The sequence below is a fragment of the Mesorhizobium sp. P2_D5 genome, assembly GCF_056404355.1.
Genome location: NZ_JBFUEE010000007.1, coordinates 55,710 through 110,172, shown reverse-complemented (window position 1 = coordinate 110,172; position 54,463 = coordinate 55,710). Strand labels below are relative to the sequence as shown.

General features: G+C 63.9%; 55 protein-coding genes (1 of these 55 running past the window's edge). 29 read left to right on the top strand and 26 right to left on the bottom strand.

The features are described from left to right. Positions 1–147 precede the first annotated feature (147 nt). Positions 148–573: a DUF3775 domain-containing protein gene (locus AC1DYW_RS26535; RefSeq protein WP_184874603.1), complete on the bottom strand. Its 426-nt coding sequence runs from the start codon at positions 571–573 to the stop codon at positions 148–150. Positions 574–718: 145 nt separating this feature from the next. Between AC1DYW_RS26535 and AC1DYW_RS26530 the strand changes: the two genes are divergently transcribed. After that, positions 719–1,255 carry a tetratricopeptide repeat protein gene (locus tag AC1DYW_RS26530; RefSeq protein ID WP_095090919.1) on the top strand — a complete coding sequence of 179 codons (537 nt, stop codon included), beginning with the start codon at positions 719–721 and terminating at the stop codon, positions 1,253–1,255. Between the two features lie 307 nt (positions 1,256–1,562). After that, the gene (gene greA, locus AC1DYW_RS26525) at positions 1,563–2,036 is read left to right on the top strand and encodes a transcription elongation factor GreA (protein ID WP_095090920.1); all 474 of its coding nucleotides are present in this window, start codon (positions 1,563–1,565) and stop codon (positions 2,034–2,036) included. Positions 2,037–2,287: 251 nt separating this feature from the next. Here greA and waaC read toward each other — a convergent pair whose 3' ends face one another. From waaC to rfaD, 3 genes are read right to left on the bottom strand one after another with little or no spacing between them, the layout of a single operon-like run. Continuing rightward, entirely contained in the window at positions 2,288–3,253 is a 966-nt protein-coding gene (gene waaC, locus AC1DYW_RS26520; protein ID WP_477228165.1) for a lipopolysaccharide heptosyltransferase I, read from the bottom strand. Continuing rightward, the gene (waaF, locus tag AC1DYW_RS26515) at positions 3,250–4,257 is read right to left on the bottom strand and encodes a lipopolysaccharide heptosyltransferase II (RefSeq protein WP_477228164.1); all 1,008 of its coding nucleotides are present in this window, start codon (positions 4,255–4,257) and stop codon (positions 3,250–3,252) included. Before waaF ends, waaC begins: the two co-directional genes overlap by 4 nt. Next, on the bottom strand, positions 4,230–5,180 hold the full coding sequence (gene rfaD, locus AC1DYW_RS26510) for an ADP-glyceromanno-heptose 6-epimerase (protein WP_095090923.1): 951 nt from the start codon (positions 5,178–5,180) through the stop codon (positions 4,230–4,232). The genes waaF and rfaD overlap by 28 nt, the downstream gene beginning before the upstream one ends. A gap of 164 nt (positions 5,181–5,344) precedes the next feature. Between rfaD and AC1DYW_RS26505 the strand changes: the two genes are divergently transcribed. The 4 genes from AC1DYW_RS26505 (at position 5,345) to AC1DYW_RS26490 (ending at position 8,845) form a co-directional block, all read left to right on the top strand. Beyond that, positions 5,345–5,977 (top strand): LysE family translocator, encoded by a 633-nt coding sequence (locus AC1DYW_RS26505; RefSeq protein ID WP_457153558.1) that lies wholly within the window; start codon positions 5,345–5,347, stop codon positions 5,975–5,977. A gap of 140 nt (positions 5,978–6,117) precedes the next feature. Then, positions 6,118–7,611 carry a D-glycero-beta-D-manno-heptose-7-phosphate kinase gene (rfaE1, locus tag AC1DYW_RS26500; RefSeq protein WP_477228163.1) on the top strand — a complete coding sequence of 498 codons (1,494 nt, stop codon included), beginning with the start codon at positions 6,118–6,120 and terminating at the stop codon, positions 7,609–7,611. A gap of 7 nt (positions 7,612–7,618) precedes the next feature. Beyond that, the gene (locus AC1DYW_RS26495; RefSeq protein WP_477228162.1) at positions 7,619–8,191 is read left to right on the top strand and encodes a D-sedoheptulose-7-phosphate isomerase; all 573 of its coding nucleotides are present in this window, start codon (positions 7,619–7,621) and stop codon (positions 8,189–8,191) included. Between the two features lie 12 nt (positions 8,192–8,203). Next, complete coding sequence (locus AC1DYW_RS26490) at positions 8,204–8,845, top strand: HAD-IIIA family hydrolase (RefSeq protein WP_477228161.1); 642 nt, start codon at positions 8,204–8,206, stop codon at positions 8,843–8,845. Positions 8,846–8,932: 87 nt separating this feature from the next. Here the strand turns inward: AC1DYW_RS26490 and AC1DYW_RS26485 are convergent, their stop codons facing one another. Together AC1DYW_RS26485 and AC1DYW_RS26480 are read right to left on the bottom strand one after the other, a co-directional pair. Beyond that, positions 8,933–9,727, bottom strand: coding sequence for a glycosyltransferase family 2 protein (locus AC1DYW_RS26485; RefSeq protein ID WP_477228160.1), 795 nt, complete (start codon positions 9,725–9,727; stop codon positions 8,933–8,935). A 247-nt stretch (positions 9,728–9,974) separates the two neighbouring features. Beyond that, positions 9,975–10,454: an Lrp/AsnC family transcriptional regulator gene (locus AC1DYW_RS26480; protein WP_095090929.1), complete on the bottom strand. Its 480-nt coding sequence runs from the start codon at positions 10,452–10,454 to the stop codon at positions 9,975–9,977. A 250-nt stretch (positions 10,455–10,704) separates the two neighbouring features. Between AC1DYW_RS26480 and trxB the strand changes: the two genes are divergently transcribed. Beyond that, the gene (gene trxB, locus AC1DYW_RS26475; protein ID WP_477228159.1) at positions 10,705–11,679 is read left to right on the top strand and encodes a thioredoxin-disulfide reductase; all 975 of its coding nucleotides are present in this window, start codon (positions 10,705–10,707) and stop codon (positions 11,677–11,679) included. A gap of 79 nt (positions 11,680–11,758) precedes the next feature. Continuing rightward, the gene (locus AC1DYW_RS26470) at positions 11,759–12,655 is read left to right on the top strand and encodes a LysR family transcriptional regulator (protein WP_095090930.1); all 897 of its coding nucleotides are present in this window, start codon (positions 11,759–11,761) and stop codon (positions 12,653–12,655) included. Between the two features lie 45 nt (positions 12,656–12,700). On the opposite strand, the gene AC1DYW_RS26465 is transcribed toward AC1DYW_RS26470, so the two are convergent. From AC1DYW_RS26465 to AC1DYW_RS26455, 3 genes are all read right to left on the bottom strand, one after another. Further along, positions 12,701–13,198 (bottom strand): methyltransferase family protein, encoded by a 498-nt coding sequence (locus tag AC1DYW_RS26465; protein WP_477228158.1) that lies wholly within the window; start codon positions 13,196–13,198, stop codon positions 12,701–12,703. 721 nt (positions 13,199–13,919) lie between these two features. Beyond that, positions 13,920–15,971, bottom strand: coding sequence for an elongation factor G (locus tag AC1DYW_RS26460; RefSeq protein ID WP_477228157.1), 2,052 nt, complete (start codon positions 15,969–15,971; stop codon positions 13,920–13,922). A gap of 196 nt (positions 15,972–16,167) precedes the next feature. Then, complete coding sequence (locus tag AC1DYW_RS26455) at positions 16,168–17,697, bottom strand: putative bifunctional diguanylate cyclase/phosphodiesterase (RefSeq protein ID WP_477228156.1); 1,530 nt, start codon at positions 17,695–17,697, stop codon at positions 16,168–16,170. Positions 17,698–17,942: 245 nt separating this feature from the next. Here AC1DYW_RS26455 and AC1DYW_RS26450 point away from each other — a divergent pair, with 245 nt between their 5' ends. Beyond that, positions 17,943–18,338, top strand: a complete 396-nt coding sequence (locus AC1DYW_RS26450; RefSeq protein ID WP_477228155.1) for a (R)-mandelonitrile lyase — start codon at positions 17,943–17,945, stop codon at positions 18,336–18,338. A gap of 81 nt (positions 18,339–18,419) precedes the next feature. Here the strand turns inward: AC1DYW_RS26450 and AC1DYW_RS26445 are convergent, their stop codons facing one another. Then, complete coding sequence (locus AC1DYW_RS26445) at positions 18,420–19,622, bottom strand: pyridoxal phosphate-dependent aminotransferase (protein WP_477228154.1); 1,203 nt, start codon at positions 19,620–19,622, stop codon at positions 18,420–18,422. Positions 19,623–19,825: 203 nt separating this feature from the next. Between AC1DYW_RS26445 and AC1DYW_RS26440 the strand changes: the two genes are divergently transcribed. From AC1DYW_RS26440 to AC1DYW_RS26430, 3 genes are all read left to right on the top strand, one after another. Then, on the top strand, positions 19,826–20,722 hold the full coding sequence (locus AC1DYW_RS26440) for an EAL domain-containing protein (RefSeq protein ID WP_477228153.1): 897 nt from the start codon (positions 19,826–19,828) through the stop codon (positions 20,720–20,722). After that, positions 20,719–21,567 (top strand): EAL domain-containing protein, encoded by an 849-nt coding sequence (locus AC1DYW_RS26435; RefSeq protein ID WP_457152237.1) that lies wholly within the window; start codon positions 20,719–20,721, stop codon positions 21,565–21,567. Before AC1DYW_RS26440 ends, AC1DYW_RS26435 begins: the two co-directional genes overlap by 4 nt. Before the next feature lie 263 nt (positions 21,568–21,830). Further along, positions 21,831–22,439 carry a glutathione S-transferase family protein gene (locus AC1DYW_RS26430; RefSeq protein WP_477228152.1) on the top strand — a complete coding sequence of 203 codons (609 nt, stop codon included), beginning with the start codon at positions 21,831–21,833 and terminating at the stop codon, positions 22,437–22,439. A 231-nt stretch (positions 22,440–22,670) separates the two neighbouring features. On the opposite strand, the gene AC1DYW_RS26425 is transcribed toward AC1DYW_RS26430, so the two are convergent. Continuing rightward, the gene (locus AC1DYW_RS26425; protein ID WP_010910991.1) at positions 22,671–22,883 is read right to left on the bottom strand and encodes a cold-shock protein; all 213 of its coding nucleotides are present in this window, start codon (positions 22,881–22,883) and stop codon (positions 22,671–22,673) included. A 285-nt stretch (positions 22,884–23,168) separates the two neighbouring features. Between AC1DYW_RS26425 and AC1DYW_RS26420 the strand changes: the two genes are divergently transcribed. After that, complete coding sequence (locus AC1DYW_RS26420; RefSeq protein ID WP_477228151.1) at positions 23,169–23,498, top strand: hypothetical protein; 330 nt, start codon at positions 23,169–23,171, stop codon at positions 23,496–23,498. A 58-nt stretch (positions 23,499–23,556) separates the two neighbouring features. On the opposite strand, the gene AC1DYW_RS26415 is transcribed toward AC1DYW_RS26420, so the two are convergent. Next, positions 23,557–24,126: a methylated-DNA--[protein]-cysteine S-methyltransferase gene (locus tag AC1DYW_RS26415; RefSeq protein WP_477228150.1), complete on the bottom strand. Its 570-nt coding sequence runs from the start codon at positions 24,124–24,126 to the stop codon at positions 23,557–23,559. A gap of 181 nt (positions 24,127–24,307) precedes the next feature. Between AC1DYW_RS26415 and AC1DYW_RS26410 the strand changes: the two genes are divergently transcribed. Beyond that, positions 24,308–25,240 carry a transglycosylase SLT domain-containing protein gene (locus AC1DYW_RS26410; protein WP_457153704.1) on the top strand — a complete coding sequence of 311 codons (933 nt, stop codon included), beginning with the start codon at positions 24,308–24,310 and terminating at the stop codon, positions 25,238–25,240. A 5-nt stretch (positions 25,241–25,245) separates the two neighbouring features. Further along, entirely contained in the window at positions 25,246–25,734 is a 489-nt protein-coding gene (locus tag AC1DYW_RS26405) for a GNAT family N-acetyltransferase (protein ID WP_477228149.1), read from the top strand. A gap of 9 nt (positions 25,735–25,743) precedes the next feature. Here the strand turns inward: AC1DYW_RS26405 and AC1DYW_RS26400 are convergent, their stop codons facing one another. Beyond that, positions 25,744–26,088, bottom strand: coding sequence for a hypothetical protein (locus AC1DYW_RS26400; protein WP_457153702.1), 345 nt, complete (start codon positions 26,086–26,088; stop codon positions 25,744–25,746). A 179-nt stretch (positions 26,089–26,267) separates the two neighbouring features. Here AC1DYW_RS26400 and AC1DYW_RS26395 point away from each other — a divergent pair, with 179 nt between their 5' ends. The 5 genes from AC1DYW_RS26395 to AC1DYW_RS26375 all read left to right on the top strand — a co-directional run bounded on the left by AC1DYW_RS26395 (position 26,268) and on the right by AC1DYW_RS26375 (position 30,390). Further along, positions 26,268–27,011: a DUF899 family protein gene (locus AC1DYW_RS26395; RefSeq protein ID WP_477228148.1), complete on the top strand. Its 744-nt coding sequence runs from the start codon at positions 26,268–26,270 to the stop codon at positions 27,009–27,011. A 312-nt stretch (positions 27,012–27,323) separates the two neighbouring features. Then, complete coding sequence (locus AC1DYW_RS26390) at positions 27,324–27,788, top strand: cupin domain-containing protein (protein WP_477228147.1); 465 nt, start codon at positions 27,324–27,326, stop codon at positions 27,786–27,788. A 74-nt stretch (positions 27,789–27,862) separates the two neighbouring features. Then, entirely contained in the window at positions 27,863–28,255 is a 393-nt protein-coding gene (locus AC1DYW_RS26385) for a RidA family protein (RefSeq protein WP_477228146.1), read from the top strand. A 310-nt stretch (positions 28,256–28,565) separates the two neighbouring features. Then, complete coding sequence (locus AC1DYW_RS26380; protein WP_477228145.1) at positions 28,566–28,958, top strand: RidA family protein; 393 nt, start codon at positions 28,566–28,568, stop codon at positions 28,956–28,958. Positions 28,959–29,214: 256 nt separating this feature from the next. Then, positions 29,215–30,390, top strand: coding sequence for an FAD-dependent monooxygenase (locus AC1DYW_RS26375; RefSeq protein ID WP_457152515.1), 1,176 nt, complete (start codon positions 29,215–29,217; stop codon positions 30,388–30,390). Here AC1DYW_RS26375 and carB read toward each other — a convergent pair. The 4 genes from carB to AC1DYW_RS26355 all read right to left on the bottom strand — a co-directional run bounded on the left by carB (position 30,387) and on the right by AC1DYW_RS26355 (position 36,588). Continuing rightward, the gene (gene carB / locus AC1DYW_RS26370) at positions 30,387–33,890 is read right to left on the bottom strand and encodes a carbamoyl-phosphate synthase large subunit (RefSeq protein ID WP_477228144.1); all 3,504 of its coding nucleotides are present in this window, start codon (positions 33,888–33,890) and stop codon (positions 30,387–30,389) included. The genes AC1DYW_RS26375 and carB overlap by 4 nt on opposite strands. A 219-nt stretch (positions 33,891–34,109) precedes the next feature. After that, positions 34,110–34,997, bottom strand: a complete 888-nt coding sequence (locus AC1DYW_RS26365) for an SH3 domain-containing protein (RefSeq protein WP_477228143.1) — start codon at positions 34,995–34,997, stop codon at positions 34,110–34,112. Positions 34,998–35,394: 397 nt separating this feature from the next. Further along, positions 35,395–36,153, bottom strand: coding sequence for a metallophosphoesterase family protein (locus AC1DYW_RS26360; protein WP_477228142.1), 759 nt, complete (start codon positions 36,151–36,153; stop codon positions 35,395–35,397). 78 nt (positions 36,154–36,231) lie between these two features. Next, on the bottom strand, positions 36,232–36,588 hold the full coding sequence (locus tag AC1DYW_RS26355; RefSeq protein WP_457152519.1) for an ArsR/SmtB family transcription factor: 357 nt from the start codon (positions 36,586–36,588) through the stop codon (positions 36,232–36,234). A 206-nt stretch (positions 36,589–36,794) separates the two neighbouring features. Between AC1DYW_RS26355 and AC1DYW_RS26350 the strand changes: the two genes are divergently transcribed. Further along, positions 36,795–37,973 carry an MFS transporter gene (locus AC1DYW_RS26350; protein WP_477228141.1) on the top strand — a complete coding sequence of 393 codons (1,179 nt, stop codon included), beginning with the start codon at positions 36,795–36,797 and terminating at the stop codon, positions 37,971–37,973. A 25-nt stretch (positions 37,974–37,998) separates the two neighbouring features. Here AC1DYW_RS26350 and AC1DYW_RS26345 read toward each other — a convergent pair whose 3' ends face one another. Continuing rightward, complete coding sequence (locus AC1DYW_RS26345) at positions 37,999–38,454, bottom strand: MarR family winged helix-turn-helix transcriptional regulator (RefSeq protein WP_477228140.1); 456 nt, start codon at positions 38,452–38,454, stop codon at positions 37,999–38,001. 218 nt (positions 38,455–38,672) lie between these two features. Between AC1DYW_RS26345 and AC1DYW_RS26340 the strand changes: the two genes are divergently transcribed. After that, positions 38,673–39,467 (top strand): SDR family NAD(P)-dependent oxidoreductase, encoded by a 795-nt coding sequence (locus AC1DYW_RS26340; protein ID WP_477228139.1) that lies wholly within the window; start codon positions 38,673–38,675, stop codon positions 39,465–39,467. Positions 39,468–39,489: 22 nt separating this feature from the next. On the opposite strand, the gene AC1DYW_RS26335 is transcribed toward AC1DYW_RS26340, so the two are convergent. Then, a complete protein-coding gene (locus tag AC1DYW_RS26335) occupies positions 39,490–40,089 on the bottom strand; it encodes a LysE family translocator (protein ID WP_477228327.1) in 600 nt (199 codons plus the stop codon). Between the two features lie 176 nt (positions 40,090–40,265). Between AC1DYW_RS26335 and AC1DYW_RS26330 the strand changes: the two genes are divergently transcribed. Next, the gene (locus AC1DYW_RS26330) at positions 40,266–41,135 is read left to right on the top strand and encodes a LysR family transcriptional regulator (RefSeq protein WP_477228138.1); all 870 of its coding nucleotides are present in this window, start codon (positions 40,266–40,268) and stop codon (positions 41,133–41,135) included. A gap of 12 nt (positions 41,136–41,147) precedes the next feature. On the opposite strand, the gene AC1DYW_RS26325 is transcribed toward AC1DYW_RS26330, so the two are convergent. The 3 genes from AC1DYW_RS26325 to AC1DYW_RS26315 all read right to left on the bottom strand — a co-directional run bounded on the left by AC1DYW_RS26325 (position 41,148) and on the right by AC1DYW_RS26315 (position 44,201). Beyond that, positions 41,148–41,801 (bottom strand): dihydrofolate reductase family protein, encoded by a 654-nt coding sequence (locus AC1DYW_RS26325; RefSeq protein WP_477228137.1) that lies wholly within the window; start codon positions 41,799–41,801, stop codon positions 41,148–41,150. 118 nt (positions 41,802–41,919) lie between these two features. Then, on the bottom strand, positions 41,920–42,762 hold the full coding sequence (locus tag AC1DYW_RS26320) for a protein-L-isoaspartate O-methyltransferase family protein (protein ID WP_477228136.1): 843 nt from the start codon (positions 42,760–42,762) through the stop codon (positions 41,920–41,922). A 74-nt stretch (positions 42,763–42,836) separates the two neighbouring features. After that, entirely contained in the window at positions 42,837–44,201 is a 1,365-nt protein-coding gene (locus AC1DYW_RS26315; protein WP_457153166.1) for an Nramp family divalent metal transporter, read from the bottom strand. Between the two features lie 231 nt (positions 44,202–44,432). On the opposite strand from AC1DYW_RS26315, the gene mntR reads away from it, so the two are divergent. Beyond that, positions 44,433–44,888, top strand: coding sequence for a manganese-binding transcriptional regulator MntR (mntR, locus tag AC1DYW_RS26310; protein WP_167392353.1), 456 nt, complete (start codon positions 44,433–44,435; stop codon positions 44,886–44,888). A 109-nt stretch (positions 44,889–44,997) separates the two neighbouring features. Next, positions 44,998–45,186, top strand: coding sequence for a hypothetical protein (locus AC1DYW_RS26305; RefSeq protein ID WP_095090960.1), 189 nt, complete (start codon positions 44,998–45,000; stop codon positions 45,184–45,186). 114 nt (positions 45,187–45,300) lie between these two features. Here AC1DYW_RS26305 and AC1DYW_RS26300 read toward each other — a convergent pair whose 3' ends face one another. Then, positions 45,301–47,370 (bottom strand): hypothetical protein, encoded by a 2,070-nt coding sequence (locus AC1DYW_RS26300; protein WP_477228135.1) that lies wholly within the window; start codon positions 47,368–47,370, stop codon positions 45,301–45,303. 193 nt (positions 47,371–47,563) lie between these two features. Here AC1DYW_RS26300 and ypfJ point away from each other — a divergent pair, with 193 nt between their 5' ends. Both ypfJ and AC1DYW_RS26290 read left to right on the top strand, forming a co-directional pair. Continuing rightward, positions 47,564–48,490, top strand: a complete 927-nt coding sequence (ypfJ, locus tag AC1DYW_RS26295; protein WP_477228134.1) for a KPN_02809 family neutral zinc metallopeptidase — start codon at positions 47,564–47,566, stop codon at positions 48,488–48,490. A 156-nt stretch (positions 48,491–48,646) separates the two neighbouring features. Beyond that, positions 48,647–49,912 (top strand): TCR/Tet family MFS transporter, encoded by a 1,266-nt coding sequence (locus AC1DYW_RS26290; RefSeq protein ID WP_477228133.1) that lies wholly within the window; start codon positions 48,647–48,649, stop codon positions 49,910–49,912. Positions 49,913–49,948: 36 nt separating this feature from the next. On the opposite strand, the gene carA is transcribed toward AC1DYW_RS26290, so the two are convergent. Then, complete coding sequence (carA, locus tag AC1DYW_RS26285; RefSeq protein ID WP_477228132.1) at positions 49,949–51,154, bottom strand: glutamine-hydrolyzing carbamoyl-phosphate synthase small subunit; 1,206 nt, start codon at positions 51,152–51,154, stop codon at positions 49,949–49,951. A gap of 277 nt (positions 51,155–51,431) precedes the next feature. On the opposite strand from carA, the gene AC1DYW_RS26280 reads away from it, so the two are divergent. After that, on the top strand, positions 51,432–51,881 hold the full coding sequence (locus AC1DYW_RS26280; protein WP_477228131.1) for a GatB/YqeY domain-containing protein: 450 nt from the start codon (positions 51,432–51,434) through the stop codon (positions 51,879–51,881). A gap of 182 nt (positions 51,882–52,063) precedes the next feature. On the opposite strand, the gene AC1DYW_RS26275 is transcribed toward AC1DYW_RS26280, so the two are convergent. Beyond that, positions 52,064–53,047, bottom strand: a complete 984-nt coding sequence (locus tag AC1DYW_RS26275; protein WP_477228130.1) for a hypothetical protein — start codon at positions 53,045–53,047, stop codon at positions 52,064–52,066. A 181-nt stretch (positions 53,048–53,228) separates the two neighbouring features. Next, positions 53,229–54,179, bottom strand: a complete 951-nt coding sequence (locus AC1DYW_RS26270; protein ID WP_477228129.1) for a hydrogen peroxide-inducible genes activator — start codon at positions 54,177–54,179, stop codon at positions 53,229–53,231. A 264-nt stretch (positions 54,180–54,443) separates the two neighbouring features. Here AC1DYW_RS26270 and katG point away from each other — a divergent pair, with 264 nt between their 5' ends. Further along, positions 54,444–54,463, top strand: partial view of a catalase/peroxidase HPI gene (katG, locus tag AC1DYW_RS26265; RefSeq protein ID WP_477228128.1) — the 5' portion only. It continues 2,176 nt past the right edge of the window; the window shows 20 of its 2,196 coding nt (coding positions 1–20); the start codon lies at positions 54,444–54,446; the stop codon falls past the right edge of the window.

Genomic DNA, 54,463 nt, shown 5'->3' with positions numbered 1-54,463 from the left:
GGCGTCGGCGGGCGCAACCAGCACAGCCGCGATGGCTACGACCAGTGCAATCCTGCAGGTTTGGGAAAAGACAATCGACCCCATGGCCGTCAACGGCGCGGACGCAAGGAGGTTGCCTTGGCCCCATCACGAACGGTAACCACGATGTTACGCGCCGATCGCTTCCAGCCCTTCCTCCAGCCAGTCGGCAAGCAGCGGCATGCCGAGCAGGTACTTTGCCGTGCGCTTGTTGGCGCGTTCGCGCGCCGCGGCAAGCGCATCCGCCCATTCGGTGCCATCGTAGTCGCCGCGACCGATCCAGGCGAGGGCGATGAGTTCGGCTGCCTCATCGACATTGAGGTCGTTGATCAACTCACGCAGTTCTTCCTCGGTGAGGTTTTCGGAACTTTCCTCGGCGAGGCCGTCATGATGGTGGTTGGCATGGGCCTCACCGTCGAGTTCGACCTCATGCTCGGCGCCACCGGCATAGTCTTCATTGACGGCGGCACTCAATGCCTTGGCCTTGAGGATGAACAGGCGCACGGTGTCGGGGCCGATCGAAAGCTCCCAATCCTTTTCAAGGCGCCGCTGCACATTCCGTCTCCGTCAGGTCGTTTGCTTGAATGATAGCGGATTTGCAGCATCCGTCACCTGATGTTCTCCGATATGCTTTTTTTCCGGGATGAAACCGAGGGCGTCCGGCGTTAGTGTTGCATTCTCACCCCTCAAGGAGGCTTCGATGCATAAAAGAATGCTGATCCAGGCGGCGACTGCCCTTGTCGCACTGCAGTTCCTTGCCGTTCCGGTGTACGCCGCCGGCAGTAGCGGCGGAAGCGACCAGACCGTGACCCAGTGCAAGAAGGGCCAGGTCTGGGACAAGAAGAAGAAAAAGTGCGTCGCACCCCAGGAAGGCATGCTGGATGATGACAGCATCTATGATGCCGGGCATTCGCTGGCGCTGGCCGGGCGCTATGACGAGGCGATCGCCGTGCTCAGCCTCGCTGCCAACAAGCAGGATCCGCGCATCCTCAACTATCTCGGCTATTCGCACCGCCATTCCGGCCGCGTCACCGTCGGCCTCGGCTATTATGAGGAAGCGCTGCGCATCGACCCCAACTACACGCTGGTGCGCGAATATCTCGGCGAAGCGCATCTGCAGATCGGCGATCTGGCCGGTGCCCAGCAGCAGTTGATGGAAATCGAAAAGCGGACCGGCAAGGGTTCGCGCGAATACGGTATGCTGTCGGAGCAGATCGACCATTTCATGCGGAGCTGATTTCGGCGCCCAATATTTCTCAATCCGGCCGCGAGCGATCGCGGCCGGATTTTTTGTTGCCGGCCATCGCCGGTTCGCATCGGCCGCGACAGTATTTGCGAAAGCAGCGACCGGCATTTGTGAAAGCCGGAGAACATTTTCGCAAAACCGATTTTTGGGCGTGAAAAACCTGCGAAGATTGCTATATTCAGGGAAATTGCGGTGAAACGGTTCCGTTAGCCCGAGGCTCTCGGACCGTTTTCTTTTTGTACCCATTGACAAGGCTTTCCCCGAAACGCGGGGGTGGCAGCAGGAAAGGTCAGGCATCATGAACAAGGTCCCGATGACAGGCGAGGGGTTCGCGTCATTGAAGGAAGAGCTGCGCTGGCGCCAGCAGGAAGAGCGGCCGCGCATCATCGAGGCGATCTCCGAGGCGCGCTCGCATGGCGACCTTTCCGAAAATGCCGAATACCATGCCGCAAAAGAGGCGCAGAGCCTCAATGAGGGCCGGGTCAACGAGCTTGAAGATTATATCGCGCGCGCCGAAGTGATCGATGTCAGCAAGCTCAGCGGCGACAAGGTCAAGTTCGGCGCCACCGTGGTGCTGGTCGACGAGGACACCGAGGAAAAGAAGACCTACCGGATCGTCGGCGACCAGGAAGCCGACGTGAAGTCCGGCCGCATCTCGATCTCCTCGCCGATCGCGCGCGCGCTCATCGGCAAGGAAGTCGGCGACGCCATCGAGGTCAACGCGCCAGGCGGCGCAAGGGGTTACGAGATCGTCCAGGTGCAGTTTATCTAGGCGATTTGAGAAGCGCCGACTTGCTTTTCAAGCCAAGGCTGGCGCCGCCCCTCATCGCCCTGCCGGGCACTTCTCCCCGTATAGCGACGGGGAGAAGGACGCCTTCACCGATGATTTAGCTAATTTTCAGCGTTTGCAAACATCCGCCAACTTTGCGCTCTGCTCCCTTCTCCCCGTCACTATACGGGGAGAAGGTGCCGGCAGGCGGATGAGGGCAGCACTAACCTTTCCAATTGAATTGATTGAATAAATCAATCCGCCTGGCTACGCTCCAGCAGCCTCTCTGCCTCCGCTACCGCTTGCCCCGGCGTTACATGGTCCCCGGGTGCGGCCAAAAGCGTTGACGCGTATGGCCCGCGCGGCCCGGTCAAACCCGGCTCGGTGGCAAGAAAAACCGCAACCGTCGGCAGGCCGAAGGCGCTGGCGAGATGGGTCAGCCCGGTGTCGGCGCCAATGACCAACGTCGAGCGGCCGATGATCGCGGCGATGTCGGAGAGCGGCGATTTGGGCACCACGACCGTTGACGGAACAGCCCCGGCGATCGCTTCGGCGACAGCCTTTTCGCGCTCGTTCGACCATGTGGTGACCGGCGTCGTCTCCCTTTCAACCAGCAGGCGGGCGGTTTCGATCCAGTCTTGGACCGGCCACTTCTTGTCTTCGCGGCTGGTGCCGTGCAGCAGGAAGGCGATTCTGCCACTGATGCCGGCCAGATTGCCGGGCGGCGGGACGATGCCGGAGTCCAGCCTCGAAAGATCGGGCTGGTAGCCGAGCGCCAGCCCGAACAGCCGCCGCGTGCGTTCGATGGCGTGCAGGCGCGGCACGGCGTAGGTGACGTCGTAGACCAGCGACGCAGAAGGTTCGCGCGCGCTCGACCGATCGAAGCCGGCGATCGGCGCACCGGCCTGCCTGGCCACCAGGGCTGATTTCAGCAGGCCCTGCGCATCGATGACGAGGTCGTAGCGGCAGTCGCGCAGGGTGCGGCGCAAGGCGGCCGCTTCGCGCCAGGTGCCGCCGTCGAGCAATGTCTTGCGCCAGCGCCGGATCGCCACCGTGTGGATCCTGTCGATCGCCGGATGCAACGCCACGATGCCGGCGAATGCCTCTTCCACGCACCAGTCGAAGGATATGTCGGGCCTGACAAGGCGGGCATCCTCGACGGCCGGAAAGGTGTGGATGACGTCGCCCATCGACGACGTCTTGACGATGAGGACCTTCATGCGGCTGCCGGGATTTCCAGCAGGCGTTTCGCTGCTGCCACGACCTGCTCCACTTCAAGCGTCTTCAGGCAGTTGAGGTGGCCGAGCGGACAGACCTTCTGGTGGCAAGGCGAACAGGACAGGCCGAGCCAGACCAACTCGCACCGTTCCGCCAGCGGCGGCGTATTCTGTGGCGAGGTCGAGCCGTAGACGGCAACGATCGGCGTGCCGACTCCCGCCGCGACATGCATCAACCCGCTGTCGTTGGACACCGCCAGCCTTGCCGCCGAGATCAGGTCGATGGCGTCCCCCAGCCGGGTCTGGCCGGCGAGGTCGACAACGCCGGGGGCAAGGGCTGCGATCTCCGCCGCCACGTCGCGGTCGTTCTTCGAGCCGAACAGCGCGACCTTCAAACCCTTCGCCATGAGATCACGGGCAAGCCCGGCATAGCTTTCGCTCGGCCAGCGCTTGGCCGGGCCGAACTCGGCGCCGGGCATCAGCGCTGCGAATTTCTGGGGCGCGAGCCCGAAGCGGTCGAGCAGGGCGGCCTGGTTCTTCGCGTCCACGGTCAGGCGTGGCGGCCGGAAATGGCCGCCCTGGGCGAGGCCGAAATAAGCCTGCGCCGTGCGTCGTTTGACGCTGTCGGGCAGCGGCACGATGTCGGTCAGCAGGCCGTAGCGCATTTCGCGCAAATAGCCGAAACGGCGCGGAATGCGGGCAAAGAACGGGATCAGCGCCGATTTCCAGCTGCCCGGCAGGACATAGGCCATGTCGTAGCGGCCGCGCAGCAGTCGGCCAAAACGCCGGCGAATGGTGAATTCCAGCGCGCCGGGCTTGAGCGGAAAGTCGATCTGCTGGCGGATTTCGGGCATGCGCTTGACCAGCGGCGCGGCCCAGGCCGGCGCCAGCACATCGATCGCGGCGTTGGGATGAAGCTCTTTCAGCGCCGAAAACAGGCACTGCGCCATCACCATGTCGCCCACCCAGCGTGGGCCGATCACGAGGATCGTTGGGCTTTCAGCCATTCGACATAGTCTCTGACACCGGTTTCCACTGTCCGGAATTGGCCATTGTAACCGACCGCGCGCAAACGGGACATATCAGCTTGCGTAAAGCTCTGGTAGCTGCCCTTGAGATGGTCGGGGAATTCGATGAATTCGATCTCGCCCTTGCCCAGCGTGTCGATGACGGTTTCGGCAATGGCACGGAAGGGCTGGGCGCGACCGGTGCCGCAGTTGAAGATGCCGCTCGATCCGCGCTTCCACAGCCACAGATTGACGTCGGCGACGTCGCCGACATGGATGAAATCGCGGCTTTGCTCGCCCGGTCCGAAGCCATCATAGGCGCCGAACAGTTTCGGGTTCTCGCCCCGCTCGACCTGGTTGAATAGGTGGAAGGCGACCGAGGCCATGGCGCCCTTGTGCGCCTCGCGCGGACCGTAGACGTTGAAGTAGCGCAAGCCCACAACCTGCGCATGATCGGTGTCGAAGACGGTGCGCCTGACATAGTCGTCGAACAGCTTCTTGGAATAGGCATACACATTGAGCGGTCGCTCGAGCGCCGGGTCTTCGCGAAATTCGGCGCCGCCGCCATAGACGGAAGCCGAGGAGGCGTAGAGGAAGGGCACGCGCAGCGCCTGGCAGGCATGCAGCAACCGTTTCGAGAAGGCGTAGTTCACCTCCATCATGAACTTGCCGTTCCACTCGGTGGTGGTCGAGCAGGCGCCCTGGTGGAACACGGCCTCGATGCGGCCGAACGAGCCAGCCTCCATACGGCCCAGGAAATCGTCCTTGTCGAGATAGTCGGCGATGCGCAGATCGGCGAGATTGGCGATCTTGTGGCCATCGGTGAGGTCGTCGACGACGAGGATGTCGTCATGGCCTTCGGCATTCAGCGCCGCGACGATGTTGGAGCCGATCATGCCGGCGCCGCCCGTGACGATGATCATGTTGTTGGCCCTGATACGCGTTTCACTTGCCGATTCCGGCCCTTATAAGGGAGGCAGGGTGGGCTGTCGATAAAGCAGGCAGCGAAGCGGATGTCACAGTGGCGCCGCAAAGCTTCCGCTTCAGTCGGTTTGTGCCACCCGGGACGATCGTGAGGGACAGAAGAATGCCGTCGACCGAACTGCTCATCGCGTTTTTCGCCACCACGGCGATCTTCGCCTACATTCCCGGCCCGGCCATGCTCTACGCCGCCGCGCAGACGATGGCGCGCGGCCGCTGGTCCGGCCTGACGGCAGCACTTGGCATTCATCTGGGCGGCTATGTGCATGTCTTTGCCGCTGCCGCGGGCCTGTCGGTGCTGTTTCACGCCGTGCCGCCGCTCTATCTGGCGGTCAAGCTGGTCGGCGCGCTCTACCTGATCTGGCTCGGCGTTTCGCTGTTCCGCAAGCGCGTCGAGGGCGACATGGCGCTGCCCGCGATCGAGCGGAAATCGGCGCGGCGCGCCTTTTTCGAGAGCGTCACCGTCGAGGTGCTCAATCCCAAGACGGCGATCTTCTTCATGGCCTTCCTGCCGCAGTTCATCGATACCTCGGCGGCGCTACCGGTCTGGCTGCAGTTCGTCGTGTTGGGCACCATCGTCAATCTGATGTTCTCTTCGGCCGATATCGTCTGCGTGTTCTTGGCCGGTGCCGTGATCGGCTGCTTGCGGCGTTCGAGCCGTGCACAGCGCCTGATGCAGCGGGCCGGCGGGGCGGTGCTGGTCGGTCTGGGTGTCCATGTCGCCCTGCAGAAGACCTGACCGCCCGGCCATCGTGGTCATGGCCAGCCGTTGCGCTGCGTGGATTTGCGGTATATCGGCTTCGCCATGAACGAACCGGCCCTTCAATTGATGATTACCCGCAAGGTTGAAATCGGCCATTTCCACGCGTTGCCAGTGACATGATCAAGCACAATCCGCCTTCTCCCGAACCCCTGCACCGCGCCATCGCACGGTTTGGCCAGGCCACCGTGCTGGTGGTCGGCGACTTCATCCTCGACCGGTTCGTCAACGGCGTCATCGAGCGGATCTCGCCGGAAGCGCCGATCCCGGTGCTGCACCGGCGCGGCGAAACCTCGACTATGGGCGGCGCCGGCAATGTCGTCGCCAACATCGTCTCGCTCGGCGCATCCGCTGTTCCCGTGTCGGTGATCGGCACTGATGCTGCCGGTGACAATCTCGTGCGCATGCTGCGCGAACTCGGCGCTGACACAGCGGGCCTCGCGCAGGCGCGTGGCCGCATGACCTCGTCGAAGAGCCGCTTCAGCGCGCTCAACCAGCAGGTGCTGCGCTTCGACGAAGAGGAGATCAAGCCGCTCGATGTTGCGGAGCGCGACGGTCTGATCCGGCATTTCCGCGCGGCGCTGACGCGCGCCGACATCGTCGTCCTGTCCGACTATGGCAAGGGCATATTGCTCGACGGCGTCGCCGGCGACTTGATCGCCATCTGCCGTGAGGCGGGAAAGCCGGTGCTTGTCGATCCGAAGGGCCGCGACTATGCGCGCTATGCCGGAGCGACCGCCATCACCCCCAACCGCAAGGAGCTTGGGGAAGCTGTCGGCCATGCGGTGTTCGCCGATGACGAGATCGTGGCGGCGGCACGCCAGCTGATTTCAGCGCATGGCTTCGATTTCGTCGTGGCGACGCGCAGCGAAAAGGGCATGAGCGTGGTCGACCCGACCGAGGCGCGCCATATCGCCACCCAGGCGCGCGAAGTGTTCGACGTTTCGGGCGCCGGCGACACGGTGATCGCGAGCTTTGCATTGGCGCTGGCGGCCGGTGCCGACCCTGTCTCGGCGGCATCGATCGCCAATGCTGCCGGCGGCGTCGTGGTGGGCAAGCGCGGCACCGCGCGGCTGACGGTCGAGGAACTCACCGGTGCGCTGTTCCGTTCGCACGGGCCGACCGCCCACAAGGATGCCATCCTCGACGCTACGTCGGCCGCGCGCATGGTCGCGGCGTGGAAGGAGGAGGGCTTGAGCGTCGGCTTCACCAATGGCTGCTTCGACATCCTGCATGCCGGCCACGTCAGTCTCTTGCACGCGGCGCGCAGCCAGTGCGACCGGCTGGTGCTTGGCCTCAACAGCGATGCTTCGGTGCGACGGCTAAAGGGCGTCGGGCGGCCGGTCAACGACCAGCATGACCGCGCCTGTGTGCTCGCCGCCCTTGCCTCGGTCGATGCGGTCGTGGTGTTCGAGGAGGACACGCCCCTGGCGCTGATCGAAGCGCTGCTGCCCGATATACTAGTCAAGGGCGCCGACTACACGATCGACACCGTGGTCGGTGCCGATGTGGTGCGGAAGGCGGGCGGCCGCGTCGTGCTGATCGATCTCGTCGCCGGCAAAAGCACCACCAACACCATCGGCAAATTGCGCGCCGGCGGCACCACAAGCTGAGGAATTCATGTCTGACCTGAACGACTACCTGGTCCGCTCGGCGGCCGCGATTTCCGCCATGGTCGAGCGCGACCTGACGAGCGAGATGGAGCGGGCGGTGAGCGCCATCGTGACGGCTCTTTCGCAGGGCAAAGCCTTGCTGATCTGCGGCAATGGCGGCTCGGCCAGCGATGCGATCCACATCGCCGGCGAACTGGTCGGCCGCTTCCTCAAGGAGCGCAAGGCCTACAATGTCATCGCACTCCCGGCCAATGCCGCGGTGCTGACCGCCTGGGGCAATGACTATGGCTTCGACACGGTGTTTTCGCGCCAGGTCGAGGCGCATGGCTCGGCGGGCGGCGTGCTGTTGGCAATCTCGACCAGCGGCAATTCGCCGAGCATTCTCGCCGCTGCCGAGCACGCGCGGATGATGGACATGACGGTGATCGGCCTGACGGGCGACACCGGCGGCAAGCTCAAGCCGCTATCGGACATCCTGCTCAACGTGCCCTCGACCTCGACCCCGATCATCCAGCAGGGGCATCTGTGCCTCTATCATCATCTGTGCGAAGTGGTCGAAGCGCGTCTCAGCAATGGCTGACGGGACCTGGTCGTGAAGCTCGAACCCTATCCGCTCAAGGAGCCCGGACTGTGGGTAGAGCGGATCGATAGCAGGATTTTTCCGACCGGTACGCCTGCACTGTTTCTCGACCGCGACGGCACCATCAATCTCGACACCGGCTATCCCGATGACCCGGCCGAAATGGTGCTGCGCGAGGATATCGCCGCTGCGATCGGTGCCGCCAATCAGACCGGCATTCCCGTCATCATCGTCACCAACCAGTCGGGCATCGCGCGCGGCTACTACGGCTGGAGCGATTTCGCCGCCGTCAATGGCCGCGTGCTCGACCTGCTGCGCGCCGACGACGCGTTCGTGGATATGGTCCTTGCCTGCGCCTATCACGAGGCGGGCGAGGGGCCGCTTGCGATCGCCAATCATCCGATGCGCAAGCCCAATCCCGGCATGCTGCTGGAGGCGGCCAAATGTCTCGGGCTCGATCTGCAGCGATCGCTGATCGTCGGCGACAAGCAGGCGGACATGGAGGCGGGACAGCGCGCCGGACTTTTGCAGGGCTGGCTGGTCGACGGCGAAGCGGCCGTTCAATCGGGCTTTACAGTCCAGCCCTGGCGCGACCACGAGGATCTGGGTGGCCTGCTCGCCGCAATAGCGGCACTCGGCGCTATGTCGGGCTAGAGCAACTCCGGGAAAAGTGTGAAACGGCTTTCCGTCCGGAATTGCATCAAAGCAAGGGGGGCATAATTCCGAAAGTGGAATTTGGCCTCAAGTCCGATCGTTGTCTCGCGAAGCTTCATAAAGCTTGGCCTCGGTGGCGAACGAATACACCATCACCATCATCGAATAGACGAAGCCATGCCGGCCGCACAGGAAGTAGCGCTTGGCCAGGTAGAATTTCAGGAAGTTGCCGAGCGGCGACAGGACCAGCCTTATCAAGCCTGGCTTCTTGCCTCTCTCGACCAGCGTGGCAACCTTGAGGCTGGAGTAGGTGTTGGCCCTTGCCAGATCCTCCGCGACAGTCATTTCGCGGCGATGCAGCAACACGCCATTTTCAATCGTACCGGTTTCGCCCGGCACCTCGAACGATTCATGGACCCGCAGGTCAATGTCCATGGTGGCCTTGTCGCGGCGGAACAGACGCAGCAGCCTGTTGTGCAGCACCCAGCGGTGCGCATAGCCATAGCCTTTCAGCTTGTCGCGGCGTCTTACGAACCATCCGTCGATGGCCCCGTTGTGAGGCTGCGTCACGGTCACTATCGACCGCCTGAGCAGGTCGTCGACGGCCTCATCGGCTTCAATCGAAAGGCACCATGGCTGCGTGGCTTGATCAAGCGCGAATTGCCGCTGACGTGGGAAACCCGGCCAATCGTTGTGAAACAGCCTTATCGGGTAGCCCTTGGCGATGAACTCCTGAATGACGTCCAGGGTGTTATCCGTCGAACCTGAATCGACGACGACGATGTCGGCGCAGAAGTCGACGCTCTCCAGGCACGGGCCGATCATGTCGGCTTCGTTCATGCAGATGATGAGCGCCGAAACCGGACTAGAAAATCGAGTCATGATCCCACTCTACAGCACACTGTTCTGTGAAATTACGCTGCTTGCGCCATCTGTTGTTACGCAAGCCCTGTCGAAAAACCCGTCACACTTTCCTGAAATTGCCTTAGGAAACCAACAAAGCAGCCACGTCCGTCAGAACGCTCCGGCTTTCTACACCAGAGCCTGTCGAATGCGAAAGCGGCCCTGGTATGGCGAAGCCGGGAATTCGCATCGAGCGGGGACGATGTGGTGCTGCCGTCGACCAGCCTCAAGGCTGTGCAAACGAGACCAGCCCCTCGTCCTTGACCCGGCGGATGGTGAGCGCGGTGCGCACCGTGTCGACATTCGGGGTCGAAGTCAGCTCCTCGATGACGAAGGTCTGGAAGGCCCCCAGGTCGCTCGCCACGCAGTGCAGCAGGAAATCGGATTCCCCCGATACCATCCAGGCGTCGCGCACGATCGGCCAGCCGCGGGTGCGCTCTGCAAAGGTGCGCAGTTCGGCGTCGGCCTGGTGATGCAGGCCGATCAGGCAGAAGGCAACGACATCGAGGCCGAGCGCCGGCGCGTTGAGCAAGGCGCGGTAGCCGCGGATGATGCCGGCTTCCTCCAGCCGCTTGACGCGGCGCAGGCACGGCGGCGCCGAAATGCCAACGCGGTTCGATAGTTCGACATTGGTCATGCGGCCATCGGCCTGAAGCTCGCGCAGGATCTTCCAGTCGATGGCGTCGAGATCGGCCTTGAGCGGCATGAGGGCTCTCGATAAGTCAGGGCAATACGCAAGAATCTTGCGTGATCTTGTAATTAAACGACTTCGCTGTCCATTCCATCCCTCGCTCGGAATATTTCGGCCGATCAAAGCGGCGACAGGGGTGCGACAAAGCTTTCCGGGGACGAATGCCAACCTGCCTTGCTGGCGCCGTGGGCAACACTTACATTACGCGCGATATCGACGAGTTTTCCATGCCGCAATGCCGGCAGCCCTCCGCAGAGGCTTCTAGATGACCACCAAGCACGCGCCCGTTCTCATTATCGGCTCCGGCCCAGCCGGTTATACGGCGGCGGTCTACGCCGCCCGCGCCATGCTGAAGCCGATGCTGGTCGCCGGCCTGCAGCAGGGCGGGCAGCTGATGATCACCACCGATGTCGAGAACTATCCCGGCTTTGCCGACCCCATCCAGGGGCCGTGGCTGATGGAGCAGATGCTGAAGCAGGCCGAACATGTCGGCACCGACATCATCAACGATATCATCACCGAGGTCGACCTCAATGTGCGGCCGTTCCGCGCCAAGAGCGATTCCGGCACCAGCTACACCGCCGACGCGCTGATCATCGCCACTGGCGCGCAGGCCAAATGGCTGGGCATTCCGACCGAACAAACCTTCATGGGCTTCGGCGTGTCGGCCTGCGCCACCTGCGACGGCTTCTTCTACCGCGGCAAGGATGTCGCTGTTGTCGGCGGCGGCAATTCGGCGGTGGAAGAGGCACTCTACCTGTCGAACCTCGCCAAGAGTGTGACGGTCATCCATAGGCGCAGCGATTTCCGCGCCGAGCGCATCCTGCGCGAGCGGCTCCTGAAGAAGGACAATGTCCGTATCATCTGGGACACGATCGTCGACGAGATCACCGGCCGTCCCGGCAAGGCGCCGCTGCCGCCTTCGGTCGAAGGGCTGAAGCTCAAGCATGCGGTGACCGGCCAGGAAACACATCTCAAGGTCGACGGCGTGTTCGTGGCCATCGGCCACGCGCCGGCGGTCGAATTGTTTGCCGGCAAGCTGAAGCAGAAGCCGAACGGCTATCTGTGGACGGCGCCGGATTCGACCCGCACCGACGTTCCCGGCGTGTTTGCGGCGGGTGACGTGACCGACGACATCTACCGCCAGGCGGTGACCGCAGCGGGGCTCGGCTGCATGGCTGCACTCGAGGCGGAGAAGTATCTGGCCGGCATCGAAGTGCACCGTGAAGCGGCGGAATAAAGAGTTCAGAAGGCGACTTAGAAACGCCGTGTAAAAGCCTGATTTTTCATTCAGACGCCAAAACAGAACGAGGGGTAGCATGGCGTTGGACTGGGACAAGCTACGCGTGTTTCACGCTGCGGCGGAGGCAGGGTCGTTTACCCATGCGGCCGAGACATTGCATCTGTCGCAATCGGCGATCTCGCGGCAGGTCAGCGCGCTCGAACATGATGTCGGCGTGCCGCTGTTCAACCGCCATGCCCGCGGGCTGGTGCTGACCGAGCAGGGCGAAATGCTGTTCCGCACGGCGCATGACGTGCTGATGAAGCTCGAAACCATCAAGTCGCGGCTGACCGAGACCAAGGATCGCCCCTCCGGCGTGCTCAGGGTGACGACCACCGTCGGGCTGGGCGCCGGTTGGCTGACCGAGCGGGTGCAGGAGTTCATAGAGCTCTATCCCGAAATCAGCCTGCAGCTGATCCTCGCCAACGAGGAACTCGACCTCACCATGCGCCAGGCAGATTGCGCCATCCGGCTGCGCCAGCCGCAGCAGCCGGACTTGATCCAGCGCCGCCTGTTCACCGTACACTTCCACCTCTATGCCTCGCCCACCTATGTCGCCAAGCACGGCAAGCCGGCTTCGGTGGCCGAGCTGAAGAGCCATCGCATCGTCACCTTCGGCGTGCCGGTGCCGTCGCATCTGTCGGAACTGAACTGGCTGGAAACGATTGGCGATTTCGAAGGCGGACAAAGGGTGCCGACGTTGCAGATCAATGACATATTGTCGATCAAGCGCGCGGTGCAGGGCGGCGCCGGCATCGCCATGCTGCCCGACTATGTGATCAACAAGGATTCCGACCTGGTGCAATTGCTGCCGGAGACCGAGGTGCCGTCATTCGACACCTATTTCGCTTATCCGGACGCGATGAAGAACCAGGCCAAGCTGCATGTCTTTCGCGATTTCATCATCGCCAAGGCGCGTAGCTGGTCTTTCTGATCCACCCCTGGCGTCCGACTTTCTGGTCTTCATCCAGTTCTAGAATCACCCCCGCCAGGGCGTCAGGCGCGGCAGCCAGGCGGGCACGGCGCGGCGATAGATTTCGTATTGCGCGCCGTAGCGGCGGGCCAGTGTCGGCTCCTCGTAGAGCCGGACGAACGACACCATGGCGATCGCGCCGATGGTCGCGTAGGCGGCAAGCGTCAAACTCGAGAACAGCAGCGCCTGGCCGAGGATGATCGACAGCACCGCGACATACATCGGGTTGCGGACATGGCGGTAGATGCCGCCGATCACCAGTCTCTCGGTCGGTGCAACCGGAGCGGGCGTGCCCAGCCCCTCGAGCGCAAAGCGGCCGAAGGCATGCAGCAGTGCAGCGATCGCGGTGACGATCAGGAGCCCGCCAACAGGCACAAAGCCCGGCAGGCTCGACCATGGCAAGCCCCAGCGATCGGTCAACAGCCAGGGCACCAGCCCGGCAACCACGCCGGGTGCGGCGATGAAGAACGCCGCGCTGCCGGCGATCGCCGAAAACGTCCGCATTGGGTGCTTCCTCCCTGACTGCCTGATAAATGAACGGCTGCTGCCTGCTTCCACATCATTGCGCGGTTTTGGCATTTGGGCACAGAAATCGATCGCGATTGGCGATTCTGTAGTGAGAATCGCGCCTCCGTACACTCCGTTTTGCTGATTTTGCTGGTCCTATAGGTCTCGGATATGGGTTAGACCACAGCCTGCGTCTTTTTGCATGCGTGTGTTGCAAAATAGATGCTTGTTTCTTGGGCATGATGAGCACATATACAGATCATCTCCTGGGCGCGTTCTCCTCCCATTAGCGCCCTAGAGTGTTCCCCTCTGGAGGTTAGCCTTAACAGGCACTTCCAATCAAACTCAGCCGGATCTTCGTTGATCCGGCTTTTTTGTTGCCCGAGCCCTGCCGGAGCAACTCGAAAATTCATCAGAATTGCCACGTAACAGTGACATGTAACCTCAGGTAACATGACATGGACGCCCGACACGTGCTATCCACACCATAGGACGCGGTGTGGTCGTGCGGGAGATGGGGGCATCACTCGAACGGCCCGGGCTCAGGCGGCTACCGCGTCCGAACCATTTTCGCTGCCGAAGTTCGGCGGCGCCAGATGCGGCGGACCTTCCGTTTTGCCTCCTGGGAAACGGTCCGCGAATAAAACGACGTCCGGTCCCCGCCGGGCGTCGTTTTCATTTGGCCCCCCTCGAACCGGGGTTCGAGGGGAAGACCGAATCAGGCAGCCTTGCCGTTGGCATTCATCGCTTCGTCGGCGAGACGCCCGGTGAGTTCGGCCATGTGGTCGAAGACGGCGCGGTAGCTGGCGACGCCAGCGGTCGCCGAGCGCAACTCGATGATCAGGTCGCCGATCTCGGCCTGCGGCATGGTCGCCTCGACAACATCCCATCCCGGCCAGTCAGGCCGCGCATCATAGCCGAGGATCTGGCCGCGCCGCTGCGGGATGAGCGCGATGATCTTCGAGGTCGCGTCGGAGGGCGTGACGATCTCGACCTTCATCACCGGTTCCAGAAGCACCGGCGAGCAGGCGGCCATGCCTTCCTTCATCGCCAGTCTGGCCGCCATCTGGAAGGCCATGTCGGAGGAATCAACCGCGTGGTAGGAGCCGTCCGAGAGGTTGACGGCGACATCGACGACGGGAAAGCCGAGCGGGCCCGACTTCAGATAGTCGCGCACGCCAGTCTCGACCGACTGGATATAGGTCTTCGGCACGACGCCGCCGGTGATGGTGTCGGTGAACTGGAAGCCGGAGCCGCGCGGCAGCGGCTTGATCTCGATCACCACGTCGCCGAACTGGCCATGGCCGCCAGACTGTTTCTTGTGCCGGCCGCGCTGCTGCGCCGATTTGCGGATCGTCTCGCGATAGGGCACCGCCGGCGCATGACCTTCGACCGGGATCTGGTTCTTGCCTTCCAGCCGCTCGCGCACGACACGCAGATGCATCTCGCCATGGCCCGACAGCACGGTCTCGGCCGAGTCCTGGTTGTGGCGCAGGCTGAGCGAGGGGTCTTCCTCCGCCAGCCGCTGGATGGCGGCCGACATCTTCACTTCGTCCTTGCGCTCCTTGGGGCGCAGCGCGAAAGCGAAGACCGGCTGCGGCGGCTCGAACTCAAGCAGCGGCTTGATGCCGCCCTTGGCCGAACTCAGCGTCTGGCCGGTCTTGACCTCATCCAGCTTGCCCAGCGCCACAGTGTCGCCGGCCTTGGCGATGGTGAGCTTGAACTGATCCTTGCCGAGCATTCGGTAGATGCCGGAAACCTTCGCCGTGTTGCCGCCGGGCAGCCAGAGTTCGGAGCCGTCGACGACCTGGCCGGACAGGATGCGCGACACCGACAGCTTGCCGCCATGCGGCGTGTGGATGGTCTTCATCACCTGAGCCACGGTGGCCGCGCCGTCGGGCGCGCCCAGCCGCCTGCGGGTCGCCTCGATGTCGGGCGCGTCGTGGCGGATCGCCTTCAAGAGGCGCAGCACGCCGTTGCCTTTCTCGGCGGTGCCGATCAGCACCGGCGTCACCGCGCCATCGCGCAGATCGGCGGCGAGGTCGTCGAAGATGGCGTCCTTGGGCGGCTCGATCTCCTCGAGCAGTTGTTCCATAAGTTGGTCGTCATGATCGGCCAGCGTCTCCAGCATGGAGAAGCGCGCCTCCAGTTCGCGCGCCTTGTCATCGCCAGGTATTTCGGCCACTTCGCTTTCGGCATATTCGCGATAGATGTAGGCGCGCTCCAGCGCCAGATCGATGGAGCCGATGACGACGCCATCCTTGCGCAGCGGAATCTGGCGCAGCAGCAGCGGCACGGCGCTGGCCGGCTGCAGCATCTTCAGCGTGTCGCGCACGCCGGCGATTGCCTTGTCGACCTTGTTGAGGAACAGGATGCGCGGCACGCCGAGATCGTCGAGCCTGCGCATGATCAGCTGCAGGGCAGGGATCTTCTTTTCGTCGGCCTCGGCAACGACCACGGCGAGGTCGCAGGCGGCCAGCACCGGCTCGGCCTCGAAAGAGAATTCGATGGAGCCGGGACAATCGACGAAAGTAAGCTGCTCGCCCATGAATTCGGTGGTGGCGAAGGTCGCCTCGACGCTCATCGCGTGGGCCCGCGCCTCTGGCGAATGATCTGAAACGGTGTTGCCCGATGAGACGGGGTTTTGTCGGGGAATTGAGCCCGTGCGGGCCAATATGGCTTCGAGAAGTGTCGTCTTACCGCTGGCGAAGGGACCGATTATGGCAATGCATTTCGGTCCCGTGCGTCGTCCTCCGGCGCGAGTACCCATGACTGACCTCCACTCAGGCGTTTCCCGTAGGACCGACTGGCATGCATGGTTCAGGCTTGGTCAATCGGTCCTGAGCGGCGGCCGGCCTGTTCGACCGTCGCGGGCGGGGTTCTTTTGGTTTGGCCACCTGCCCGAAACCATCGTCCCACTTGTTTGCCGGCAGGGCAAGAAAAATAGAAACTCTTCGGCCGTCGCCTCAGGCGCTCAGCGCCAGCGGCTCGGCATGGACGGCATGCAACGAACCAAGCTTGTCGCGCGGCGCCGGCCGGCCGAAGAAATAGCCCTGGAAACGATTGCAGCCGGCAGCCTTGGCCAGGGCGAATTCCTCCTGCGTCTCGACGCCCTCGGCGACGATGGTGACGTCCTGGATGCGTGCGATCTGGGCGAGCGCCGAAACGAAAATCTGCGCCACCTGGTCATGGGCGAGGCTGCGGATGTAGGAGCGGTCGATCTTGATGCTGTCGACGGGCAAGGTCTTCAGATAGTTGAAGCCGCAATGGCCGGTGCCGAAGTCGTCGAGCGCGATGTGGAAGCCGAGGCCGCGCAACGCTTCGAGGCGCCGCAGGATTTCGGGCGTGGCGGCGGTCGCCACCGTCTCGGTGATCTCGATGACGAATTGCGCGGCGGAACGGCCGGTTTCCTTCAGCACGCGATCGCACATGGTGACGATCTCGTCACGCTTCAGCTGTTCGCCGGATACGTTGATCGAAATGCGGCGTCCCGGGAAATGGCTGATATCGGCGCAGGCCCGCTTGAACACCCACTCGCCGAGCATGTCGATCAGGGTCGAGCGTTCGGCGATCGGAATGAACTCGGCCGGCGAGATCAGACCACGAACCGGGTGGCGCCAGCGGATCAGCCCTTCGAAGCCACAGGTGGAACTGTCCGGATTGACGATCGGCTGGTAGTGCAGCTCCAGTTCGCCGAGATAGACCGCCGCGCGCAACTCCCGCTCGACCAGGCGACGATAGCGCTTGTCGGACAGCATCTCCTCGTCGAACACGGTGACGCGGCCACGGCCCGCCGCCTTGCTTTCATAGAGCGCCAGGTCGGCGACCAGCATCAGTTCCGTCGTGTTCGAGGCATGTGCCGGCGCCAGCGCCACGCCGACGGAAATGGACAGTGGGATGGTCTTGCCCTCATGCGATTTCCCGGCCCGCATGGCGTCCAGCAAGCGCCTGACTTTCTTGCTGATGATGGCGAGATCGTTGTGCGGGACGATGACGCCGAATTCGTCGCCGCCGAGCCGTCCGACCATGCCTCCGGCAAAGATGCGCTCGGCCGTCTTGACCAGATGCGCCAGAGCGAGGTCGCCGAACTGATGTCCGAACGTGTCGTTGAGCTGCTTGAAGTGATCGACGTCGATCAACAGCAAGGTCGCATCGTGCCGGTCGCGCATGCTGCCGAGACTGCCGTGCAGCGCTTCGAGGAAATAGCGGCGCGTCATCGCCCCGGTCATCGCGTCCCTGGTCAGGAAATGATGCTTTTCCGCCTCTGCGGCGGCGGCCGACCGCAAGCGATTGACGACGCTGCTGCGCATATACATCAGGGCCATCAGGGCCAAGCTGGTGGCGAGGATCGAGACCGCGAAGGCGTTGCTGGAGGGCAGGTTTCGCGACAGGTCGACCGCGCCAAGCACCGCGGCGCCGATGCTGATCAGAAGCAGCAACTGGATGCCGCGGTAGATCCGGCCGCTGTGATCCTTGATCGTCGCCAGTATGCTCATCTCATCGCCCCTTGAAATGCAGGCTCAGGGCTAGAGCGCAGCTGTTAAGAAGACATTGAATTCGCCATCTTTCCGTGCCGCGACACGGTGCGGGGAGCGTTCATGGTTAAGGAGAAAAATCGGTCTTGCGGCGGTGGGCGAAACGGCCGGTTGCGCCTCGGATGATATCGGCCGAGAATGCATTTTTCGTCACATGTCGGGCGGCGTCTGTCGCCGATCGCTTCACCAGTTCCAGGATCACCCCGATGAAGATCATTGCTTGCGGCAGCGTGCCGACCATCGTAGCGCCGGAGAAGTACTTCACCGGCCGCGTGTTGCAGACGCCGATCATCGAGAAGGAGGCGCCGGCGCGGCTGCGGGCCACGCTGGTCAGCTTCGAGCCGGGCGCGCGCACCCACTGGCACACGCATCCGCTCGGCCAGACACTCTACGTCACCTTAGGCGCAGGCCTTGCCCAGACATGGGGCGAGCCGGTCCAGGAGATCAGGGCCGGCGACGTCATCTCGTTCGCGCCTGGCGAAAAGCACTGGCACGGTGCGGCGCCGAAGTCGGCGATGACGCATATCGCAATGCAGGAGGCGCTGGACGGTGTCCACGCCGACTGGCTGGAAGAGGTGACGTCAGTCCAATATGGCGGCTGAGTGCCGAGCCTGTGAGGCGGCGTCGTTGCCAACAAAAAACCCGGCGGTGAAGCCGGGTTTTCAATTTCAAGACTGGCCTGATCAGGTCAGCGATGCCGTGAAGCGCTGGATGCGCGTGCAGGCTTCCTCAAGCAGCGTCTCCGAAGTGGCGTAGGAGATGCGGAAATTGGGGCCGAGGCCGAAGGCTGAGCCGAACACCACTGCGACCCCCTCGGCCTCGAGCAGTTCCGAGCAGAAGGTTTCGTCGGTGTCGATCAGCTTGCCGGCTTTGGTCTTCTTGCCGATCAGCTGGGCGCAGGACGGATAGACGTAGAAGGCGCCTTCCGGCGACGGGCAGCTTATACCGCGCGCCTGGTTGAGCATCGACACGACGAGATCGCGCCGGCCCTGGAAGATCGCCTTGTTCCTGGCGATGAAGTCCTGCGGGCCGTTGAGCGCCTCGACCGATGCCCATTGCGCGATGGTGCAGGCGCCCGAGGTCTGCTGGCCCTGGATCATGTCCATCGCCTTGATCAGCGCCACCGGGCCGGCGGCATAGCCGATGCGCCAGCCGGTCATGGCATAGGCTTTCGACACGCCGTTCATGGTCAGCGTGCGCTCGTAGAGTTTCGGCTCGACTTCGGCGATGGTCTTGAAGACGAAGTCGCCATAGGTCAGGTGCTCGTACATGTCATCGGTCAGCGTCCAGACATGCGGATGCTTCAACAGCACGTCGGCCAGCGCGCGCAATTCAACCTCGGTATAGGCTGCACCCGACGGGTTCGACGGCGAGTTCATCAGCAGCCATTTGGTGCGGGGCGTGATTGCCTTTTCCAGCACCGCGGCGGTCAGCTTGAAGCCGTTGTCGATCGAGGTGTCAGCAAACACGGAGGTGCCGCCGCAGATCGCCACCATCTCAGGATAACTGACCCAGTAGGGGCGCGGTATGATGACCTCGTCGCCGGGGTTCAGTGTCGCCATGAAGGCGTTGAATAGGATCTGCTTGCCGCCGGTGCCGACAATGGTCTGCTCGGGCTTGTAATCGAGATTGTTCTCGCGCTTGAACTTCTTCGCGATCGCCTCGCGCAGCGGCACGATGCCCGACACCGGCGGATATTTGGTTTCGCCGCGGCGGATCGCCTCGATCGCCGCATTCTTGATGTTGTCGGGCGTATCGAAATCCGGCTCGCCGGCGCCGAGGCCGATAATGTCACGGCCGGCATTTTTCAGCTCACGCGCTTTCTGCGTCACCGCAATGGTCGCGGAAGGCTTTACGCGGGAAAGGGCGTCGGCGAGAAAGGCCATGACCGGATATCTCCAAACAAGGTCGGCGCGGGCCGGGAGCGGCCGCGGCGCTTCTCATGTCGCATGATTTCGCGCAGTGCAAGCATTGTCGCCTGATCCAGGCCTCAAGGACCCGTGATCGGCAACGATAAATTCATTAACGGGCGGTAGAGGCTTGCGTGACAGGATCACAGTTTGACCGCCAGTTTGCGGAGCGAGGAACCGTGTCGCGCAGCATCGGGCTTGCCCACATCATCCGTCACGACGACGGCACCTCCACCGGTGTCTGGGGCATCTACACGCTGCAAAGCGCCTTCCAGCCGATCTTCGCCTTCAACGAGGGCAAGCTGTCGGTGGCGGCGTTCGAAGGGCTGATCCGGCCGTTCCGCGACGGCGAGCCGCAATCGCCGATGAGCTTTTTCAGCACCTGCCCGGCCGCCGACCGCCTCCATGTCGAGGCGTTGACCAGGACGCTGCATCTTCTGAACGCCGGCGCCTGCCTGCCTGAAGAAGCATCGATCTTCGTCAATTTCGACCCGTCGGTGTTCACCGAGCGCACCGTTGCCGACAATGCCTTGCGCGAAATGCGGCTGGTGCTGCACGAGGCTGGCATCGATCCGCGCCGTGTGGTCTGCGAAGTGACCGAGCAGCGCTCGGCGTCGCAGGAGACCCTGCACAGTTTCGTCGCAGCACTTCGGGCCAACGGCTTTCGCATCGCCGTCGACGACTATGGCGCCGATGATTCCGACATCAACCGCATCAAGGAGCTGAAGCCCGACATCGTCAAATTCGACGCCTTCTGGATCACGCAGTTGATGGAGTCCGGGGCCGGCTTCGCGCTGCTGACCACCATGGTGAAAAGTTTCGAGCAGCAAGGCATCCGCACGGTGTTCGAGGGCATCGAGGAGGGCTGGCAACTGGAACTCGCCGAGAAGTCGGGAGCGTCGATGGTGCAGGGTTTTGTGCTGGCGCGGCCCGAGCTAGCGCCGACAAGCTTTCGCGTCTTCGGCAAATCCGCGCAGCAGGCCGCCTCCACGGCCGTTGAAGCCGCGCCTGTCCAACCGGCACCACCGCACGCGACACGGCCAGCAAAAGCCTTCGGGCGCAAGGTGGCGCCATGAGGCGCGAGCGGCGGCGCGATGTCGGCAACGCGATCCAGGTCGACGAAGTCGGTATCGAATACGGCATCCATGGCGAGTTCCGGCTGCGCAGCGCCTATCAGCCGATTTTCGCTCCGCGCGGCCGCTTCCTTCACGCCGTCGCGGTCGAAGCCCTGATCGAGCCGCACCGTGCCGGCCGCCCCGGTGCGCCGAAGGTGTTTTTCGAAAGCATCGCCGCTTCCGACCGCTTGTTTGTCGAGACCATGTGCCGGGTGCTTCACCTCAGGAATTTTCACAACATCGGCGTCGACGGACTCGATCTGTTTTTCAACTACAATCCGTTGATCAACGACCATCCCGGGCGAGCGCTGGCCGAGATCCGGCTGATGACCAGGTATCTCGGCGATTTCGGCCTCGCGCCGGCCATGCTGGTCTGCGAAATCACCGAACAGGCGGCCGACGACGCGCTTCTCATCCGACTGGTGCGCGAAATGCGGCGCGACGGGATCCGCATCGCCATCGACGATTTCGGCACCGGCCACTCGACGGAGGAGCGGGTCAGCCTGCTCCATCCCGACATCGTCAAGATCGACGGCACCTGGTTCGCCGAGTTCTGCCGCCATGCCGCCGCCGAACGGTTCTTCCGCCCGCTGGTTTCGACCTTGCACGACCGTGGCGCCAAGGTGCTGGTCGAAGGCATCGAGCAGCCCACACACCTGCGCGTCGCGCTCGAAGGCGGCGTCGACCTGCTGCAGGGGTTTCTTCTCGCCCGCCCGGCGCTGGCCGGCACGATCTTCAACGAAGAGCCGCTCTCCGTCGACACGCTGCTTGGCAGGGATAGCAAGGTTGTGCCGCTGTTCGGCTAGGGCGCCTCGATATTCAGGTGAGGCCGGCCTGCAAACGGCAGCTTCCTGCGCTTCCGGTACTCACGTACCCAAATGTACGCTCCGTTCCGGTTCTCGGAATCCACCGTTTTCGACTCGGCCTGACCTGAATCTCGTCACGCCCTTGAACGCCCTCATGCGTTCACACATCAGCAGCGCTGATGGTCGTGCCAAAACAAATCATTGGTTGCGGCGGGAGCCGCTGCGATAATCCACCGGCAGAGGCAGCGCATCGGGGCACGGCAATGATACTCTACAGCATGATCGACAGCGGCAATTGCTACAAGCCGCGGCTGCTGATGGCCAAGCTTGGCCTCGCCTTCACCAATGTCGAGGTGAGTTCGCATACGGGTGAGACGCGAAAAGCGGACTATATCGCCAAGAACCCGAACGCCATGGTGCCGCTGCTCGAGCTCGACGACGGCCGCCGGCTTGCCGAATCCAACGCCATCCTGCTCTATCTCGCCGAGGGCACGCGATTCCTGCCGGCGGACAGGTACGAACGGGGACTGGCCTATCAATGGCTGTTCTTCGAGCAATACAGCCACGAGCCCTATATCGCCGTGCGCAAGGCGCTGCTGACCTTTCCCGAACGCGCCCGGGATGCGACGCCGGAGCGGCTGGCGGTGACGTTGGAGCGCGGCAACAAGGCGCTCGGCGTGATGAACAAACATCTGGAAACCAACGCGTTCTTCGCTGGCGGCGCCTACAGCGTCGCCGACATCGCGCTCTATGCCTATACGCATACGGCAGAGCAGGGCGGCTTCCAGCTTGATGCCTATCCAGCGGTGGCAAATTGGCTTGGCCGGGTGGAAGCGGATCCAGGGCACGTGCCGATGGACTGGGTGGGGTGAGCAACGTCGCCAATTGTCGGCGTCTCAACCCCAGACAAACAAAAAGGCGGGATAAATCCCGCCTTCCCATTTTCGGTAGCCTGATCGGGAGCGTCCGGTCCGGGCTGGCAGCTATCTGCTGATCCAGCTTTTCGGGTCTTTCCGCTCCGGCGCGCTTCTCGCGCGACTGTCAGTACATCCGTGACTTGCCGCGCGCCCCGGGCTCTCGCCCGGCGCGCGCCATTCGCAAAATCAGGCTGCCTTGCTCAGAGATCCAGCGGACGACTTGCCAGTGCGGCGGTCCTGCTCGATCTCGAAGTTGATCTTCTGGCCTTCGACCAGCGTCGACAGTCCAGCACGCTCGACAGCGGAGATGTGGACGAATACGTCCGCGCCGCCCGCGTCAGGCTGGATGAAGCCGAAGCCCTTGGTGGCGTTGAACCACTTGACCGTTCCAGTTGCCATTTAGATAGTCCTTCACATTTGCTTTAGATTGACCGGACCGAAGTCCAGCCGGTGTGCATCGAGATTTTGGAGATAGACGTCAGCAAACGCGATTATCGCGAGGCCCGGATCGATCGGCCGAAATATCAATGGAACGCATATAGGCTGCTTTCGCACGAAAAACAAGACTGCGTGAGAAGGCCGTGATCAGGATGCCGCCCAATGGCCGCCCCAATCGCGTGTGAGCGTCGCAACAGGATCGGGCCCCGGCGGTGTTCAATCCGGGAGGAGCTTGGGGAGAGGATCATGAAAACCATTCTGCTTGCCGCCTGCCTGACGCTGGTGGCCGCCGAGGCGCAGGCGATCTCGCGCTACGATCCGACGCGTATGAGCTGCGGGCGCGTGCAGTCGACGATCGCGCGGCAGGGCGCCGTCATCCTGCGTTACCAGTCGACGCGGGTGCCCGGCCTGCCGCTCTATGACCGCTATGTGCAGAGCGAGCAGTTCTGCACCATGGGCGAGGTGAGGGCACGCGCCTACGTGCCGAGCGCCGACACCAGGTCCTGTCCGGTCTATACCTGCAAGCGGCCGGATTATGATCGGCATTTCCACCGGCGCTTCTTTCACAACGACTAGAGCAACTCCAGGAAAAGTGTGAAGCGCTTTCCCTAGGGAATTGCGACAGAGAGATGGTTCAGAACCCGAATGAAACCTGCGCCGGTGGCGGCGGGCCGACGCGCACGCCTTCCATGGCCAGCATCTTCTCCTTGGTGTTCGAGCCGCCGGATGCCGAGAAGCCGCCGATCTTGCCGCCGGCGGCAAGGATGCGATGGCAGGGAATAACCAGCGGCACCGGATTGGCGCCAAGGGCAGCACCGGTTTCGCGCGGCAGACCGCCATGGCCGGCGCGTTTGGCCAGTTCGCCATAGGTGGTGGTTTCGCCATAGCCGAGCTTCCGCGCCGCGCCGTAGATGGCGAGGCGGAAGTCGTCGATGCCGTCGAGATCGACGGGTACGCCTGTGAAGTCGACATCCTCACCGGCCGCATAGGCCTTTATCGAGGCGATCAGGTCGACGACCCATTGCGGCTGCGCGGTGGAGGCGGAAACGCCGGCATGGCGCATCAGCCGCCGTTCCACCGACTCGCGGCTGCGTTCGGGCAGGCAGAGCCGGATCAGGCCCTTTTCGCTCCAGGCGATGCCCATGAAGCCGATCACTGTTTCTAACACTGCGTGGCCGGCTGTGATCGAAGATGTCGTTTCCATGATGCGTTCCTTTCCGCAAAGTGGCGAAATCCGGCATTCGTCCCGGTACATATCCAGAACAATATGGCATCCCGGCCAGAGTCTCGCCACCCGAAAACCACCCGATGGCCCCGATTGCCGGTCGTGAATCGCTGGTGTAAGGAATTTCTTAATAACCCGACAAATCGGACCCGAGCGCGGCTTGCCAGCAAAACACACTCTTATCGCGATCGGCGTGTTCCTGGCTGCCGCCGGCATCAGCGGTTGCACGTCGACCTCGCAGATGAAACCCGCGCCTGCCCTGACCGAAACCGCGACTGCCGCCGGTGCTGACGCCGGCTTCACGATACCGCTGCCGGAGACGGTTTCGGTGCTGCCGGAATCATCGGGAATCGCACCGGTTCAGACGGCTGAATTGACGCCCGGCCCGGCCACGCCGGCACCCGATGCCGCCGTCCAGCCGGCTGCCGCGACCGCCGCCTTCGCCGGATCGACCCCGGCAGCGCCGGCGGTACCCGCCATCATGACCGCCAATGCCTGGCAAGCGCCGCCGCCGGCGACCGCAGGCGAGACCGTCAAGACGGCCGAGACCTATACGACCGCCGGGCTCGTCATGCCCGCGACCGCCAAGGGCGACCGGAAGGTCGTGCCAGGCGTCCAGCAGGTCGCCTATATGGTGCCGCAGAACCCGGCTGCCCTCGTCCAGTTCCCGATGGCACCCGCGGAAGAAGAGCACGCGCCGGGCGTGCGTGGCGACGTCGAGCGGCTGATCGAGAAATACGCCGCCCTCTACCAGGTGCCGGTCGATCTGGTTCGCCATGTCGTCAACCGCGAGAGCACCTTCAACCCGAAAGCCTACAACAATGGCCATTGGGGGCTGATGCAGATCAAGCACGCGACGGCGCGCGGCATGGGCTATGACGGACCGGCCAAGGGTCTGTTCGACGCCGACACCAATTTGAAATACGCGGTCAAATATCTGCGTGGCGCCTGGCTGGTGTCCGGCGGCAACGCCAAGCGGGCCGACTGGCTCTACCAGACCGGCTACTATTTCGACGCCAAGCGCAAGGGCCTGCTCGAGGCGACCGGGCTTGGCCGCGACCGCCAGCGCAGCCGCCTGCAGCCCGACGCCTGAGCGCGATGCCTGAACCGCGGCCGCCGGCTCTGAACGATATCCGGCTGCGCAAGATCCTCGACGAGACGCTGGTTCCCGCGCACTGGCCGGAAGGCTTTGTGATGCGCTGCTTCGAGCCCGGTGATGCGCCGGCCCTGCATGCGCTCCTGACCGAAGTGTTCGACGACGGTGCCGACGGCCCGTTTGACGAGTGGTGGCCGCGCATATCAGGCGATCCCGAATTCGACCCGGCGCTGTGTTTCCTCGTCATCGACGCCAAGGGCCGGCTGGCGGCGGCCGCGCTGTGTTGGACGCGCGCCTTCGTCAAGGACCTCGCCGTCCATCCCGAGGCGCGCGGCAAGGGCATTGCCGAAGCGCTGATGTGGCACGCCTTCGCCACCTTTCGCGCACGCGGCGCTGACTATGTCGACCTGAAGACCAACACCGAAGAAAACGCCGCCGCAGTGCGGCTCTACGATCGGCTCGGCATGTTCGAGGTCGATTGGTACAGCTGAGCGGGGCGCTCAAATGTCCGGCGCGTTGCCGATCTTCCGCTTGAGGTCCAGCGCCCAGGCGCGGCCCTCGTCGCCGCCCCACAGCAGCCAGGCGATGTAGCCGGCCGACGGGTTTTGCTCATTGCCGTAGTTCCTGCCGCGCTTGTCGACCTCGTGGCGGGCGAAATAGCTGACCATGCGGCGGATGGTGGAGGGCGCGAGCTTTTCCCGGTTCTTCAGTTCGGTGGCGCGGGCCACGCCGATCTCGGTGCCGCCACGGCCGAATTCGCCGCGCAGGCGCAGCCCCTTGGCGGCATTGTCGGCCACCACTTGCGGGCAGCGCAGGTCGATCTCGTCGTCATCGTCGTTGTGCATTTTGTTCCCGGACTGCTGGCTTATCCTGTGGGGAGAATGCTGGGAAGAGAGCGAGGTTCCGCCACGAGGAATCGCCCGAGCGCTGCGCAAAAAAATGTCGGCACCGATCGCCGCCAAACGTCCTTGGGTCGCAGAGCAACCGCGCCGGGACGCCGGCGCCGCGACCGAAGGAGCCGATCATGATCACCTTTCCCAACGAATCCGCCAAATACCGCACCGCCCGCGAAAAACTGCTGCAGAAGGAAATCGGGCTGCGCCGCGCCATGGAAGAGGTTGCGGTCGCGCGGCGCGCGCTGCCGCCCGGTGGGCTAGTGCCGCAAGATTATGTGTTCGACGCGCTGGGATCGGACGGCAAGCCCGGGAAGGTAAAACTGTCGGAGCTGTTTGCGCCCGGCAAGGATTCGCTCATCCTCTACAACATGATGTTTCCCCGCCACCCACGCGAGACGCGCGACGTGGCGACCAGCGGCGGCACGGCGAAGCTCGCACGGCTGGACCAGCCATGCCCGTCCTGCACGGCGCTGCTCGACCAGTTCGACGGCGCGGTCGGCCATCTCGAAGCCGCCGGCTTCAACTTCGCCGTGGTGGCGAAAACCGCGCTCGAAAACCTGGTCACGCTCGGTCGCGACCGAGGCTGGCGCAACATGCGGCTGGTGTCTTCGGCCAACAACGGCTTCAAGCGCGACTACAATGCGGAGGCGGCCGACGGCGCACAGTCGCCGCTGCTGTCGGTGTTCCATCGCGACGCCGACGGCATCCGCCATTTCTGGAGTTCCGAACTGGATTTCGCGCCAACGGACCCAGGCCAGGATCCGCGTGGCGTCGGCACCTGCGAGCCGCTGTGGAACCTGATGGATTTCACGCCCGAGGGCCGGCCGAACTGGAACGAGCAACTGCAATATGGCGAGGCGTGCTGTCACTAGGAGGGCAGGGGCTCGTTCTGTACGGCGGGCGATCGCTTCAGGTTGGTTCGCACCTTCCGGACGCTGGCGCCGCCCCTCACCTGCCTGCCGGCATCCTCTCCCCGTAGAACGGGGAGAGGGGAGCTGTGATCGACGCTTTCGCCAATCGCCAGCGCTGCAGGAAGAGAGCCGACGTCGCGGCAGGCCCCTTTCTCCCCGTGGCACGGGGAGAAATGCCCGGCAGGGCAATGAGGGGCAGCGCCGACGTCGACAAGGCTGTCTGTGCCAAGCGGTTCTTGTCTACAATGTCGGCACAAAACGGGAGAGCATTCCATGCCCAAGATCGACCTGTCAGCCGTGCCCGTCCGCAAGGGCTCCGGCTACCCCGCGCCTTTCGATCAACCCTGTGCCGACCGCACGCGGCGGCGGCTGGGCGACGCGGGCGGGCTCACCGATTTCGGCGTCAATCTGATGACCTTGCCGCCCGGCGGCTGGTCCAGCCAGCGCCACTGGCACAGCCATGAGGACGAGTTCGTCACCGTGCTGGAAGGCGAACTGATGCTGGTCGAGGACGGCGGCGAGACGCTGCTCAAGGCAGGCGACTGCGCGACCTTCGCCAAGAACAGCGGCAACGGCCATCACCTGATCAACCGGTCGTCCACGACGGCGCTCTATCTGGAGGTCGGCTCGCGCGACCCGGACGACGTCATCACATGCTCCGACATCGACATGATGAGCCCGAGCTCCGACGGACGTTTCTTGCACAAGGACGGCACACCGTATCCGGGGCAGGGGTAGCTCTGGCCCATGCATCCGCGCTGGCGTTCACCGGGCGGCGCGGTAAGCTCCCTGCAAACCCAGGGAGGATTGCCGTGAAGAAAGAAATCATCGAAGTGCCGGTGCTGTCGGCAGCCGTGCGTGCCTTGGGCGTGCCGCTGTCGCTGGTGACCAAAGCCGCCGGGCTGGTCTTCGTGTCCGGCACGCCGCCGCTCGATATCTCGACCGGCAGGCTGGTCAAGGGCGACATCGAAACGCAGACCGAGGCATCGCTGAAGGCGCTGAAGCATTGCCTGGAAGCGGCCGGCACCTCGCTGGACAACGTGGTGATGGTGCGCATCTACGCCGTCAATTCCGGCTTCTACAACGCCATCAACCGCGTCTATGCCAGGCATTTTCCCGAGAACCCACCATCGCGGACCTTCGTGCCGGTGGCGTCATGGCCGATGGAGTTCGATATCGAGATCGAATGTGTGGCGGTGGGCTGAGCCGAGCTCCCCTTCTCCCCTTGTGGGGCCCGAAGGGCGGGCGAGGCCCGTGACTCGCCCCGGGCGGTGTCGCCGAAGGCGACGGATGAGGGGTGTTCCAGGGAACGCCAACGTCTCACTCCGCTGGAGCACCCCTCATCCGTCTCGGCGCTATCGCGCCGATCCACCTTCTCCCCCAAGGGGAGAAGGTAAGGGCGTTCCCGGCGCCGCATCTGGGCAGGGGTGAGCGGCGTCAGTCCTGGATCATCGCTCCGCGCTGGCGTTCGGCTGGTGGCGCGATAAGGTCCCTGAAAACCCAGGGAGATTTGCCGTGAAGAAGGAAGTCATCGAAGTGCCTGTCATGTCGGCCAAGGTGCGGGCGCTCGGCCTTCCCTGTTCGACAGCGGTGAAGGCCAACGGCTTCGTGTTCATCTCGGCGACGCCGCCGGTGGACATGGTGACCGGCGAGATGGTGCGCGGCGACATCGAAACGCAGACCGAGGCGTCGCTGAAGGCGCTGAAACATTGCCTGGAAGCGGCCGGCACCTCGCTCGACAATGTGGTGATGGTGCGCATCTACGCCGTCAATTCCGGCTTCTACAACGCCATCAATCGGGTCTATGCGAAGTATTTTTCGATCAACCCGCCGGCGCGCAGCTTCGTGCCGGTGGCGTCATGGCCGATGGAGTTTGATATCGAGATCGAGTGCGTGGCGGTGGCGTGAGCGGCGCAGCGATTTGGAGTCCGACACCGCCTTCTGTCCGCCCATGGTGTTGAAGACGATCAGCACCTGACGGTTGCGGATGGCGTCTTCGATGTTGGGGCGGCTTTCCAGCACCTTGTTCTCGGCGACGACGCACCCCTTACAACATGATCGCCGTTTGCCTGCGCTGTGCGCCGGCGCTAGGCTGCCAATATTCACGGGCGGCCGCGGGTGGCGGCACGCGCCAAGGGCTGACCATGCTTGACGAGCCGGAGCAATGAGCACGAGCCCGCTACGTGTGGCAGTCATTGGCGGCGGCATCGGCGGCGCCGCCGCTGCTGCCGCCCTGCTTCAACGTGGCATGGACGTCCGTCTCTACGAGCAGGCTACGGCCCTGGCCGAGGTCGGCGTCGGCGTCGTGATCCAACCGAACGGTGTCCGGATGCTTCGGCGGCTCGGCCTCGGTGACGAGCTGATCCGCTCGGGCGCCAGATGGATCGACCCACAGTTTCGTCGCGCCGATGGATCCTATGCGGCTGCGATGTGGCCCCCCGAGCTTGCCAGCCAAATCGAGTTCTACGGCATGCACCGCGCCGATTTGCTGGCAATGTTCGTCGATCGGCTACCTGCCGATAGTGTGAAGACCGGCCACAGATGTATCGGCTTCGAACAGGACGATGAGCAGGCCGTCATCACTTTCGCCAATGGTTTGCGCACCACGGCCGACGTCGTGATCGCGGCTGACGGTATCCATTCTACCCTTCAGCAGTTCGTAGTTGCCCCGTCCGCCCCGCTCTATTCGGGATCGGTCGCCTATCGAGGGGTGATCCCGGCGGCTGGTGTCTCGTGGCCGCCGGGAGCGATGCGCAACTGGCTTGGTGCAGGCAAGCATTTTCTCGTCTATCCGGTGCGCGCCGGCCTGCTCATCAACTACGTCGGCTTTGTGACGACTGACGAGCCGATGAAGGAGTCATGGTCGGCACGGGGCGATCCCGCCGCCCTTGCCCGGGAGTTCGCCGGTTGGGACCCCATGGTCGAGACGGTCATTGCCCAACTGAAAACGACGTTTAGGTGGGGCCTGTTCGATCGTGAGCCGCTCGCAACCTGGACTCGCGGACGCCTGACCCTGCTGGGCGACGCCGCCCACCCAATGCTGCCGCATTTGGGACAAGGAGCCAATCAGGCCATCGAAGACGCGGTTGCCTTGGCGACGGTGCTGAGCCACGCAGACCGCAAGTCAGCCCCACGGGCGCTGCTGATTTACGAGCAGCTGCGGCGCGAGCGGACTGCCGGCGTCCAGCGCATGGCGCGCATGAACGGTGCTCGCTATGACGCATCCAGCGGCGACTTGCATGCCCGCGACCGCAAGCTTGACGCTCAGCCGCAGGAACGCGCCTGGGTCTGGAATTACGACGCCGATGCCGAAGCCATGGCAGCCGCGGCTTCGCTCTAGGCAAAGTACTCCTGCAGCGGCCTGACCTCGAGGCTCCCCGCCTTCAGCGCGGCAATCGCCTCCGCTACCGCGGCAGCGCCCGACAGCGTCGTGTAATACGGCACCTTCTGCATCAGCGTCGCGCGGCGGAGCGATTTTGAGTCCGACACCGCCTTCTGGCCATCAGTCGTGTTGAAGACGATCTGGACCTGGCGGTTGCGGATGGCGTCCTCGATGTGGGGGCGGCCTTCCAGCACCTTGTTGATCTTCTCGGCGACGACGCCGTTTTCGGCGAGGAAGCGGGCCGTGCCTGAGGTTGCCATCACCTTGAAGCCGAGACCTGCGAGGCGCTTCACCGCCGGCAATATGCCCTTCTTGTCCTCGTCGCGCACCGAGACGAACAGCGTGCCGGAGCGTGGCAGGTCGACGCCGGCGCCCAGCTGGCTCTTGGCGAAGGCCAGCGCGAAATCGCGGTCGAGGCCCATGACCTCGCCGGTCGAGCGCATTTCCGGGCCGAGCAAGATGTCGACGCCGGGGAAGCGGGCGAAGGGGAACACGGCTTCCTTGACCGCGATGTGGCCGGGATTCCTGGGGTCGGGCATGGCGCCGTAATGGGCGAAGGCGTCTTCCAGCGTCTCGCCGGCCATGATGCGGGCGGCGATCTTGGCAATCGGCCGCCCGATGGTCTTGGCGACGAAGGGCACGGTGCGTGATGCGCGCGGGTTGACCTCCAGCACATAGACCGTGCCGTCCTTGATCGCATATTGCACGTTCATCAGGCCGCCGACATTGAGCGCGCGGGCGAGTGCCGCCGTCTGGCGCTCCAGCTCATCCACCAGCTCCGAAGGCAGCGAGTGCACCGGCAGCGAGCAGGCACTGTCGCCCGAATGGATGCCGGCCTCCTCGATGTGCTCCAATATGCCGGAGACGAAGGTTGCCTTGCCGTCGCAGAGGCAATCGACATCGACCTCGATGGCGCCCGAGAGATAGGTATCGAACAGCAGCGGGTTCTTGCCCAGGAGCGTGTTGATCTGGCCGGTCTTGTCGTTGGGGTATTTCTGCTTGATGTCCTCCGGCACCAGGCCGGGCACGGTGTCGAGCAGGTAGGATTGCAGCATGCCCTCGTCATGGATGATCTGCATGGCGCGGCCGCCGAGCACATAGGACGGGCGCACGACCAGCGGGAAGCCGAGCTCGCCTGCGACGAGGCGGGCCTGCTCGACCGAATAGGCGATGCCGTTCTTCGGCTGGCTGAGGCCGAGCTTGTGCAGCAGCTTCTGGAAGCGGTCGCGGTCTTCGGCGAGGTCGATCATGTCGGGCGAGGTGCCGAGGATTGGGATGCCGGCCTTCTCCAGCGCATCCGCCAGCTTCAGCGGCGTCTGGCCGCCGAACTGGACGATGACGCCGACCAGTTCGCCCGAGGCTTGTTCGGCGCGCAGGATCTCCAGCACGTCTTCCGCCGTCAGCGGCTCGAAATAGAGCCGGTCCGAGGTGTCGTAGTCGGTCGACACGGTCTCGGGGTTGCAGTTGATCATGATCGCCTCATAGCCGGCGTCGCGCAGCGCAAAGGCGGCGTGGCAGCAGCAATAGTCGAACTCGATGCCCTGGCCGATGCGGTTCGGCCCGCCGCCGAGGATGACGACCTTTTTGCGCGACGAGACCTGCGCCTCGTTGGCGAGGTGGCCGGCGAACGGCACTTCGTAGGTCGAGTACATGTAGGCGGTGGGCGAGGCGAACTCGGCGGCGCAGGTGTCGATGCGCTTGTAGACCGGGTGAACGTCGAGCTTTTCGCGGACCTTCGCGATCACTTCGATGTCGGTCCTGGTCAGCGATGCCAGGCGGGCGTCGGAAAAACCCATCGCCTTCAGCATGCGCAGATTGACGGCATCCCCGGGGATGCCGTGCTCGCGGATGCGGGCTTCCATGGCGACGATGCCGGCGATCTGCTCGAGGAACCACGGGTCGATCTTGCACATGGCGTGCACGTCTTCCAGCGAGGTGCCCATGCGGATCGCCTGCGCCACCATGCGCAGCCGGTCGGGCGTCGGCGTGCCCAGTGCTGCGCGGATGGCGTTGCGGTCGTCGGCATGGTTGGCGATCGCGGTCCCGTGGCCGAGGCCGGGGATCTCGATCTCGTCGAGGCCGGTGAGGCCGGTTTCGAGACCACGCAGCGCCTTCTGCAGCGATTCCTGGAACGTGCGGCCGATGGCCATGACTTCGCCGACCGACTTCATGGCGGTGGTCAGCACCGGCTCGGCGCCGGGGAATTTCTCGAAGGCGAAACGCGGGATCTTGGTGACGACGTAATCGATCGACGGCTCGAACGAGGCCGGCGTCGCGCCGCCGGTGATGTCGTTCTCCAGCTCGTCCAGCGTGTAGCCAACGGCGAGCTTGGCCGCGATCTTCGCGATCGGGAAACCGGTCGCCTTGGAAGCCAGGGCGGACGAGCGCGAGACGCGCGGGTTCATCTCGATCACGACCAGACGGCCATCGGCCGGGTTGACGGCGAACTGCACGTTGGAACCGCCGGTCTCGACGCCGATCTCGCGCAGCACCGCGATCGAGGCGTTGCGCATCATCTGGTATTCTTTGTCGGTGAGCGTGAGCGCTGGCGCGACGGTGATCGAATCGCCGGTGTGCACGCCCATCGGGTCGATGTTCTCGATCGAGCAGACGATGATGCAATTGTCCGCCTTGTCGCGGACGACCTCCATCTCGTACTCCTTCCAGCCGAGCACGCTCTCCTCGATCAGCACTTCGGTGGTCGGCGAGGCATCGAGACCGGACTGGACGATCTCGTAGAATTCGGCGCGGTTGTAGGCGATGCCGCCGCCGGTGCCGCCCATGGTGAAGGACGGGCGGATGATGGCAGGCAGGCCGACATGGTCGAGCGCCTGGGCGGCGATCGCCATGCCATGGCTGATGTAGCGCTGCTTGCGGTCGCCTTCGCCGAGGTTCCAGCGGGTTTCCAGCGCGTCGAGCGCAGCGTCGAGATCGGCCGGGGCCTCGGCCTTGACGGCGGCGCGCTCGGCCTCGTGCGTCTTGCGGTCGGTGTTCTTGACGTCGGTGGCGTTGGCCAGCATCGACTTCGGCGTTTCCAGCCCGATCTTCTTCATCGCCTCGCGAAACAGCGCGCGGTCCTCGGCCTTGTCGATCGCCGTGGCGTCGGCGCCGATCATCTCGACATTGTAGCGGTCGAGCACGCCCATGCGGCGCAGCGACAGAGCGGTGTTGAGCGCGGTCTGGCCGCCCATGGTCGGCAGCAGCGCATCGGGCCGCTCCTTGGCGATGATCTTGGCCACGACTTCCGGGGTGATCGGCTCGATATAGGTGGCGTCGGCCAGTTCCGGGTCGGTCATGATTGTGGCCGGATTTGAATTGACCAGGATGACGCGAAAACCCTCTTCCTTCAGCGCCTTGCAGGCCTGGGTGCCGGAATAATCGAACTCGCAGGCCTGGCCGATGACGATGGGGCCGGCCCCGATGATCAGGATCGACTTGATGTCAGTGCGTCTTGGCATGGGCGATAAGTTCCGTTCGGCGGGCGGCTTGCACAAAAAACCGGGACGGGAAGACCCGGCCGGTTGTGCTCGCGATTCTGGTATCAGGCTAGGAGGGCCTTATAGGGAAGAGTTTTGCCCGATGTAACCCCGAAAATGAGGGGAGTAGGGGAGTAGGTAGAGTTTGGAGCGCGCTGCAAACATACTGCCTTACTGCCCTACTCCCTTACTCCCCTAAGACTAATCCCCCAGCGCCATCTGATCCGTGATCTCGAAGCGTTCGGAGACGCCGATGCGGATCATGTTCAGGCTGCCTTCACGGGTGAAGCGGAAGTCGCTCTGCCCGTCGGACCCGGCCGGCTTGCCGGCGACGAAGGAGATGACGCGGGTGCCGCCATCGGGCCAGGTGACGGTGACGTCGGCCTTGTCCGTGCCGGCGCGCACGACGCTGACCGGGCAGCGGGTCATCGGCTCGCCGACATAGCGGGCGCAGGGAATTTCATTGGTGGCATGGCCCGCTGGCGGTTCCATCCGCGCGACGGCTTGTGAGTCAGGCGGCGGGGCAATGGATGCCGCGGCCGGCGGCTTTTCGATCTCGCCGGTCGTCGGGTTTTCCTGCACCGCGAAGGCCAGGCCGTAGGCATCCCGCATGGCCGTTTGGCCGATTTCGACGGCTGATTTCTGCGTGCTTTCGGCGCCAGCCTCCGGACCCGCGCCACCCAGACGCGCCGCCAGGTCGGGCGGCGGTGCGATCGGCGGCTGGGGCTTGGCGGGGTCGCCGGTTTGTGGTTTGTCCAGCGCCGATGCCTGATCGGCCTCATTGCCAGTGGAGGCGACCATCGGTGCGTCGGCCGGTCTTGCCTGGCCTTCGACATAGGGAGCCGGATTGAGGGGGATGAGGTAGCGCGCCGGCGCCCATCCGCTCAGCTTGTCCTTGCCCATGCTCTCGACCTTGCACCATTTGTTGCCGTTGACGTCGTTGCAGCCGAGATTGGTGACGCTTGCGCCTCCAGCCAGACGCGCTTCGACCGTGGCGACCGGCGATGCTGCTGTGCGGATATTGAGAAGGTCATCCGGCGCCAGGCCGGTGACGATGGAGATGACGAGATCCGGCGATTCTTCGGCCATGGCGGGGCCAACAGCCGGCCAGGCCGCCATCAGAAGCGGAGCCGCAATCAGCGCATGCAGGGTTGTTCGGAGCGTAACGGTGCGCCTCATCATTTGGCCGTGCGCTGATACTCAAAGACACCGTGCACGCGACGGATCGAGCCCGTCGCTTGCCCGGCCGGTTTTATAAGCGACGACGCGCCGCCATGTAAGCCCGAAAATTCGAACGAACCATGGTGCTGGGCGGACGGGAGAAACCCTGCTGCTCCTTGCGAAGCCCCAGCTGATCCCCTCGCCAGGTCAATCCTCCCGGCCTGGCTGAGGGCATTTCGTGTCTAGCCGCGGCGGCCTGGCGTTGCAAGTTTACGGGTCAGGGAGGCTGGCGGCATCAACGAGTTCAGCCCGGCATGAGCTACACTCAGCCCGGCATGAAGCCGGTCCTGAGCGCGTGGGCCCATTCCGGGCGTCCCGCATCTCCGGCCTGTCTGGCCGCGGCTTCGTGGTCGTAGTCGACGGCGATGGCCTCGAAGCGGTCGGGCTGGCCGGCGCTGCCCAAGGCGACAATGCCGTAGCGCGCATGTGGTGATCCCTGCTCCGAGACATGCGCCGGCGGCGTCGAATCGTCATAGGCGGGGCAGCCGATGCTGCCGGGATTGAAGACGACCGGACCACCGGGGATGCGGATCAGCTCGGCCCGGTGGCTGTGGCCGCACAGCGCGATGCGGCAGGCCGGGTCAAGCGCCTTCAGCCGGCGCCGAATCGCCGCCAATGGCGCGCGCACCAGCTGGCCATCGGTGATCGCATCGAGCAGATATTTCTCGTCATGGTCGGGCCGGGCGTGGAAGGCGATGATGCCGGGCGCGATCTCGAGCGTCAGCGGCTGCGCGAACAGCGCCTCGCGCTGCGCCTGCGTCAGCCGCTCCTGCGCATAGGCGTCGGAAGGCCACATCTCGTCACTGGCCGGATCGGCGGCGACGCGACGGTCGTGGTTGCCGCGCACCGTCGGCAGGTTGAGCGCTTCCAGCCGCGCAAACGTCTCGCGCGGCCATAGCGGGCCGGAAACGCTGTCGCCGAGATTGACGGTCAGGTCGGCGCCGCCGCGCTGCTTCAGATCGTCAAGCACGGCGTCCAGCGCCAGCACATTGCCATGGATATCTGCGAGGACGGCGATGCGCATCTTGGGTGGCTCCGAACGTGGGGCAGCGTTTTCTCTTTCCCCCGCTATGCGGGGCGAGGAACCCAATTCCTGCAAGGGTCAGGCGGAAACTTCAAGATCGTGGCCACCGACCGCGGGCAGCGCGGGATCGTCTCCGGCGGCGGCGATGACGCTGTCGAGCAGGCCGGGGAAGCGGGCGTCGAGGTCGGCGCGACGCAGCGTGATCATGCGGTTGGTGCCAACGACTTCGGCGCGGGTGACCCCGGCCTCGCGCAGTTTGGCCAGATGATAGCTCAGATTGGTCTTGGAGCCGAGGTCGAGGAACTGGCTGCAGTTCAGCGCCACGCCTTCCTTGCTGGCGAGATAGCGCACGATGGCGAGCCGCGTCGGGTCACCGAGCACGCCGAGCACGATCGGCAGGCTGATCTGGTCGGTATTGGGGTGTGGCAAGGTCATGGCTGGAAACTAAGCACAGTTCGGGCCGATTTCAACGCATCCATCCTGCTCTGCGCATACGCGCCGTTCTTCCGTTGCGATCCGTGCTGACCGACTGTGCTGACACAGGGCTGTCAGGAGGGTGCTGCTATTTTTCCCTGGCTTCATTGACATCATGCCCTGTCATGTCCAATTGTTCAATAACTTTTGAACTAAGGACACGCCCCATGGACAAGCGCCTCTTCTGGCTTGCGCTCGGATCGTTCACGATCTCGACCGAAGGCTTCGTCATCTCCAGCCTTCTGCCCGACATCGCGGCGGACGCCGGCATCTCCATTCCGCTGGCCGGCACGCTGATCACCGCCTTCGCGCTCGCCTATGCGGTCGGTACGCCGATCCTGGCGACGCTGACCGGCGAATGGGACCGGCGCCGTGTCATCCTGTGGACGCTGGTGTTCTTCGTCATCGGCAACATTGCCGCCGCGCTGAGCTCCTCCTTCGAACTGCTGCTGATCGCACGCATCGTCATGGCGCTGTCGTCGGGCCTGTTCGCTGCGACCGCGCAAGGCACGGCGGTGGCGCTGGTTGATGACCATCACCGGGCCCGCGCCATTGCCGTCGTCGTCGGTGGCACCACGGTGGCTGTCGCGGTCGGCGCGCCGCTTGGCGCTCTGGTCGCTGCATTCGCCGGCTGGCGCGGCACGTTCTACGCCATTGCCGGCCTTGGCGCGCTTGCCGGCGCGATCCTGTGGTACCGGCTGCCACGCGGCATCGTCGGCACCAGGCTGCCCCTGAAGCGCCGGCTGGCAGCGGCGCTGCGGCCCGGCGTGATGCCGATCCTCCTGACGACGCTTCTGGCGCTGACCGGCGCCTTCACCGTCTTTGCCTATGTCGCGCCGCTCGCCATCGAGGGCGGCGGGCTCAGCCAGATCGCGCTGCCCGGCATGCTGCTCGCCTTCGGTGTCGGCGCCGTCATCGGCAACATCGCCGGCGGCCAGGCAGCCGACCGTTTTGGCGCCACGCGCACCGTCGGCTGGTCGCTGACGCTGAGTGCGGCCATGCTGGTCATGCTGTCGGTCATCCCGACCTTCCTGCCGTCCCATATTGCCGGACCGGCGCTGATGGCGATGATGGTGCCGTGGGGCATTGTCGGCTGGGCGTTCCCGCCGGCGCAGGCCAGCCGCATCATCAAGCTGGCGCCCGACGCCGCGCCGATCGTGCTGTCGCTCAACGGTTCGGCACTCTATCTCGGCGTGGCGCTAGGAGCGGTGGTCGGTGGCGCCGTGCTGCGCTATGGCGCGCCGGCCGATCTCGGGCTGGTCGCCGCGGCCTTCCCGATCATCGGGCTCGGCATCGTGCTGGCCGGTCGCTGGGCGGCGCGGCCGGTTGCCATGCCGGCTGAATAGTCTTCTCGGAGGCCCGTCGGCTGCCTTAGCTGGCCGGCGGCAGCTCGAAATCCAGCGCGGCGATGTCATCTAGCGCCGCGCGCAGTTTTGCCGCCTGATCCTTGCCGACCACGTCCTCGAAACGCTGCTGGGCGACCTGCCACAGCTTCATCGCCTCATCGAGCTTGACCAGACCTTGCGGCGTCAGCCGCACGCGCTTGATGCGGCGGTCGTCCGGATCGGCGAAAGTCTCGACATAGCCGTCGCGGATCAGTGGCTTCAGCGTGTGGCCAAGCGCAGACAGGTCCATGATCATGGACGCGGCAATGGCGCCCATCGCCGGCTCGTTGCCGATATGGATCTGGTAAAGCAGGCCCTGCTGCGTGGCCTTGAGGCCCGAAGGCGCAAGCACATCATCATAATACTGGCCGAGCTTGCGTGCCGCGCGACGCAGCATGGCGTTGTTGCACAGCGTCAGGCCGGGTAGGGCATCTTTTGACATTTTTTCTCTCGGCGACGGCTGCATCACGCCCGACCGCTTACCCTTAAATAATCTCAGTCCCGATCATTGACAAGATAGTGGCATATGCCTATTTCATACATAGTGGTATATGCCACTAAATAAGATCAGATGGCTTTGGCGGCAGGGCAAGGGCGGTTGCCCACGGTGCCGGCGGCAAAAGTCGAAGCGAAGCAATCAGTCGAAGAAGGAACAGGACAATGAGTGGACAGAGCAACAAGGGCACGGCGGTGGTCACCGGAGCTTCGGCGGGCATCGGTGCGGTCTATGCGGACAGGCTGGCAGGGCAGGGCTATGACCTGGTGCTGGTGGCGCGGCGTGCCGACCGGCTCGAGGAACTGGCGGAGAAGCTGCGCTACGCCTACGGCCGTAAGGTCGGCGTGATCAGCGCCGATCTCGCCGACGACAATGATGTCCGCCGCGTCGAGCAGGCGATCGCCGCCGACGACAGCGTGACGGTGCTGGTCAACAATGCCGGCATTGGCGGCCAGCAGGTGGTGGCGACAGCCGATGCCGACGCCGTCGAGCGCATGATCAAGGTCAATGTCATCGCCTTGACGCGGCTGACCCGTGCGGTGCTGCCAGGTCTGGTGGCGCGCAACCGTGGCGCCATCGTCAACATCGCCTCGGTGCTTGCCTTCGACACCTCGTTCGGCGGCATCTACAGCGGCACCAAGGCCTATGTCGTCAACTTCACCGAAGCCCTGCAGCGCGAAGTTGCGGGTACGCAGGTGAAGGCGCAGGTGGTGCTGCCAGGCGCGACCCGGACCGATTTCTGGGAGATCGCCGGCAGCGATATCGATAGCCTTCCGCAGGAGATCGTCATGACGGCGGACGATCTGGTCGATGCCGCACTTGTCGGCCTGGCCAAGGGCGAAACGGTTACCGTGCCGGGGCTTGCCGACGCCACCAAGCTGGACACTTTCCTCGGCGCGCGCCAAGCCTTCTACGGCAGCCTGCATGCCAACAAGCCGGCGGCACGCTACGCGGCTTGAGCCCGCGTGTGGCGGTTGGCGTTCAGGCCGACCGCCACATTGGAATGATCGAGGCGGCAAGCACCAGCGCCAGCACGATGTTGAGCGCGCGCCATTGCCATTCTGTCTTGAGCAGCCGGGCAAGCAGCATCCCGGCCACGCACCACAGCGACAGCGAGGCAGCTGCTGCCAAGCCGAAGGTGGCGCCTAGCAGCAGCGCAAGCTGCAGCGGGCCGCTGGTCAAAGCCGCGAACGAGGCTGCCGCGCCGAGCCCCATCGCCCAGCCCTTGGGGTTCATCCATTGAATGCCGGCGCCGCCGAGAAAGCTGTTCGGACTGGCCATGGTGACGTCCAGGTCGGGCGGTCCGCTGCGACCGATCTTGATCGCCAGCCAGACGAGATAGAGCGAGCCGACGACCTTCATCGCCAGTTGCAGCGAGGGCACCGCAAGCAGCAGGCCGGCGAGCCCGGCGGCCGCGGCGGCCGTCACCGTGGCGAGGCCGGCGGCACTTCCAACGAGCAAGGGAACGGAACGGCGAAAGCCGAACTGCGCGCCGGACGCCGTCGACAGGGTCGTGGCGATGCCGGGCGTGGTGGTGGCAATGATCGCAAACAGGACGAGGGGGATGATCGGCTCGAGCATGCGGCTTCCTTTAAGCGTGTCGACACGCTTCAAGTTTTGTTTCTGCATCTCGTTCTCCCAAAACCGCTGCGCATTTTTGGGCGACATGCATCGACGGACACCGCCATCCTAGCCGCGCATGAACTTCAGTAAATACAATGTTTGCTATGCTTGGCATTAGAAGACATAATGCAGCTATGATCCGAAATCTCGACATGGCGCTGATCCGCACCTTCGTCACCGTCGCCGACAAGGCCAGCATGACGGCGGCTGCCAATGCGCTGCACCTGACGCAAGGCGCCGTCAGCCAGCAGGTCAAGCGGCTGGAGGAGGCGCTCGGCGCCAGCCTGTTCGAGCGCGACCGGCGCGGCCTCAGATTGACGCGCGCCGGTGAGCGGCTGTTCGGCAAGGGTAAGCGCCTGCTGGCCTTGAATGACGAGATCTGGACCGACATGGCGGGCACCCCGGTGGCCGGCCAGGTGCGGCTCGGCGTGCCCTACGATCTCGTCGGCACCTTGCTGGCGCCGGTGCTGAAGCGCTATGCCGAGACCTATCCGCAGGTCGAGATATCGCTGGTCTGCGCGTCGTCACCGGAGCTGACTGCTGCCCTTGCGGCCGGCACCATCGACCTTGCGGTGATCGAGGAACGGGTCGGCCCGTCGGCCGGCGAGTGCCTGGCCATAGACCGGCTGGTCTGGGTCGGCGCCAAGGGCGGCGTTGCCCGCGCCAAGCGGCCGCTGCCGGTTTCGATCGTTGCCGACACCTGCGCCTTCCGGCCGGCGGTGCTGTCGGCGCTTGGTGAGCACGGGCTGGAATGGCGTACCGTATTCGAGAACGGTAACATCGACGCGACGACGGCGACGGTGCGCTCGGACCTCGCGGTCACCACATGGCTGGCCTCCACCGTGCCGGCCGATCTCGACATACTGCCGTTCGATTCAGGCCTGCCGCCGCTGCCGAATTTTGCCATCAACCTGCATTTGCCGAGGCATGGTGTCGGGCCTGCAGCGCAAGAGTTCGCGCGGCATATCCGCGAAGGGCTGGCGCGGCGGCTGGTGGCGGCTTGAAACCAGGTCCAGCTACTTCCAGTTCTTGCGCCGCTCGATCTCTGCCTCGGACGGCTTCTCCGGCGCGAACGATCCGGTCTTGATCTCGCCGCCACGCTCATACGTCGCCATGATGACGCCGGTGCTGGAGGCCTGCGGGCGGGTCAGCTTCAAGGCGGAAGGCATGGTGCCGTTGCCGAACAGCCGCTTGCCCTTGCCCAGCACCAGCGGGAAGATCAGCAGGCTGATCTCGTCGATCAGGTCATTGGCGAGCAAGGTCTGGATCAGGTCGCTCGAACCCTGGATGAGCAGGTCCGGGCCGTCTTGCTCCTTCAGCTTGCGCAGCGTTGCCACGACATCGTCGCCCAGCGACTGGCTGTTGTTCCAGGTCAGCGTGTCGTGCCGGTGCGTCGCCACATATTTAGTGACGGCGTTGAAGCTTTCGGCGATCGGATCGTTGTCCTGGTACGGCCAGTGGGCGGCGAAGATGTCGTAGGTCTTGCGGCCGAGCAGCAGGTCGAAGGGCTTGGTGAAGGTCTCGCCCATGAACGCGCCCATGGCGTCATCCCAGTAGTGGAACGTCCAGCCGCCGAACTTGAAGCCGCCGACCGGATCCTCTTCCGGACCGCCTGGGGCTTGCATGACGCCATCGAGGCTGACGAATGTCGCGGCGATGATCTTTCTCATTCCAATGCTCCGGTTTCTTCAATCCACGCCGTCGCGGCTGGACTTCAGCCCAAGGACGCGCGGATCGCCGCCCGTCCGACACCGCTGGCAAGATTTTGACAGGCCCGCCGTCGGTGCGTCACCTGCGAGGCCTGGCATCGAGGACGCGCGAGGAGAACCAGACCTCACCGAAGATCGCCGTGGCGGTGCGGTCCGGCAGCTTGTCCGACGTCAGCCAGATCGAGCGGCTGCGCGCGGCCTGGTCGCGCGTCGGGATCTTCGCCGCGGGGTCTGCAACCGAGGCGCCGACACATGGAATGAACCATGAGCGCATGAAGGGGTTGCAGGCGAAGCCCTTTTCGGTGCGGGTCACCATCACTGACAGCGGGACGCGCTCGGCCGGGCGCCAGGGAAAGATCATGCGACCGCCCGGCCGCAGCGCCTTCAGCCATCCCACCGGTGGCGCGGCGACCCCGGCATTGACGTAGATGATGTCGGATGGCGGCAAGGGCGACGTCACGGCATCGCCATGGACGACGGTCACATTGCCATAGGTTTCGAGATTTTGTCGTGCGAGTTCGGCCAGGTTGTTGTCGAGTTCGAAAGCGGTGACGGTGCCGCCGGGCGAAACCAGTTTGGCCAGTGCCGCGGTATAGTAGCCGGTGCCGGCGCCGATATGGCAAACGGCTTCGCCGGGTTTCGGCGCAAGCTTGCCGATCCACATGGCGTGCAGGAACGGCTCGCCGTTGTTGATGCCCTTGTCGTTGTCGAGCGCCACCAGCACGTTCTGGTAGATGTGAGCCGGATCCGCGCTCGGCGTCGTGATCTTGCCGTTGCCGGCGATGATCGTCCACGGCCCAGGACCGAGGAAGGCTTCGCGCGGCACCTCGGCGAAGACCGCCTCCAGGCGCGGATCGGGCGAGCCGGCATTGGCGGCCATCAGCCTCGCGTAGAACTTCCTGACGTCTTCTATCCCGGTCATGACGCGGGAGAAGATAGCGCGGATTGCCGATTTGTCGCCGGACTATCTCTCAGCAGAGCAGTCGATTTTGCGTCTCAGCCGACCCCGAACATGGTGTCGTAGAGCAGCTTGAAGTTGAGCACCAGGATGATCGCGGCGACCACCCAGGCCAGTGCGGCGACGCCGCGCGGAATGGCGAGGTTGCCCATCTTCTTCCTGTCGGAGACGAACTGCACCAGCGGGACAACCGCGAAGGGCAGCTGCATCGACAGGATCACCTGGCTGAACACCAGCAACTGGCCGGTGCCTTTTTCGCCATAGAGCGCGGTGACGATCACCACCGGGATGATGGCGAGCCCGCGCGTCAGCAGGCGGCGTGCCCAGTTGGGGATGCGCAGGCGCAGGAAACCTTCCATGACGATCTGGCCGGCCAGCGTCGCCGTCACAGTCGAGTTCAGGCCGGAAGCCAGCAGCGCGACGGCGAACAGGATCGAGGCGATGCCGAGGCCCAGCAGCGGCGACAGCAGCTCGAAGGCCTGGCCGATCTCGGCGACATCCTGGTGGCCGGTGTCGTGGAAGGCGACCGCCGACACGATCAGGATCGAGGCATTGACGAACAAGGCGAGCATCAGGGCGATGGTCGAGTCCGTCGTTGCCCATTTGATGGCGTCGCGCTTGCCTTTGTCGGTGCGCTCATAGGCGCGGGTCTGCACGATCGAGGAGTGCAGATAGAGATTGTGCGGCATGACGGTGGCGCCGATGATGCCGATGGCGATGTAGAGCATTGCCGGATTGGTGACGATCTCGGACGACGGAATGAACATTGCATGCAGGATCGAGCCGGCCGGCGGGGCGGCGACAAAGATCTGGATGGCAAAGCAGCTGAAGATGATGATCAGGAGCGCGATGACGAAGGCTTCGAGATAGCGAAAACCCTTGTTCATCAACAACAGCACGAGAAAGGCATCGAGCGCCGTGAGCACGGCGCCGCCGATCAGTGGAATGCCGAACAGAAGCTGCAGCGCGATCGCGGTGCCGATGACTTCGGCCAGGTCGCAAGCAATGATGGCCAGTTCGCACGCGATCCACAGCATGAAATTGACGGGGCGTGGATAGTAGGCGCGGCAGGCCTGGGCGAGGTCGCGGCCGGTGGCGATGCCGAGGCGGGCAGCCAGCGCCTGCAGCAGGATCGCCATCAGGTTGGAGAGCATAATGATGAACAGCAGCGTGTAGCCGAACTGCGCGCCACCGGCGAGGTCGGTCGCCCAGTTGCCCGGATCCATATAGCCGACCGAGACCATGTAGCCGGGGCCCATGAAGGCGAACAGCCGGCGGAACCAAACGCCCGAGTTCGGCACGGCGATGGAAGAATTGACCTCGCGCAGGCTGGGCTGGTCGTCCTCCTCGGGCCTGGCGAACCGCCAAGTGGATTGGGAGGCTGTGGCTTCGACTTCAGACATGAGGGGCTTTCCGCGAGACGTGTCGATGTTCCCCTAAGCTATGCCATGGCTCAACATTATGCAATATGCTATATTTCATTGTCGGTGCTTTTTGTTCGAGCGGCGACCTGGCGCGGGAACGGTCGCCGACAACGCCGGTTGCGCCTGTGGCGGAATGCAAATAAACGGCCTGAAGAATCAGAGCCCGTGCTATGAATGCATGGACGGCTAAACTCCCAGGAGGGGCGCGCATTGGCGCTGAAGAACAGACCGGTCCCGCGCGAAAAGCCGCTGCCTGACGCCGACGTCCATTCGGAGGGGTTCAGGCACACGCGCGAAGCGCGCCGCAGCGCGTTGGTCGAGGATTATGTCGAGCTGATCGCCGACCTGATCGAAGACGGCAACGAAGCGCGTCAGGTCGATATCGCCGCACGGCTCGGCGTGGCCCAGCCGACGGTGGCCAAGATGCTGACCAGGCTGTGCGCCGACGGCCTGGTGTCCAGAAAACCCTATCGCGGCGTGTTCCTGACCGATGCCGGCCGCAAGGTCGCGGTGGAGAGCCGCATCCGCCACCAGACGGTGGAAGCCTTCCTGCGTTCGCTCGGCGTCAGCGCCGAGACTGCGCGCATCGATGCCGAGGGCATTGAGCACCATGTCAGCGCCGAGACGCTCGAGGCATTCCGCAAGGCGATGACGGCGGCACGCTGAGCTGCGTCAGCGCCGCGTTTCCCGAACGACGAAGCCGCGCGGGAACCGCCTGATGTTACGCACGTTGCTCCTGACACCGCGCGATTGGCGCGCGCCAAGGGAGGAAGTGATGGGCGTTGAACAGGCACCGACCGCTAAGGGCAAACAGGCGGCCAAGGGATTGAAACAGGCAGCGGCCAAGGACGAGCGCAAGACCGAAGCCGAGACCGGTCACCCGCTGAAGAAGGGCGCCGCGCGTTTCGAGGAGCGCTCTAAAAGTTCCGACGGCAAGAGCGCCGGCGCCAAGCAAAGGGATTAGGCGCCTTTCGGGCAGACATCGGCAATTGTCGGCGAAAGCCGTTTGCTGAGATGTAGCAACGGCGCCTTCGTTGACCACTGGGCCTATCATTTTGCCTGCGGCAAAACCGGGCTCTCACTCCCTGACATCTTGCACCCAGCTTCTGGGGTGGCCGTCGACGCGGAACTGGAAGATGAAATAGGGCGGGATGCAGGTGCCTTCACCAGGCTTGGCCTGGGGCAGGTCGTCATAGCCGGCGGTGCAGATATAGTCCTCGCGGCAGGGATGCGCCTTGTCGCAGGCGCGCAGGCCGGCGGTCTTGGTGAATTCCTTGGTGCAGAATTTGTGGTCCTTGCCCGACGCAATGCAGTCGTTGAAACCGGTCTTGGCCAACCGGCCGCAGGTCGCCTCGTCGGGAAGCTTTTCACAGCTTGCCTTGCGCAGCATGCCGCCGGGAAAGCCGCCGGTCTTCTGCTGCGGATTGTCATAACGCTGGCGTGCGGCGCCATAGCCGGCGAGCTTGACCGGCGGCTTCTTGTCCCGCGCCGGATCGATGGCGCATGCCTTGGCGGTGGCCGGTGACAGCCGGCAATACTGGTCGTTGCCCCATGTCGACATTTTTATCTCGCCGAACTCGACGGGGTCACCGACCGCTGTGCCGGCCTCGCTGACGCAGGTGCCGAAGCCCGGATGGATTGCGCTCTCGTGGACGCCGGCGCAGCGCAAGCCTTCGCCGCAGCTCCAGTCCTTGAAGCTTAAATCCTCGCCCCGATAGCAGATCGAGCCCCAGCCATTGTAGAGGTCGCTGCCCTTCAGCGCCTCGGCGTATTTCTGGTCCGGACGGGCGGCAAAGCCACGCGTGAAATCCGGATGGCCGCCGGCGGCGAACTGCTCGACGATGGCGCGTCGACGCGGCAGGTCGGCAAAGAACACGGCCGAGCCCGGCACGAAGACGGCGTTGCGGCGCGGCTCGCTGGCCGGGTCGGCGCCGGTATAGTGGAAGCCGGCAATGCCATGCGTCTGGTGGCAGCCGGTGCAGGTCATCTCATTGAGCCGCAGTTCGAAGCCTGCCACCGACTTGACGGAGGAGAGCGTGTTGCCCCTGGCAACGTAGTCCTTCAGCGCCTTGTCGATATCGGCGTCGTCGACCAGCCCATAGGCGATGTTGTTCTGCGACCGGCTCAGGCCGCCGGGTGCTACGGAGACGGCGCTCTTGGCCAGGAACTTTTCGTCGATGACCAGCCGGCCATGATCGAGGTCGTAGATGTTGCGGTCGGTGAGCAGCCACTTGGCGAAGGACGGCTTGTCGGCCAGCACGATCGCCCGGTCGATCTGGTTCTCCATCTTCGATTCGTAGAAGCTCGATGTGGCCGGATCCCATTTGAAGATCTTCAGCAGATATTCGGCGTGGCCGCCGAAATCGCGGCGCGTCGAGGCCGATAGCCTGAGCACCTGCATGTTGAGTTCAAGGCGCATGATCTGCGACGAATTCAGCATGGCGCCGGAGAGCGGCCCTTCGTCAGAGCGCAGCCACGCCGCCAACTGGTCTGGCGGCAGATCCATCTGCCCGGCGGCAAGCCAGCGCTTGGCGATTTCGGCGCAGGATACATCGATTGCGCTCGGCAAATCCCTTGAAGCACGGGCCTGGGCCCGCGTGGGCTTGGCGTTGAACACCAGGCTCATGGTCAGCGGCAGGCGCGAGGAAATGCGCTGGCCCGCCTTTCCCTTCACCGGCTTTTCCGCGACCGAATAGTGGAAGCGATAGATCAGCCGGATCTCGCCGCATTCGGTATGGCCGAGATAGCCGCGATCCATGCGGTTGACGACGCCGGTCAGGTCGAGCGTCGAGCCGTCGTCGTCGATGTATTTCGGATTGAATTTCTGGCTGGTGTCGGTCGACCTAGCCATGGCCGCGACATAGGGGTCGGGACTGGTCTTCGGTTCGTCGGCGATCTCAAGCTTGACGGTGTCGCGGACGGTGGCCAGCGCCGGCACCGAAAATAGGCCGCGATTGTCGACCTCGCGGGTGAGGCCGAGTGCCGGACCGAGCAGGCGGCTGATCGACAGGCCGCCGCGCTCCAGTGCCTGCAAAGTGGCGGGATCGGTGACGGCGACACTGGAATCAAGCGTCACCGCGCCGGCACTTGCGAGACCAAGGCAGAGCAGGGCCGCGAGCAGCGACACGAATTCACCGAACGTCTTCAAGCCTCGCGTACCCCTCCGTTTGCGGCGATGCTACAGGCCTTCCGTGGTCTCTGCCAGAGTGGCGAGGCAGCCATTCGGCAGGGGCGCAGTCTCGAAAAATGCTGTGACTTGGTGCAACCATTGGGATAATTGTTTGTTGGGTTGAGCCGGCCTTGCCGGAACAACGGGGAAGTTCGCAGCGCGAGGAGTTGCCATGCTCTGGAGAGGCCGTCGTCAGAGTGACAATATCGAGGACGACCGCAGCGACAGCGGCGGCGGGCTCGGCGGCGGCAGCCCCGGTCAGTTCCGCATCCCCATCGGTGGTCGCGCCGGGGGCGGCGGTAGCATCTTCCTTGTCATCCTGGTGGTGCTGGCCGGATGGTATTTCGGCTTTGATCCGTCGACGATCCTGGGCGGCGGCGACGGCGGCCTGCTGCCGGGCGGCGGCGGGCAGATCACCGACGACAGCGGCGGCCAGGACAGCGGCGCGGGTGCGCCCGCCAACGACGAGATGAAGCAGTTCGTCGCCACCGTGCTGGCCGAGACCGAAGACACCTGGACCGGCATCTTCAAATCGCAGGGCCTGACCTACGAAGACCCGAAGCTGGTGCTGTTCAGCGGCCAGGTCCGCTCGGCTTGCGGCTTTGCCTCCGCGGCAGCCGGACCGTTCTATTGCCCCGGCGACCACAAGGTCTATCTCGACATGACCTTCTTCCAGCAGCTCGACCAGCAGTTCGGCGCCTCGGGCGAGTTCGCCCGGGCTTATGTGGTCGCGCATGAGGTCGGCCACCATGTGCAGAACCTGACCGGCATCATGTCTAAGTTCAACCAGATGCGGCAAGGCATGAGCGAAGCCGATGCCAACCAGCTGTCGGTGCGCATCGAGCTTCAGGCCGATTGCTTCGCCGGTGTGTGGGCACATTACACCGCGCAGAAAGGCATATTGGAGCAGGGCGACATAGAGAGCGCGCTGAACGCCGCCAAACAGATCGGCGACGACACGCTGCAGAAGAAGACGCAAGGCTATGTCGTGCCGGAAAGCTTCAACCACGGCACCTCGCAGCAGCGGCAAACCTGGCTGGCGCGCGGCTACAAGAGCGGCAAGCTGTCGGACTGCAACACGCTGAGCGGCCCGATCTGAGGGACCGTTTTCCGAGACCGACCTGACGGCGAAGCCGCCGTCAGGGGATGTCAGGATGAAAATATCAAGCCTGTTCCCTTATTGTTCCGGGCGACAAGCTCGCTTATAAGGTGCGTCCGCCTGCGCCCCAGGGCGAGCAGAGGAGCTTGACCCTTTATGATCGACCCCAAAACCGCCAGACGGGGCCTTGCGCTCGTCTTCACGACGCTGCTGCTCGATATCATCGGCTTCGGCATGATCATGCCGGTGTTGCCGGCCTATCTCAGGGAGTTGACTGGCGTCAGCATCAGCGGAGCGGCGATCGAGGGCGGTTGGCTGTTCTTCGTCTATGCGGCGATGCAGTTCTTCTTTGGGCCTATCATGGGCGGCTTGAGCGATCGCTTCGGACGGCGGCCGATCCTGCTCGCCTCCGTGCTGACCTTTTCCATCGACAACCTGATCTGCGCCGTCGCCTGGTCCTTCCCCATGCTGTTCATCGGGCGCGTGCTGGCCGGCATTTCCGGCGCCAGCTATTCGACGACATCCGCCTTCATCGCTGACATCTCCAACGATGAGAACCGGGCGAAGAATTTCGGCCTGCTCGGCATCGCTTTTGGCGTCGGCTTCGTCATCGGGCCGGTTCTGGGCGGGCTGCTCGGTACGTTCGGGCCACGCGTACCGTTCTATTTCGCCGCCGGGCTGGCTTTCGTGAACTTCCTGATTGCGCTGTTCCTGTTGCCGGAAACGCTCGACGACAAGCATCGCCGCCGCTTCGAGTGGAAACGCGCGAACCCGGTTGGGACGCTCCTGCAGATGCGCCAGTACAAAGGCATCGGCTGGATCGGGCTTGTCTTCTTCATGATGACGCTCGGGCACATGATGTACCCGGCGGTGTGGTCGTTCGTCTCCAATTACCGCTACGGCTGGAGCGAGCAGCAGATCGGCTTTTCGCTCGGCGCCTTCGGCCTGTGCGGGGCGATCGTCATGGCGACGGTGCTGCCGCGCGTGATCCCCAGGCTTGGCGAGTGGAAGACGGCAGCCATCGGCCTTGCCTTCACGGCGCTCAGCGCCTTCGGTTACGCCTTCGCGTCGCAAGGCTGGATGATCTATGCGGTGATCGTCGTCGGCTGCCTGGAAGCGCTGGCCGATCCGCCGCTGAGGAGCCTCGCCGCCGCCAAGGTGCCGCCTTCAGCGCAAGGCGAACTGCAAGGCGCGATGACCTCGATCTTTTCGATCACCTCGATCATCACTCCGCTGCTCTATACGGCGATCTTTTCCTGGTTCACCGGGCCGAGAGCGCCCGTGACCTTCGGTGGCGCCCCCTATCTGGTTGGCGCGTTTTTCCTGACGCTGGCGCTGATCGTCTTCGTCACCAAGGTGGCAAAGCCGGTGGCGGTCAGAAACGTCACCACCAGCGTGGCGGAAGATGGAGCGCAGATATGAGCGATGACGGGCGCGTGAGGCGCGCGCCGCTTCCGGTTAAGCCCGCTCCGCCAGCAATTCTTCGCCGCGCTTTTCGCGGATCAGATTGACGAAGCGGCGGAACAGATAGTGCGAATCCTGCGGGCCGGGCGAGGCCTCGGGATGATGCTGGACCGAGAACACCGGACGGCCGGTCAGCGTGATGCCGCAATTCGAGCCGTCGAACAGCGAGACATGGGTTTCCTCGACGCCTGATGGCAGCGAGTCCGCATCGACGGCAAAGCCGTGGTTCATGGAGACGATCTCGACCTTGCCGGTGGTGTGGTCCTTTACCGGATGGTTGGCGCCGTGGTGGCCCTGATGCATCTTTGCGGTCTTGCCGCCGAGCGCCAGCGCCAGCATCTGGTGGCCAAGGCAGATGCCGAACACCGGGATGTCGGTCTTCAGCAGGTCCTGGATGACCGGCACGGCATAGTCGCCGGTGGCTTCGGGATCGCCGGGGCCGTTGGAGAGGAAGATGCCGTCCGGCTGCATGGCAAGGATTTCTTCAGCGCCGGTCTTGGCCGGCACCACGGTGACCTTGGCGCCGAGGCCGGCGAGCAGGCGCAAGATGTTGCGCTTGACGCCGTAGTCGATGGCAACGACATGCATCGAAGGATCGGCCTGTTCGCCAAAGCCTTCGTTCCAGACCCATGGCGTCTCGCGCCAGACCGAGGACTGACCTGACGTGACTTCCTTGGCGAGATCGAGCCCGATCAGGCCCGACCATGCGGCGGCGCGCTGCTTCAGGTCGTCGAGGTCGAAGACGCCGTCGGGCGCATGCGCAATGACTGCGTTGGGCATCCCCTTTTCACGGATCAGCGCGGTGAGCGCGCGGGTGTCGATGCCCGAAAGGGCGACGATGCCGCGCTTCTTCAGCCACTGGTCGAGACCGGTACCGGCGCGGTAGTTGGACGGGTTGGTGACATCGGCCTTGAACACGGCACCGACAGCGCCGGCGCGTGCAACCGGATTGAGATCCTCGATGTCCTCTTCATTGGTGCCGATGTTGCCGATATGCGGGAAGGTGAAAGTGACGATCTGGCCGGCATAGGATGGGTCGGTGAGGATTTCCTGGTAGCCGGTCAGCGCCGTGTTGAAGCAGACTTCGGCGACGGCGGAGCCGGTGGCGCCCAGGCCGCGACCCTCGATGACGGTGCCGTCGGCCAGCACCAGAAGGGCGGTCGGCCTTTCGGTTGCCCAAGCGGGGGTCATCTCGGCCATGGCGGCGCTCCTATCAGTCTGCACGCTGCAATCGGCCTGGCGGACCATCTGCGCGGCAAATAGCGCGAAGCGGCGATTTCGCGGCTTCCACGCAGTCAAGCTTCAGTTCATGCAAGGCCCAGTACATAGGGGAAGGGCGCAAAGCGGTCAATGATCATGAGCAATCGGGCTCCGATTTATTTCGTCAAGCAATATCAGTGGCTTGCCTGGCAATATCAGGGTTTGCGTTGGCCTGTCCCCGGCGCTATTGTCCGCGCCCATCGAAGGAGAAAGCACCATGCGTGGCAAAATCGCCGAATCCCTGAAGAGCGCGATGAAGGCGCAGGACAAGCACCGGCTGCCGACATTGCGGCTGATCCAGGCGGCCATCCACGACCGCGACATCGCCAATCGTGGTTCGGCCAAGGACCCTGCCAGCGATGAGGAAATCCTGCAGATCCTGGCCAAGATGGTGAAGCAGCGCGAGGAATCGGCCAAGGCCTTCGACGACGGCAAGCGACCGGAACTGGCGGCGCAGGAGCGTGGCGAGATGGAGATCATCCGCGCCTTCCTGCCGACGCAGCTGGACGAGGCCGCGGTGGCCGTGGCCGCGCGCGAGGCGATCGCGGCGACAGGTGCGGCCAGCCAGAAGGACATGGGCAAGGTGATCGCCGCGCTGAAGCAAAAATATGCCGGCCAGATGGATTTCGGCAAGGCAAGCGGCATCGTCAAGGGCCTGCTGCAGTAGGCTTGCCGCCCATCGCTGACCGGGGCTTGCGACCGTCAGCGGTTGCCAATTCGGCCTGACCGTTCACCAATGTCTTCGACAACGATGCGGATCAGGTGCCTGATCTCGTCTTGCCTGAAAGGCTCTCCCGAGAGCGCCGAAAGCATCGCCTGGCTGGGCGGCAGCCTATCCGGGTGCGGACTTCAAGACCCCTTGCAGATCGGCAGTGGCTGGGGCGGTGGTGCCAGATGATCCGTCTTGTATTGGGCGATGATCGGCTCGAGGGTTTTTCTCGGCCAGAATTTCGGCGCGCCGATTTCCTTCAGGCAGGATGCGTTCCAGTAGGGCACACCGCCCGACTGCGAACGGTGTGCCACTACCGCGGCAATGTCGCGTGATTCCGGATAGATGTAGAGCGTCGTCGGGTTGTCCTTCACCATCGAGATGATCTGCCGCGCATCCACCGGCGACCAGCTGGTGCATCCGTTGCTGCGGCCGCCAGGATAGTCCACCAGCTTGCCGAACGGCACCAAACCGTCATGGTCGGCATATGAGCTGTTCGGATTTTTGCGCATGCACTGGGCGCGCAGCACCTGCGCCGCATGGCCGCCGATCACCCGCTGCCTGGCATTGGCGGCTTCGCCTTCGCCGTCGAACTGTATGAAGGTGCGCAGGAAAGCCGCGTCCTGTTTCGCACCGGTGCGATAAAAGCCTTTGAACGATGTTTTCGCCTCGCGGGTGATATAGGCCCCGCCGGCGGTCAGTTCAGAATCCATGGCGTTGCCGAAGTTCTTCGCGCACCGTCTGCCATTTGAAAAATCGACAGTGCCTTTCAGATTCCGGCCGGCGCCATGACCCGATGAGATCGCGCGAAACGACTGGCTGGCTTCGCAGATGACATAGTACCGGCGCCCGAGCACGCCATTGCCCAGATCGCCGGGACGCGTGGCATCCATGGCAAAGTAGCAGGGGTTCCTGATCGCACCTTGCGCCACCTTTTTCAGGTAAAGCGCGCGGGCCCGCTCCAGGACCACTTGCGAGATCTGACCATCGCTGTCGCCGACATGGGCCTGCAACCAGGCGGGAACATCGGGAAGCGCGGCAAACGACCGCGCCGACACCGTCAAAGCGATGACGGCGAGGAGGAGGCTGGCGACGACACCCAGAGGGACAGATCTCAACCGCACCTGATCAATTCTCCCGCCCGTTCGCAATTCCTAGCGGTGTTGCCGCCGCGAATCGATCATAAATCGCCTCGCGCCAATCGGCGAAACACATCTTGTTTAGCAGGCCGCCCAAGCGGTGTTTTCAAAATGGTCAGGCAATCCGCAAGCTAACCACGCGAAGCCGGAAACCAAGGCGTGTTTGTCAGGCGGTTGCCGTCAGGTTCAGCAGGTGCGCAATCGGTGTCGGATTGTGCTGTGCGCGCAGTGCGTCGGCCGACTGCCGAACGACTTCCGAAATCCGCAGCAGCTGTTTGGCGATCGGGCTGGTCTTGCGCCAGACCATGCCGATCGTCCGTGACGGCTGAGGGCTCCTGAAGCGGGCGATGGAGACCGACGCCGAGCGCGTCTCCACCGGCACGGCCATTTCCGGGATCAAGGTGACGCCGATGCCGGCGCTGACCATCTGGACCAGGGTTGACAGCGAGCTGCCGTCCAGCAACTCGCGTGGCCGTGCCGAATGCATGTTGCAGAAGGACAGTGCCTGGTCGCGGAAACAATGGCCTTCTTCCAGCAGAAGCAGCCGCATTTCACGCAGCATTTCGCGATTGGGCACCGGCTTTCCCTCGTCTTCGCCGGGCCGGACCAGGACGAAGGCCTCGGCGAACAGCACGATTTCCGTCAGCGATGGTTCGGACACCGGCAAGGCAACGATGGCCGCATCGAGCCGACCGTCCGCCAGTTCCTGGATCAGCTTCTGCGTCTGCGTCTCGCGCACATGGATATCGAGGCCATCATGCATGCTCGAGAGGTTGCCAATGATCGTCGGCAGGAGGTAGGGCGCGATCGTGGGGATGACGCCGATGCGCAGCCGGCCGACCAGCCTGTCGCGCGAGGAACGCGCGAGATCGGCGAGCTCGTCCACCGAACGCAGGATGTCGCGGACGCGCAAGGCGAATTCTTCGCCGAAATTGGTCAGCCGGACCTGTCTAGCGCCTCTTTCGAAAAGCTCCGTGCCCAGCGTTTCCTCCAGTTCCCTGATCTGCACCGAAATGGCAGGCTGGGAGATCGCGCAGGCGTCGGCCGCGCGCCCGAAGTGGTTGTGCCGCGCCAACGCCTCGAAATAGCGCAGCTGCTTCAGCGTCAGGTTTGTCATAATGTCACCTTATCGCTGTAATCAGGAAATCCAACTTAAATTAATCGCGCAGCTTTGCTATAGGAGCTGCAAGGGAGATGAGGAGCAGCCGGGACGGCTTCGTCCGGGGCGTGCCCGCAGTGACAGGAACATCCAAGATATTCGGTCGCGTATCTGGCATACGGTCATGCGCCAGCCACGAAACGGACCGCTTCCAGGGACATCCTTTGTCCTTGTTCACGCAGCAGTTGAAACAGCTCAACACAGCCACGATCGGAGAAAAACATGGACGCACAAACTGACGA

What these genes read in the sequence shown, in the direction of transcription:
- AC1DYW_RS26340 (WP_477228139.1), top strand. Translation starts at nt 38,673, where the DNA reads ATGAGTGGACAGAGCAACAAGGGCACGGCGGTGGTCACCGGAGCTTCG.
- AC1DYW_RS26290 (WP_477228133.1), top strand. Translation starts at nt 48,647, where the DNA reads ATGATCGACCCCAAAACCGCCAGACGGGGCCTTGCGCTCGTCTTCACG.
- AC1DYW_RS26495 (WP_477228162.1), top strand. Translation starts at nt 7,619, where the DNA reads ATGTCTGACCTGAACGACTACCTGGTCCGCTCGGCGGCCGCGATTTCC.
- AC1DYW_RS26360 (WP_477228142.1), bottom strand. Translation starts at nt 36,153, where the DNA reads ATGCGCATCGCCGTCCTCGCAGATATCCATGGCAATGTGCTGGCGCTG.
- AC1DYW_RS26375 (WP_457152515.1), top strand. Translation starts at nt 29,215, where the DNA reads ATGAGCACGAGCCCGCTACGTGTGGCAGTCATTGGCGGCGGCATCGGC.
- greA (WP_095090920.1), top strand. Translation starts at nt 1,563, where the DNA reads ATGAACAAGGTCCCGATGACAGGCGAGGGGTTCGCGTCATTGAAGGAA.
- AC1DYW_RS26305 (WP_095090960.1), top strand. Translation starts at nt 44,998, where the DNA reads ATGGGCGTTGAACAGGCACCGACCGCTAAGGGCAAACAGGCGGCCAAG.
- AC1DYW_RS26330 (WP_477228138.1), top strand. Translation starts at nt 40,266, where the DNA reads ATGATCCGAAATCTCGACATGGCGCTGATCCGCACCTTCGTCACCGTC.
- AC1DYW_RS26425 (WP_010910991.1), bottom strand. Translation starts at nt 22,883, where the DNA reads ATGGCAACTGGAACGGTCAAGTGGTTCAACGCCACCAAGGGCTTCGGC.
- rfaD (WP_095090923.1), bottom strand. Translation starts at nt 5,180, where the DNA reads ATGATCATCGTCACGGGCGGCGCCGGCATGATCGGCTCCAACATCGTC.
- AC1DYW_RS26395 (WP_477228148.1), top strand. Translation starts at nt 26,268, where the DNA reads ATGATCACCTTTCCCAACGAATCCGCCAAATACCGCACCGCCCGCGAA.
- AC1DYW_RS26350 (WP_477228141.1), top strand. Translation starts at nt 36,795, where the DNA reads ATGGACAAGCGCCTCTTCTGGCTTGCGCTCGGATCGTTCACGATCTCG.
- AC1DYW_RS26465 (WP_477228158.1), bottom strand. Translation starts at nt 13,198, where the DNA reads ATGCGGACGTTTTCGGCGATCGCCGGCAGCGCGGCGTTCTTCATCGCC.
- AC1DYW_RS26430 (WP_477228152.1), top strand. Translation starts at nt 21,831, where the DNA reads ATGATACTCTACAGCATGATCGACAGCGGCAATTGCTACAAGCCGCGG.
- ypfJ (WP_477228134.1), top strand. Translation starts at nt 47,564, where the DNA reads ATGCTCTGGAGAGGCCGTCGTCAGAGTGACAATATCGAGGACGACCGC.
- AC1DYW_RS26445 (WP_477228154.1), bottom strand. Translation starts at nt 19,622, where the DNA reads ATGGCCTTTCTCGCCGACGCCCTTTCCCGCGTAAAGCCTTCCGCGACC.
- AC1DYW_RS26530 (WP_095090919.1), top strand. Translation starts at nt 719, where the DNA reads ATGCATAAAAGAATGCTGATCCAGGCGGCGACTGCCCTTGTCGCACTG.
- carA (WP_477228132.1), bottom strand. Translation starts at nt 51,154, where the DNA reads ATGGCCGAGATGACCCCCGCTTGGGCAACCGAAAGGCCGACCGCCCTT.
- AC1DYW_RS26345 (WP_477228140.1), bottom strand. Translation starts at nt 38,454, where the DNA reads ATGTCAAAAGATGCCCTACCCGGCCTGACGCTGTGCAACAACGCCATG.
- AC1DYW_RS26365 (WP_477228143.1), bottom strand. Translation starts at nt 34,997, where the DNA reads ATGGCCGAAGAATCGCCGGATCTCGTCATCTCCATCGTCACCGGCCTG.
- AC1DYW_RS26320 (WP_477228136.1), bottom strand. Translation starts at nt 42,762, where the DNA reads ATGACCGGGATAGAAGACGTCAGGAAGTTCTACGCGAGGCTGATGGCC.
- AC1DYW_RS26435 (WP_457152237.1), top strand. Translation starts at nt 20,719, where the DNA reads ATGAGGCGCGAGCGGCGGCGCGATGTCGGCAACGCGATCCAGGTCGAC.
- AC1DYW_RS26460 (WP_477228157.1), bottom strand. Translation starts at nt 15,971, where the DNA reads ATGGGTACTCGCGCCGGAGGACGACGCACGGGACCGAAATGCATTGCC.
- carB (WP_477228144.1), bottom strand. Translation starts at nt 33,890, where the DNA reads ATGCCAAGACGCACTGACATCAAGTCGATCCTGATCATCGGGGCCGGC.
- AC1DYW_RS26400 (WP_457153702.1), bottom strand. Translation starts at nt 26,088, where the DNA reads ATGCACAACGACGATGACGACGAGATCGACCTGCGCTGCCCGCAAGTG.
- AC1DYW_RS26280 (WP_477228131.1), top strand. Translation starts at nt 51,432, where the DNA reads ATGCGTGGCAAAATCGCCGAATCCCTGAAGAGCGCGATGAAGGCGCAG.
- AC1DYW_RS26325 (WP_477228137.1), bottom strand. Translation starts at nt 41,801, where the DNA reads ATGAGAAAGATCATCGCCGCGACATTCGTCAGCCTCGATGGCGTCATG.
- AC1DYW_RS26415 (WP_477228150.1), bottom strand. Translation starts at nt 24,126, where the DNA reads ATGGAAACGACATCTTCGATCACAGCCGGCCACGCAGTGTTAGAAACA.
- waaF (WP_477228164.1), bottom strand. Translation starts at nt 4,257, where the DNA reads ATGGCTGAAAGCCCAACGATCCTCGTGATCGGCCCACGCTGGGTGGGC.
- AC1DYW_RS26470 (WP_095090930.1), top strand. Translation starts at nt 11,759, where the DNA reads ATGGCGTTGGACTGGGACAAGCTACGCGTGTTTCACGCTGCGGCGGAG.
- AC1DYW_RS26335 (WP_477228327.1), bottom strand. Translation starts at nt 40,089, where the DNA reads ATGCTCGAGCCGATCATCCCCCTCGTCCTGTTTGCGATCATTGCCACC.
- AC1DYW_RS26455 (WP_477228156.1), bottom strand. Translation starts at nt 17,697, where the DNA reads ATGAGCATACTGGCGACGATCAAGGATCACAGCGGCCGGATCTACCGC.
- AC1DYW_RS26450 (WP_477228155.1), top strand. Translation starts at nt 17,943, where the DNA reads ATGAAGATCATTGCTTGCGGCAGCGTGCCGACCATCGTAGCGCCGGAG.
- AC1DYW_RS26485 (WP_477228160.1), bottom strand. Translation starts at nt 9,727, where the DNA reads ATGACTCGATTTTCTAGTCCGGTTTCGGCGCTCATCATCTGCATGAAC.
- AC1DYW_RS26270 (WP_477228129.1), bottom strand. Translation starts at nt 54,179, where the DNA reads ATGACAAACCTGACGCTGAAGCAGCTGCGCTATTTCGAGGCGTTGGCG.
- AC1DYW_RS26315 (WP_457153166.1), bottom strand. Translation starts at nt 44,201, where the DNA reads ATGTCTGAAGTCGAAGCCACAGCCTCCCAATCCACTTGGCGGTTCGCC.
- AC1DYW_RS26405 (WP_477228149.1), top strand. Translation starts at nt 25,246, where the DNA reads ATGCCTGAACCGCGGCCGCCGGCTCTGAACGATATCCGGCTGCGCAAG.
- AC1DYW_RS26390 (WP_477228147.1), top strand. Translation starts at nt 27,324, where the DNA reads ATGCCCAAGATCGACCTGTCAGCCGTGCCCGTCCGCAAGGGCTCCGGC.
- AC1DYW_RS26480 (WP_095090929.1), bottom strand. Translation starts at nt 10,454, where the DNA reads ATGCCGCTCAAGGCCGATCTCGACGCCATCGACTGGAAGATCCTGCGC.
- waaC (WP_477228165.1), bottom strand. Translation starts at nt 3,253, where the DNA reads ATGAAGGTCCTCATCGTCAAGACGTCGTCGATGGGCGACGTCATCCAC.
- AC1DYW_RS26355 (WP_457152519.1), bottom strand. Translation starts at nt 36,588, where the DNA reads ATGACCTTGCCACACCCCAATACCGACCAGATCAGCCTGCCGATCGTG.
- AC1DYW_RS26420 (WP_477228151.1), top strand. Translation starts at nt 23,169, where the DNA reads ATGAAAACCATTCTGCTTGCCGCCTGCCTGACGCTGGTGGCCGCCGAG.
- trxB (WP_477228159.1), top strand. Translation starts at nt 10,705, where the DNA reads ATGACCACCAAGCACGCGCCCGTTCTCATTATCGGCTCCGGCCCAGCC.
- rfaE1 (WP_477228163.1), top strand. Translation starts at nt 6,118, where the DNA reads ATGATCAAGCACAATCCGCCTTCTCCCGAACCCCTGCACCGCGCCATC.
- AC1DYW_RS26505 (WP_457153558.1), top strand. Translation starts at nt 5,345, where the DNA reads ATGCCGTCGACCGAACTGCTCATCGCGTTTTTCGCCACCACGGCGATC.